Here is a 55,136-nt window from a genome sequence, read left to right as displayed (position 1 = left end):
AACGCCGCACAGGTGTGGAACCACACCTTCTACTGGCACTGCCTGGCCCCCAATGCAGGCGGAGAACCTACCGGTGAGCTGGCGGCAGCGATTAACGCCGCGTTCGGCAGTTTCGCGGATTTTAAAACGAAGTTTACTGACGCAGCCGTTAAAAACTTTGGCTCCGGCTGGACCTGGCTGGTAAAAGAGGCTGATGGCAAACTGGCTATCGTTTCCACTTCTAATGCGGGTACCCCTCTGACCACCAGCGCCACGCCGCTGATGACCGTGGACGTATGGGAACACGCCTATTACATTGATTACCGTAATGCGCGCCCGAACTACCTGGAACACTTCTGGGCACTGGTTAACTGGGAATTTGTTGCAAAGAACTTCGCCGCGTAAGAGACACGCAGAAGGGGCAGCCCTTCTGCGTTTTTGTTTATTCCGCCGTACACACCGCTTCAGGCTGTTTACGACCAGACATCATCACCAGCAGCAGGCCGAGTGCAGCAATGATCGCCCCCATCACCGGCACAAAGCTGTAACCCAAACCACCTGAGATCACCGCCCCGCCCGCTGCGGCCCCCAGCGCATTGCCCAGGTTAAACGCACCGATATTCACCGACGAAGAGAGCCCCGGCGCTTCGTGCGCAACGCGCATTACGCGCATCTGCAACGGTGGCACCACGGCAAAGGTTGCGGCGCCCCACACCACCATGGCAATCGCGGCACCCACTTCGTTACGCGCCAGCCACGGAATCGCCACCATGATGACAATCAGCAGCGTTAAAAAACCTTTCAGTGTTCCACTGACGGAGCGGTCGGCAAATTTCCCGCCGAGATAGTTGCCAATCGAGAACCCGACACCAATCAGCACCAGCATCGCGGTAACAAAGAGTGGCGTTGCGTGGGTAATGTCGTGCAGCACCGGGGAGATATAGGTGTAGAGCGTAAACATCGCCCCGGCCCCCAGTACCGTGGTAAGCAGCGCGGACAACACCTGAGGACGCATCAGCACCGCCAGCTCTTTACGTACTTCCGGACGTTCTCCCGCACTTCCTTTCGGCAGTGAGAAGAACAGCGCAACCATCGCGACCACGCCCAGTCCGGCGGTTGCGAGGACAGACATACGCCAGCCGATGGCTTCTCCCAGCCAGGTGGCAGCGGGAACGCCGCCGATATTAGCGATGGTGAGGCCCATGAACATAGTGGCTACCGCGCTGGCCTGCTTATGTTTTGGCACCACGCTGGCGGCAACAACCGAGCCCAGTCCGAAGAAGGCGCCATGGTTGAGGCTGGTCAGAATGCGCGAAAGCATCAGAGTGGTGTAATCGGGCGAAATTGCGGAAAGCACATTTCCGAGAGTGAAAATCGCCATCAGGAAAATCAGCGCATTGCGGCGAGCGCGGTGGGAAAGCAGCAGCGTCATCAGCGGCGCGCCCACCATCACGCCAATCGCGTAGGCGCTAATTAACATACCGGCCGCAGGAATTGAGACGTCCACACCCCGGGCGATAACAGGCAATAACCCCATAGGGGAGAATTCAGTGGTGCCAATCCCAAAGGCGCCAATCGCCAGGGCCAGCAGGGGAAAATTGATTTTCATGAAGAGACTCCGGATACCGTGCCATAACCCGGCACAGAACTAAGAAGTCAAAAGCATGACATCAATCACAAAAAATGAGAAGTTAACATTTTGGCAAAAGATTTTTGCCGGAGAGGTAACAATAGCGGCAAGAGAGGGAGAAGGTTCTCCCCCCTCCTGAATCAGTGCAGCGCAGCGGTTAAACCACCCGCAACAATCAGGGCAAGAACAACAATGGTGGTAAACAGCGAAAACTTCAGATCGGTACTCATCAATTTTTCTCCTTTTATTCACCCTACGAAAAGTGAGCTTGCTCATTTTTACACAGTTCAGGTCAAAAATCTTCCAGGATTTAAGCGGATATCCACTTTACCTCTTCCCCTTTTCATCAAGATAGGACAAAATTCCACGCTAAATTTATTAGCGTACCGGCCACTGACCCCCTCCTGACGTCCTGTGTCGTTTTCCCGGCGTGTCGCAACTCATGTTTGCGTGATAAGGGTGAGAGAAGGCAAACGTTTACCTTCAATTTTTTCAGGAGCTTAGGATATCGTCTGGAGTGACATTTAATGGCAACAATTAAAGACGTAGCAAAACGCGCAAACGTTTCCACCACAACCGTATCACATGTTATTAACAAAACGCGTTTCGTCGCTGAAGAGACGCGTAATGCCGTCTGGGCGGCAATCAAAGAACTGCACTACTCGCCAAGTGCCGTCGCCCGCAGCCTGAAGGTTAATCACACCAAATCGATTGGCCTGCTGGCCACCAGCAGTGAAGCGGCCTACTTTGCTGAAATCATCGAAGCCGTTGAAAAAAACTGCTTCCAGAAAGGCTATACCCTGATTCTGGGCAACGCGTGGAACAACATTGAAAAACAGCGCGCTTACCTGTCAATGATGGCGCAAAAGCGCGTCGACGGCCTGCTGGTAATGTGTTCTGAATACCCTGAGTCGGTCCTTTCCATGCTGGAAGAGTATCGCCACATTCCGATGGTGGTCATGGACTGGGGCGAAGCGCGCGCAGACTTCACCGACTCCGTAATTGATAACGCCTTTGAAGGCGGCTACATGGCGGGGCGTTATCTGGTAGAACGCGGTCATCGTGAAATTGGCGTGATCCCGGGTCCGCTGGAGCGTAACACCGGAGCTGGCCGTCTGGCCGGTTTCATGAAAGCGATGGAAGAGGCGCTGATCACCGTGCCGGAAAACTGGATTGTTCAGGGCGACTTCGAGCCGGAGTCGGGCTATCGCGCCATGCAGCAGATCGTCTCCCAGCCGCATCGCCCTACCGCGGTGTTCTGCGGCGGCGACATCATGGCGATGGGCGCGCTCTGCGCGGCGGATGAACTCGGCCTGCGCGTCCCGCAGGATATCTCGGTGATCGGCTATGACAACGTGCGCAACGCCCGCTTCTTTACCCCGGCGCTGACCACCATTCACCAGCCGAAAGATTCGCTGGGTGAAACGGCCTTCAACATGCTGCTGGACAGGATCGTCAACAAGCGTGAACAGTCCCAGTCCATTGAAGTTCACCCGCGCCTGATTGAACGCCGTTCCGTTGCGGACGGTCCGTTCCGCGACTACCGTCGTTAATCACTTTACGGGACCAGCTATGCTGGTTCCCGCAACCACTCCCGGTTCAGCGTTTCGCTGTCGCCCAGATAATCCAGCAGCCAGTCCATGGCGGGCGAGACGTCGTTTTGCTGCCACGTCAGACAGCACGCGGCATCCGGGAAGGGGTTTTCCAGCGTCAAGGCCACCCACTCTCCCGCATCGATGCGCGGGCGCGCAAAATGCACCGGCACCATGCCAACGCACAGCCCCGCGCTCAGACAGGTGGCCGACGACTCCCAGTCCGGCGCGACCACGCGGCGCTGATTATCCAGCAGCCAGGTAATGCGCTTGGGTAGCGAGCGGGAGGTATCTTCCAGCACCAGCGAGGGCCAGTTGCGTAAGGTGTCATCGCTCAGCGGACCTTCCAGCGCCGCCAGCGGGTGATCGCGTGCGACCACGCAGGTCCAGCTCAGCATGCCCATGTCGCGAAACGCGTAGCGCCCCCCAACCGGGATCGCCTGGGTTGCACCAATCGCCATCTCCGCCCTGCCGTCCGCCAGCGCATCCCAGACGCCGTTGAACACTTCCTGCGAAACACGCAGTTCGACGTCGGAAAAATGACGATAGAAATCGACGATCATCTGCCGGGTCCGTTCCGGCTTAACGATATTATCTACCGCGATTGAGAGATGCCCGCGCCAGCCGTTGGCGATCTGCTGGCACTGCTCACGGGTGATCTGCATTTTTTTGATAACAGACCGCCCTTCCTTCAAAAACCACGCGCCGGCAGGCGTGAGCTCCACGTCGCGATGGCGCCGCTCGAACAGCGGGACCGCCAGCCACGCTTCCAGCTGGCGCACCGTATAGCTGATAGCCGAGGGAACGCGATGCAGCTCCTGGGCGGCACCGGTAAAGCTGCCGTTACGCGCCACGGCATCAACCACTTCAAGGGAATAATCTGACCACATCTTTAGCCTGCAAATTTTTTGAATGCACCCGCCAAATATTAGCGTTTCACAAGCCGCTTTGCACTCCCTACACTCTGCGCCAACGTACACCTGCCTCCTCAGGAGAAAAAAAGTGCAACCCAGGAAAGGATTTTTAGTCTGGCTCGGCGGCTTAAGCGTGCTGGGCTTTTTGGCGACCGATATGTATCTGCCCGCGTTCGCCGCGATGCAGGAAGATTTGCAAACCCCTGCCGCCGCCATCAGCGCCAGTTTAAGTTTGTTCCTCGCTGGCTTTGCTTTTGCGCAATTGCTGTGGGGGCCGCTCTCGGATCGTTTTGGCCGTAAGCCCGTCCTGTTGTTGGGGCTGGCGATTTTTGCCGTAGGCTGTCTGGGCATGCTGTGGGTCCGCGATGCCGCCTGGCTGCTGGCGCTGCGCTTTATTCAGGCGGTCGGTGTCTGCGCCGCAGCGGTGACCTGGCAGGCGCTGGTGACCGATTACTACCCCGCCTCGCGCACTAACCGCATATTCGCCACTATTATGCCGCTGGTCGGCCTGTCGCCGGCGCTTGCCCCGTTACTGGGCAGCTGGATCCTGGCGCATTTCGACTGGCAGGCCATTTTCGCCACGCTCTTTGCTATTACGCTGGTCCTGATGCTGCCTTCTTTCGGGCTTAAACCTGCGCATAAAAAAGAGACGCATCCGGACGCAAAGCCCATCACCTTTACCTCTTTACTGCGGTCGAAAGCCTATCGCGGTAACGTGCTGATTTATGCTGCCTGCTCTGCCAGCTTCTTTGCCTGGCTAACCGGCTCGCCGTTCATTCTGCATGACATGGGCTACAGCCCGGCGGCTATCGGCCTGAGCTATGTACCACAGACCATCGCCTTCCTGGTGGGTGGCTATGGCTGTCGCGCCGCGCTGCAAAAATGGGAAGGCCAACAGATGCTGCCCTGGCTGCTGGTTTTGTATGCGCTAAGCGTGATTGCGACCTGGGCTGTCGGCTTTATTCCCAGCGCCGGGCTTGCAGAAATTTTGATTCCGTTCTGCGTCATGGCGATCGCTAACGGGGCCATCTACCCTATTGTTGTAGCCCAGGCGTTGCGTCCATTTCCGCAGGCGACAGGCCGCGCTGCCGCGCTGCAAAATACCCTGCAACTTGGCCTGTGCTTCCTGGCAAGTCTCGTGGTCTCTGCGTTGATTGCAACCCCGCTGCTCACCACCACCAGCGTGATGCTGGTCACCGTTGCGCTGGCGGGTTTGGGCTATCGGATGCAGTCCTCAGCCCATCGCGAGCAGAGTGAAAACGCGCAGACAGAAACGTCGCACGCCTGATTGCGCGGGAAACTATGTTAAATACCAGTGATTAGGTTGCTAACAATTTTCTGTTGAATCACCAAATTTTGCGGCCTATACTAAATTTGGTTCGATTAAATACGATAAATATTAAGTGTTAACGGGAGCCGGAGCGCTCCCGTTTTACCATGGAAGGCATTTCGGCAAGGGTTATCTCCCTTCCTCTGTTCTACGTCGGATATTAGCCTCGCGGGCATTTACCGTGAGATTTCTCACAAACCAAAAAAGCGTCTACGCTGTTTTAAGGTTCTGATCACAGCAAGGTGATGGAGAAGCTATGAGTTCATCGTGTATAGAAGAAGTCAGCGTTCCGGACGATAACTGGTCCCGGATCGTCAGTGAACTATTGGGACGTGCGGGCATTACGATTAATGGCTCATCCCCCTCCGATCCCCAGATAAAGCATCCCGATTTTTTCAAACGCGTGTTACAGGAGGGGTCGTTAGGGCTGGGTGAAAGCTATATGGACGGCTGGTGGGAGTGTGAGCGGCTGGATATGTTCTTCTCCAGCGTATTACGCGCCGGTCTTGAAAAACAGCTCCCTCGTCATTTCAAAGATACCTTACGTATTGCCTCCGCCCGCCTGTTCAATCTTCAAAGTAAAAAACGGGCGTGGATCGTCGGTAAAGAGCATTACGACCTGGGCAACGATCTGTTCAGCCGTATGCTCGATCCTTTAATGCAGTACTCCTGCGGATACTGGAAAAAAGCGACGACCCTGGAAGAGGCGCAGCAGGACAAGCTGCAACTGATCTGCGATAAATTGCAGTTACAGCCCGGTATGCGTGTGCTGGACATCGGCTGTGGCTGGGGTGGTCTTGCCTGGTTTATGGCGAAAAATTACGGCGTCAGCGTAGTCGGCGTCACGATTTCCGCTGAACAGCAGAAGATGGCGCAGGAACGCTGTCTGGGTCTGGATGTTGATATTCGGCTTCAGGACTACCGCGACCTGAACGAGCAGTTCGATCGCATTGTTTCCGTAGGTATGTTCGAGCACGTGGGGCCGAAGAACTACAAGACTTACTTCGAGGTCGCCGATCGTAACCTGAAGCCTGAGGGAATTTTCCTGCTACACACCATCGGCTCTAAACGCACCGATAACAATGTGGATCCCTGGATCAACAAATATATCTTCCCGAATGGCTGTTTACCCTCTGTTCGCCAGATTGCGAACGCCAGCGAACCGCATTTTATTGTGGAAGACTGGCATAACTTCGGCGCAGATTACGACACCACCCTGATGGCCTGGCATGAACGTTTCCAGGCTGCATGGCCTGAAATCGCCGACAACTATTCGGAACGATTCAAACGGATGTTTAGCTATTATCTGAATGCCTGTGCGGGCGCGTTCCGTGCGCGGGATATACAGCTGTGGCAGGTGGTGTTTAGTCGTGGGATTGAGCACGGTCTGCGTGTGGCTCGCTGAAAAAATAACCCCGGTTAACCGGGGTTATTTTTTATTCTTCTTCCATGGTTTTAATTATCGCCGCCTCTTTCGCCGCCAGTACGCGCTCAACGGTATCCACGACCGCCTGGGTCTGGGGATCAATTTCGATATTTACGCGCTGCCCCAGTTTTTTTGCGCCAAGCGTAGTACGTTGCAGCGTTTCAGGAATTAAATGCACGCAAAAACGCGTTGGCGTCACTTCACCGACGGTCAGACTAATCCCATCGATGCCAATAAATCCTTTATAAAGGATGTATTTCATTAATGACGGATCCTGCACCTTAAACCAGATTTGACGGTTATTTTCCGAGGTCACGATTTTCGCCACTTCTGCGGTGGTCATAATATGGCCCGACATCAGATGCCCGCCAATCTCATCGCTGAATTTCGCCGCGCGTTCCACGTTGACGATATCTCCCACCACCAGCTCACCCAGGTTAGTGATACGCAGCGTCTCTTTCATTAAATCAAAGCTAATCTGGTTACCGTTAATTTCGGTCACCGTCAGGCAGCAGCCGTTATGCGCTATCGACGCCCCGGTTTCAATGCCGTCGAGCATATATTCAGGCAGCTCAACTACGTGAGTGCGGAAATTCGGTTTTTCATCAATGGACACCACTTTGGCAGTGCCCTGCACAATACCAGTAAACATGCTTACAGCTCCTGTTCATTCCGAACGGCGATGACACCGTATAATCCCACCACAATAACAGTTGAAAAAACAGGTTGCCAGTGATGCGCAATTTCTGGCGATTTTTTCACTAGATAATTAGTTAAACCCCGCTACAATAGCTGGCATCCCTCTGTTTTTTCTTCTTGCTGCCAGTAACGGCGGCCTTTTTAGTCTCTCAAATAACTACAATACAAAGGTGTTCACGTGCAGAAGTATATGATCGAAGCGCGTCAGTTATTGGCACTGGCCATACCGGTGATCGTCGCGCAGGTAGCCCAAACCGCAATGGGATTTGTGGATACGGTAATGGCCGGTGGTTATAGCGCCACCGATATGGCCGCCGTGGCGATCGGAACCTCAATCTGGCTTCCGGCCATTCTTTTTGGTCACGGCCTGCTGCTGGCGCTGACGCCGGTTATCGCGCAGCTTAACGGCTCCGGTCGACGCGACCGCGTGGCCCATCAGGTGCGCCAGGGCTTCTGGCTGGCCGGGGGTGTCTCCGTCCTGATTATGATCGTCCTGTGGAACGCCGGGTATATTATTCGCGCCATGCATAATATCGACCCGGCGCTGGCGGATAAGGCGGTCGGTTATCTGCGTGCCCTGCTCTGGGGCGCGCCCGGCTATCTGTTCTTCCAGATGGCACGTAACCAGTGTGAAGGGCTGGCAAAAACCAAGCCGGGCATGGTGATGGGCTTTATCGGCTTGCTGGTGAACATTCCCGTGAACTATATCTTCATTTACGGTCATTTTGGCATGCCGGAACTCGGCGGCGTGGGCTGCGGCGTGGCAACGGCTGCGGTGTACTGGGTGATGTTCGGTTGTATGCTCACCTACATTAAACATGCGCGATCCATGCGTGACATTCGTAACGACGCCTCGTTCAGCGCACCCGACTGGACGCTCATGACCCGTCTCATTCAGCTGGGGTTACCCATTGCGCTGGCGCTGTTCTTCGAAGTGACGCTGTTTGCCGTCGTCGCCCTGCTGGTCTCGCCGTTAGGGATTATTGATGTCGCAGGACACCAGATCGCCCTGAACTTCAGCTCTTTGATGTTCGTCCTGCCGATGTCCCTGGCTGCCGCGGTGACGATTCGCGTGGGCTTCCGTCTGGGGCAAGGCTCGACGCTGGACGCGCAAACGGCAGCCCGCACCGGCCTCGGCGTCGGCGTCTGCATGGCAGTCTGTACCGCGCTCTTTACCGTGCTGTTGCGTGAGCAAATTGCCCTGCTCTATAACGACAACCCGGAGGTAGTGACCCTGGCCTCGCATCTGATGCTGCTGGCGGCCATTTATCAGATCTCTGACTCCATCCAGGTGATTGGCAGCGGCGTGCTGCGTGGGTATAAAGATACGCGTTCCATCTTCTTCATCACCTTTATCGCTTACTGGGTGCTGGGTCTGCCGTGCGGGTACATTCTGGCGCTCACGGATCTGGTGGTGGATCGCATGGGGCCAGCCGGATTCTGGATGGGCTTTATCATCGGCTTAACGTCTGCGGCCATTATGATGATGCTGCGTATGCGCTTCCTGCAACGTCAGCCGTCTGCGGTAATTTTGCAGCGCGCTGCACGTTAATGACACAGTAGCCGCCGGCTGGCGGCTACTTTCTCTTCACTTTGCGCGGTAATGAAGCAATCGCGTGAAATCAGAGAGAAAAATGCATTTTCCCTCTTGCCACCTTGGGGCTGTGCCGCTAATATTCGTCCCCGTTGTCACCGACAACACAATGCGTTCATAGCTCAGTTGGTTAGAGCACCACCTTGACATGGTGGGGGTCGTTGGTTCGAGTCCAATTGAACGCACCATTCTGCGTCTGTAGCTCAGTTGGTTAGAGCACCACCTTGACATGGTGGGGGTCGATGGTTCGAGTCCATTCAGACGCACCAATCTGTTTTCTCGCACATTTCATTCCCGTTCAGCCTCATGCAGAGGCAGCAAACCTTTTAAGCACATCGAAAGTGACCTCCAGCCCGCGCGTGCCGCGAAAGAGCGGAATGGCATAAGCCCCATCAGGTTAGCAAAACGCCCGGCGTTTGCCGGGCGTGAAAACAACGTCAATCAATGATTACGGCTTATGTTCAATCGCCGGGTTGTTGTTGATGGCGATGCGCTGCGGTTTCTCTTCTTCCGGGATATCCTGGTGTAATTCAATCGCCAGCAAGCCGTTTTCCAGCGAAGCGCCGGTTACTTTCACATGCTCCGGCAGACTATAGCTGGCCCGGAAGTCGCTGCGGCTGATACCCCGATGGATCCACCCTTCTTCGCCGTTTTCGGTTTTCTCCTCTTCACGTTTACCGCTGATATTCAGCTGACCGCCAACGGTTTCAATTTCCAGTTCGCTCTCTTTCCAGCCCGGCACGCTGAGCGTCAGTTCATAGCGGTTATCACCCACCCGCCGGATATTGTAAGAAGGCGTGGAGGGCAACGGCGTACTGCCGGTTAGCTGGCTAAAAAGGCGATCGATACGGTTAAAACGGTCCGCAAACAGAGAGTCGGAGAGATCGTTCAACATGGGAAAAGCTCTCAGAGTCATCATGTACCTCCTGAACAGTAAAAAAGAATATTCAAAAAGTTCATGTCTTACGGGCAGATATTCCTTACCCGCTTTCTATATGAGGTTACCGCACAATATTTCAACCTCTGGAGCCTGCAAAATGTAACTGGAACCTAAAAAAAGCAACGGGCCGTTAAGCCCGTTGTTCGTTACTTCATCGCAATTCTATCACTCTCGCCCGCTCAGCCTGCTTTCGGTAGTGATCATATCGCTCCCGGAACCATGCCTGCTCAAAACGACCATCCGATGTACAGTGTGCTATGCCATCTTTTGAGCCCGAGCAGGGCTGTCTTCCACGGGCGGCATCAGCCTGCATGTTAAAAAGTACACTGACCGTAAGATGGAGAATTTTCCTGATAAAATCAGCTGGTTCTCCTCACTGACGCTGTGCAGGTCAAGCCCGCCGGCGAAGTTACCGTACTTTTTAACCCCCATCACATACAGATAATCGTTAAACCTGGGACCAAACAGTCTTTCCTTTCAGAAATCAGGCAGAATCATATCTAATCAGCCAGGGTCAATTGAATTGACCTTCCCATAAGTTCAGGAAGGGGCGCAACATCCCCTCTTCAAAACGTCTTAATTTTTTCCTTCATTGAATGATTTAACCTTTCTCCTGCTACGCTTATTTTATGGTTCAGAAATGCAGGAACGCTTTCGATGAAAAAAATCGCCATTATCGGCTCAGGTCCAACAGGGATTTATACCTTTTACTCACTTCTTAACAACGCAGCACCGCTTTCGATCACCGTGTTCGAAAAGGCAGACCAACCCGGTGTCGGTATGCCCTACAGCGACGAGGATAATTCCCGGCTGATGCTGGCGAACATCGCCAGTATCGAAATTCCGCCCATTTTTATTACCTATCTCGACTGGCTCAAACAGCAGAGTGCGGCCCATCTTGCCCGCTATAACGTCGATAGTGAGAAACTGCACGACCGGCAATTCCTGCCGCGTATTCTGTTGGGTGAATATTTTCACGATCGGTTTCTCGCCGTCGTTGCTGAGGCGAAAAAGTCGGGCTTTAATGTCGAGGTGCACCCCAACGCAGAAGTCACGGATATTAAGGCTGATGCAGACGGCGTGGCCCTTTCAGTGAACGATGCCCCTTTCTCAAGGCGGTTTGATCTTGCGGTTGTTGCCACCGGCCACGTCTGGCCTGATGAAGATGAAACCACCCGCGCATATTTCCCAAGCCCATGGTCAGGGCTGATGGACGCGGAGGTCCGAGCCTGTGAGGTGGGGATCATGGGTACCTCCCTCAGCGGGCTGGACGCTGCAATGGCGGTTGTGATGCAGCATGGCCGGTTTAGCGGGGAGCAGTTCATTGTCAATAAAGGCAGCGAAGGGCTAAAAATCACGCTGATGTCCCGCACGGGCGTTCTGCCGGAGGCCGACTTTTACTGCCCTATCCCTTATGAACCGCTGTCCGTGTTAACGGAGTCTGTGGCGGAAAGTGAAATCGCCAAAGGCCCGGACGGGCTGCTTGACCGCATCTTTGCGCTGATGGTGAAAGAGCTCGAGCTGGCCGATCCGCGCTGGTGCCAGGCGATATCGCTCGGTACGCTGAATGCCGACACGCTTCGTGATGTCTGGTTTGAGGATCGTAAAAAGCATGGCCCTTTCACCTGGGCCGAAGCGAATCTGAAAGAAGTGGAGCGCAACAAGCGCGAAAAACGCACCGTTGCCTGGCGCTATACCGTGCTTCGTCTGCATGAAGTGGTTCAGGCCATCGTCCCTTCACTCAGTGAGCATGACAGAGAGCGGTTTAAATCCGGGCTGGAGCGTGTGTTTATCGATAATTATGCCGCCATTCCACCGCAGTCTATCCGCCGTTTACTGGCGCTGCGCGAGGCAGGGATCATTAGCGTGGTCGCACTCGGTGATAATTACGACCTGGATATCGGCAGCGATCAGACCGTCATCACCACGGCAGAAAAGCGTTACCGCTTCGACGTGTTTATTGATGCGCGCGGGCAAAAGCCACTCAGAAACAAGGACATTCCCTTCCCCACCCTGCGTAAACAGCTTGCGGAAACCGGCGATGACGTCCCGGACGTGGGGGAAGACTATACGTTGCTGGCGCCTGCATCACTGCGGGGGCGCATCGCTTTTGGGGCGATCCCCTGGCTGATGCACGATCATCCCTTTGTTCAGGGTTTGTCTGAGTGCGCTGAAATTGGTAAAGCGATGGCGAAAGCGGCTGGAAAACCTGCGTCGGGCGTGCGAAGGAAGTTACCATTCATGGAATTTTAACAGAGCTTCCCTGCCCTGCGGGGTCGGGTTACTCGAAGAAGACGTCCGGGTTTTCCGACAGCGACACGAACGATTTAGTGTTCTTGTCCAGGGCAAGGATTTTGCCGCTTTCGATGTCATATACCCAGCCGTGCAGGCGAATGGCGTTGTTGCGCAGGCCTACCGCCACCGACGGATGGGTCTTGATATTGCTCAGCTGCGCAAAGACGTTCTCCTGCACCATCGCATTCACCTTATCGATTGGCTTATCCCATGTTTTCTTCTCAACCACCGCTTTTGCCGCATCAGAATAGCGCAGCCAGTGGGAAACGGCCGGCATCGGCTCCAGATCGGCGTTGTCAGCAATCGCCTTCATTGCGCCGCAGTTGGAGTGGCCGCAAATAACGATATCGGTCACGCCCAGGGCAACAACAGCATATTCGATGGTCGCAGAGACACCGCCAGGCTCCGGCCCGAACGGAGGCACAATGTTGCCCGCGTTTCGAATGACAAAGAGCTGTCCTGGCTCCTGTTGCGTAACCAGTTCCGGAACCAGACGGCTGTCGGAGCAGGAGATGAACAGCGCTTTGGGATTCTGACTGGACGCTAAACTACGAAAAAGCTCTTTACGTTGCGGGAAAATCTCTTTTTGAAAGCTGAGAAAACCTTCAATGATATGTTGCATAGCCATTTCTCTTTTATCTGTTTTAGTTTAGGTATGATCGCGATCACACTCGTAAAATTTAACCACCGCGCCTTAGCCGAGACAAGCAATATATTTCTGGCCCGACCGCTGCACGATCTCATCCGCGTTCGCCGGGATGTTCTGCCCTTCAAAGGCCCCGTACAGGCGCTGGTACGTTTTCCCTGTCAGTCGACCAATCACCGACTCAACGGTGCGGGCAGGCAGCGGCAGCATATTCGGATAACTCCACATAAACGACACGGCGTCCTTACCGGGCGTAACCTGCAAAATATCACCGGCCAGCAGCACGCCGTCGCCTGACTGCCAGTGCAGCACCGTGCCGCCTGCAAAATGCCCGCCCAGCCGCAGAAGAGTCACCAAAGGCATAATCTCCAGGGCGTCCTCCTCCCAGAAGCGTATCGCCGGGCTGTCACGCATCACCCACTGCCGATCGCTGGCGTGCAGGTAGATCGGTGCGTTAAACGCCGCGGCCCACTCTTGCATGGTGGTGTAGTAATGCGGGTGCGAAATCGCGATCGCGCTGATCCCCCCGAACGCGTCAACTAACGCTCTGGTCGCCGGGTCAAGATTGGCGATGCAGTCCCACAGAACATTGCCCTGTGGCGTACGCAGCAGAAGCGCCCGCTGGTTGATGGCAAAAGCGGGAACGGTTTTGATGCTGAACAGCTGCGGCTCCAGCTGTTGCCATTTGTTGGTGTGCGTGGTCGTAAGGCTGTCGAAGTCCGTCCATGTCTGGCCCGTCACCGGGACATACTGGCGCTCATCGTCGCAAATCGGGCAGTTTTTGGGCTGTTCATCGTAAGCGGTACCGCAGGTTTTACAGAGTGTAATCATCGGCTTTCCTCAGCAATAAATCACTGAGTATGGCAGGGATTATCCATATGTGCTGAGGGGTGCCTGGCCCGCTTTTTTTGACTTATACTATGCCAGTATCAAAAACTGAATAACGCAGGTGGCACATGGAAATTGATCTCGATAACTTAGTCTTTAACGGGCTGGATGAAGCAGAAGAGCGCAACGCGGAACGTCTCGACGATGCGGATAAAAAAGCTCAGGCGATTGTCGCCGATGACGACTGCGGCGATGCCTGCAAGATCTGAAGAAAAAGCACCGGGCTCCCCGGTGCTTTTTTTTTATGAATGCCTTTTGCTACCCGCTATCAGATCTCCGGCGTTTTGCTAAACCCGGTCAGCATCAGGATCAGGCTTTGGGGAGATGACCCCGTCTCAAACTGATAGTGATTTCCCTGACGATCGCCGCCGATATACCACGAAATGTCGGTTTTCCCTTCTGCCAGCGCCTTGCGCACCGCTTTATCCACGTCCACCATCCGGTATTCGCGGGAGTGGTTCAGGTACAGCACCGCATCCGAGCGATAGTTGCAGGAAGGTCGTGACTGCCAGCTCACGGTGGCCGGTTCCCAGTCGTTACTCGCCGGATAGAAGAAGATTTGATCCGCGCCGTCAGTTTCCACTTTCCCGCCATAAATTCTCACGCGGTATTTAAACTTGGCAGGATCCTGTCCGACAGGCAGCGGAGGGATGTTGAACTTCACCAGCGACAATGTTTCGCTGTTTTTCGTGCGTCCACCGTTCTTCCAGTTATCCTGCACCAGTAAGACCTGGGGATCGGGCTGTGAAAGTGCCGGTTCCATGCTGCTGAGCCAGACGTTAGCCTTCGCTTTTGAATAACCATACGGCACGGTGGTGCCGCAATCCATTCCCCGGTTCATGCACAGGTCGGTCATAAATCGCGCGGCATCTTCCGTCCAGCCGTTCATGAAGTCAGCATGCGCCGTATACAGGCTCCCCCACCGCTCTTCACGCTCACTACCATGCATGATGGGGTCGAGGGAAAGCTGGACTTTACTGGTATCCAGAGAGCTAATTGTCGGGAGCACGTACGCAATATTCATGTTCACCGTCGGGATCTTCACCGGGAAGGCGGACGGACACTGTCCTTTCGTATCGTAGGTGGCGTTAGCCAGGCCGTGGGCGGGCTTCAGGTTGACCCCGTCCCAGCAGTTCGGGAACTGAATGCCGATATTAAACTGCACGGCATCCTTCGCCTTGCGTAAGCCGCAGACTTCACCCGTTCTGGTGGTATAGCCCTTACCATTGGCGCATAAAAAGGTGATATGCGGATTTGGCGCGGTGCCATGATGATCGCCCGCCAGCAGCGACAGCCCCGGCGGAAACGGATGAAGCGGCCAGGCGTCAACGTTCGATGCCTGATAATAGGTTTTTTGATAGGCGGGTTTGACTACCGTTCCGTCCGGCAATTTTAGCGACGGAGCCCAGTAGGCCGAGCTGTCTGCTTTGTTATCGCAGGTGGTCTTTTCCTGGGTACGCAGAGATTCACGGCTGGAGTAAGCATCCGCGTGCACGTTACCAAAAAAATCGTGCAGCATAGCCTCATTGGGCATGCCGAACATCATAATGGCATCATCGCCGAGGGTGTGGGAATAACTGCATACAACATGCGCCTGTGGACCAGCGTGTACCGCCTGCATGGTAAGCAGAAGTGCGGAGGCAGAAAGCGCGGGGGTTAATACTGTCCGTTTCATTATTATCTCCATCTGTGAAAGGAGATAGTGGTAACAAAACGGCCATCATTTACCGAGGATTTGCCTGGGTATTTTTCCCTTCATCCTCGCTTTACAGACACCACGCACAGCTCATTCCAGTACATTTCGCGCGTCCGGCGCAGTTCAGCGTGACGTTTTATCATGGAACCACTCCGGGTCGATGTTGGCTACGTCCACGCCATACAGGCTGGCGACAGGCAGTATTGACTCAAGAACACGTTGCGCGCTGTTCTCCGCATTCACTGGTCGGGGCGCAAAAAACCGCCGTAACGTGCTTATCCATTTTTTCATCGTCATTACCCTTCTCGCTTAACCTGTCCTCAGTTAAACACCCAAATTGCGCCCGGGGGAAATATCAAAATCCACTGTCGATGTGCAGGATCTGCAAATAGCGCCCCGCCGTCTGCTCTCTTCTTTAACACCTTGTTCACTCATGCTTTTTTTCTCATAGCAAAGAACGATTTCTTATTTGGCGATAGCTTTCCCTTATGGGAGCGTAACGGGGTAAAACAAAAACAACGGGATGGCGTATGACTATGGCTGCAAAAATGAAAGGGTTTAAAAAACGGGCGCAGGTTCTGGGATTAGTGGCAGCCTGGGGCCTGGTTTCAGCGCAGGCGCAGGCCGATCGGCTGGCGGATATCAAGGCAGCAGGCGTGGTGAAAGTGGCCACGTTTGATGCCAATCCACCCTTTGGCTCGATTGATGCCAAAACACATGAGATAGTGGGTTACGACGTGGACTTCGCCAAAGCGCTGGCGAAATCGCTTGGCGTAAAGCTTGAACTGGTCGCCACCAATCCGGCTAACCGTATACCGCTGCTACAGTCCGGAAAAGCGGATCTCATCGTGGCGGATATCACCATCACTCCGGAACGCGCACAGGTCATTGATTTCTCGACGCCTTACTTTGTCACCGGCCAGCAGTTCCTGGTTCCGGCAAAATCACCGGACAAGCTTGATGACTATAGCCGGGCACGCATTGGCGCCGTAAAAGGTACGACGGGTGAACAGGCGCTGCACCAGCGTTTTTCGCAGTCCCGCGTCCTCTCTTATGATGATATTCCGCTGGCGCTGACGGCACTGCGCAATGGCAACGTGCAGGCCATTACCCAGGACAGCACCATTCTGGCCGGTCTGCTGGCGCAGGCGCCGGATAAAGCCGACTTCAAAATCCTGCCCGACCTGCTCAGTAAAGAAGAGATTGGCGTGGGGGTGAAAAAGGGTGAAACGGCGCTGCTGAAAGCCGTTAACGATGAGCTGGTAACCCTGGAGAAAAACGGCCAGGCGGCAAAAATCTATGACGTCTGGTTCGGTCCAGGCACCCCAGCTCCACAGCCTCGTAACTTTAAAATAGAAGCCCGGTAATATGCTCTCAGGTTTATTTTCACGCTCCGCGGCCAATGCCGCGGATTTTTCACGTCTGGAACAGGCCAGCGTTGAGTTTCGCCATGTGGACAAACGCTACGGCGACCATCCGGTTTTAACCGACATTAACCTCACCATCATGCCGGGTGAAGTGGTTGCCATTCTCGGCCCTTCGGGTTCCGGAAAATCGACCCTGATTCGGCTTATCAACCAGCTTGAGAGCCTGAGCGGCGGGGAGATTCTGATCGACCACAAGCCGACCGGACAGCTTTCCGGCAGCAGGCTACGTCAGTTACGCAGCCGCGTCGGGTTTGTGTTCCAGCAGTTCAATCTCTATGCCCACCTTACCGCCAGTCAGAACATTACCCTGGCACTGGAGCACGTTCACGGCTGGAAACCCCTGCCTGCCCAGGAGCGCGCGCTGGCGCTGCTGGAGAAGGTCGGCATGCTGGAGAAGGCGCACCGCTTCCCCGCTGAACTTTCCGGCGGACAGCAGCAGCGCGTGGCGATTGCCCGTGCTCTGGCCTCGTCGCCGCAAATCATTCTCTTTGACGAGCCGACGTCGGCACTCGACCCGGAAATGATTGGCGAAGTGCTGTTTGTGATGAAAACCCTCGCGCACAGCGGGATCACCATGATTGTCGTTACCCATGAGATGCAGTTCGCCCGGGAAATTGCCGATCGAATCGTCTTTATCGACGGCGGAAAAATTCTGGAAACCGCGCCCCCGGCGCAATTTTTCAATCGACCGTCGCATCCCCGTGCGAGGCGTTTCCTGCAAAAAGTGCTGGATCCGCTGCATCAGGAGCAACTGTAATGCCCGCTCTGGACTGGCAGGGGGTGCTGGCCGGACAGCCCCTGCACTGGATCCTCTCCGGATTTCTCACCACTCTGTGGGTGACGCTGGCGGGGATTATGCTGGCCAGCCTGCTCGCCTTGTTCTTTATGCTTTTGCGGCTTTCCGGGGGACGTTTCGGGACATTGATCGTCAGCTGCTGGGTATCGCTGTTTCGCAATACGCCGCTGCTGGTACAGCTGCTGTTCTGGTATTTCGCCGCCTGGAACGGGTTGCCGCAGGGGCTGCGTGACGCGGTGAACGCAGACCACAGCTGGTCCATTTTACCCGGTGACGTCTGGTGGTTTACGCCAGAGTTTTTATGCTCCGCCTGGGGGTTAGGCGTCTTTACCTCGGCGTTTTTAATTGAAGAAGTGGAATCGGGGCTGCGTTCCGTACCTGCCGGGCAACGGGAGGCGGCGCTCGCTCAGGGATTTTCCTCATGGCGTCTGTTTCGCTACATTCTTCTGCCACAGGGGCTCGCTAACGCGTGGCAGCCCGTCGTCGGCCAGTACCTTAACCTGATGAAGCTCTCCTCGCTCGCGAGCGGGATTGGCTTCGCCGAACTGACCTACCAGGTCCGCCAGATAGAAAGTTACAACGCCCATGCACTGGAAGCCTTCACCGTCGGTACGGTGCTCTACTTGCTTACCGGGATGGTGACGGGAAGCGTGCTGGTGCGCCTCGGCCCCCATTCAGGGAGGAAAAATCATGATCCCCGGATTTAACGTTGTTGTCGAAAACCTGGATTATCTGCTTTGGGGACGTGCGGCTGCGGGAGAACCCGGCGGCGTACTGCTCTCACTGCTGATGGCCGCAGGCGCCGCCGCGCTTGCCCTGCCCGGCGGGATTGTGCTGGCTTGCGTCGCCTGGCGCTATCCCGGCGTGGTGCGCAGTGCGCTGTTTGCGTGGGCAGAGTTGATTCGCGGGATCCCCCTGATCTTCGTGATATTCTGGATGTGGTATCTGCTGCCACTGATAACCGGCAGGGATCTCCCGGGCGCGACGACCGTCACGCTGGCGCTGGCCTGGTTTACCGCGGCTGCGGTGATGCATTCGGTGTTAGCCGGACTGAGAGCTCTGCCGTCGGGCCAGAATGAGGCCGCGCTTTCTCAAGGGTTCAGTACGCAGCAAACGCTGTGGCGCGTGCTGCTGCCGCAGGCGCTGAGAAATATTCTGCCGTCGCTGGTGGGGATTTTTATCAGCCTGCTGAAGGATACGTCGCTGGCGTTTATCGTGAACGTTCCTGAACTGACCACGGTGGCGGGACAGATCAACAACCGGGTGCAAATTTACCCGGCGGCCATTTTTATCTTCACGGGTGTAATCTATTACCTGCTCTGCTGCTCGCTTGAGCTGCTCGCGAAGCGCTGGCGCGTCAGCCGGCCAGCGCTTTAACCACCGTTTCCATCGCTTTGGTGGTCAACTCACTGCGCTTAACGCGCTGGTTCGCCAGCGCGGTACGCAGAACGCCCGCAATGACAATATGTTTCGGCTCCTGCCCTAAATCACGCATTTCGAGAACGACCTTGCCTACCACCCGACACATCTCCTGGTAAAGCGCTTCGTCTTTGGTCACATTGCCCATTGCCATCACTCCGTTGCCCTAAACCGTCAGCTTAAATCATTCGTCGGCTGGATACAAAAAAGAAGCCCGGCGTGTAGTTCGCCGGGCTTCGTCTGGAAAATCAGGAGATTAGTTGTTTACCGGGATGACCGCGCCTTTGTATTTGGTGCGGATCCAGTCCTGGATCTCTTTGGAGTGCAGCACGTTCACCAGCGCGACGATATCCTTCTTCTTCTCGTCACCGCGATGAACGGTAATGATGTTGGCGTACGGGTTATTCTCACCGCTTTCAACCGCAATTGGATCGTGCACCGGATCCAGACCGGCATCAATTGCGTAGTTGGCGTTGATCACCACCGCAGCACCTTCGTCGTTGTTGTACATCTGCGGCAGCAGAGATGCCTCGACGTTAGGGGTGAATTGCAGCTTTTTCGGGTTCTCCACGATATCGCTGATGCGCGCGGTCACTTTATCGATGCCTGGCTTCAGCTTGATCACGCCCTCTTTTTCGAAGATGGAGAGAATACGCCCTTCCTCGGAAACCGCATCACGCATGATGATTTTGCCGCCTTCCGGCAGATCCTTCAGCGATTTGTATTTTTTCGAATAGATACCGATCGGCTCAATGTGGATTGCGCCCGCACTGACAAAGTCATAATCCTTATCGCCCGCATGATCTTTCAGGACGCTGTTCAGGTAAGGGATGTGCTGGAAATAGTTTGCGTCAATGTCATGCCCCGCCAGCGCCGTATTTGGCAGAATGTAGTCCTGGAACGGTTTAATCTCCAGATCGATCCCCTGCTTCGCCAGAATCGGCTTAGCCTGCTCCAGAATTTCCGCGTGCGGGGTGTTGGACGCCCCCACGGTGAGCGTGTCCGCCCAGGAGGCAAAGCTCAGGGCACTCAGGGTTGCGGCGGCGATCAGTGTCAGTGTCTTTTTCATGATGTGGTTCCTGTGTGTATTTATTAGCGTTTATCTAACAGTGAAGTAATGGCATCGCCGCAGAACTGGATAATGAACACGATGATCAGAATGGTCACCGTTGCCACCAGCGTGACGTCACCATGGTTGCGCTGGAATCCTTCCAGATAAGCCAGATTTCCCAAACCGCCGGCACCTATCACCCCTGCCATTGCGCTGTAGCTCACCAGCGCAATCAGCGTCACCGTCATACCTGAAACCAGTGCGGGTGAAGATTCCGGCAATAAAACCCGAAACACTAACGTGCTCAGCCGCGCGCCCATCGAACGCGTGGCCTCAATGACTCCTTTGTCTACTTCTCGCAAGGCAATCTCGACCAGACGGGCGTAGAACGGCGCCGCGCCCACAATCAGGGCGGGCAGCGCAGCGTTAGCGCCGAGAATGGTCCCCACAACGGTCTTGGTGAACGGGATCAGCAGAACGATGAGAATGATGAACGGAATCGAGCGGAACACGTTCACCACAATCGACATCACGCTGTAGACCGTGCGGTTGTGGAATAACCCGCCGCGGGCGGTTAAAAACAGCGCCAGACCGAGCGCGCTCCCCAGGACAAACGTTGCCACGCCGGAAAGCGCGGTCATGTAAAGCGTCTCCTGGGTTGCAGCCCAAAGCTGATCCCACTTCAGGTGCGGAAAGAGTTCTTCAGCCATGCTTGATTACCTCGCCTTCAATATCGCTTTGCTTCAGGTCGGCGAGGATATTGTTCAGTTGTTCGTCCGATGCCACCACGTGCACCCAGAGCTGCCCGAAAACACCGTGGGCGGTTTGCGTCATTTTGCCGTGCAGGATGTTAAACGGCAGGCCGTAGCGCAGGGTCAGTTCACCGACGATCGGCCTGTGCGTGCTGTGCCCGGTGAAGGTCAGCCTGATCACCGTGCCTTCCAGATCTTTTGCCAGTTCGGTATTGAAGGTCTCTTCCTCCGCGTACTGGCTCACCTGGCGGACAAACTGCCGGGTGATCGGCTGCTGCGGATGCGTAAACACGCTCAGCACGTCCCCCTCTTCTACCACCTTGCCGTTTTCCATCACCGCCACGCGGTCGCAGATTTTGCGCACCACGTGCATCTCATGCGTAATGAGTACGATGGTCAGGTTAAAGCGACGGTTAATGTCCAGGAGCAGATCGAGGATCTGATCGGTGGTCTGCGGATCCAGCGCCGAGGTGGCTTCGTCACACAGCAGTACGTCCGGATGATTGGCCAGCGCGCGGGCAATGCCCACACGTTGTTTTTGCCCGCCGCTCAGCTGGGATGGGTAGGCATTCTCGCGCCCCTTCAGGCCGACCAGCTCCACCAGCTCGGCAACGCGAGCCTGAATTTGCGCTTTTGGCACACCGGCAATTTGCATTGAAAAGGCGATGTTTTCCTTCACCGTGCGCGACCAAAGCAGATTAAAGTGCTGGAACACCATGCTGATTTTCAGGCGTGCCTGACGCAGCGCTTCTCCCTTCGCGGCGGAGATATCCTGACCGTTAATGGTGACGCTGCCGGCGCTGGGCTTTTCCAGACCGTTCAGCAGACGGATCAGCGTACTTTTCCCGGCCCCGCTGTAACCGATGATCCCGTAAATCTGTCCCTGCTCTATCGTCAGGTTGACGTTATCAACGGCTGTCAGCGCCTGTTTCCCGTTGTCAAAAACCTTCGAAATATTGCTGAGTACAATCATTCTTATTCGTTATCCGTTTCGCATATAGCGGTTTAGCAGTTTGGATGTCCAAAAGATAGTAAACAGCCGTTATCAGCTTTTAAATGACCAAAAAAGAATTTCTTATAATGCTCAGGAATAAGCAGCGAACTGGCGGGTGAAAAGCATTTAGATGAATATCAGCAATAATTATCTGCCATTTGCATATCAGGTCTTACTCACCCGACGAAATCGGCTAATTTTGCAGCACTTTATGCGGATATAGCCATCCTCACATCCGGACAACTTTACGTCTTGCTGTCTTTCCATCTGAAAACACAAGGATTATTCCTTTCCGTTCTAAAACTCAGTGAAAGGTTCTTTATTGAGAAAATTTCATGGTTCTATCATCCGGTCATCACCTCTTCACAGGACATGACCATGACGCTTTACCACTCCGTCACCGAACTGATTGGCCGTACGCCGCTCATCCAGCTGCACAAGCTGGACACCGGCCCCTGCTCGCTGTTTCTGAAGCTGGAAAACCAGAATCCCGGCGGCTCGATTAAAGACCGCGTCGCGTTGTCGATGATTAATGAAGCCGAGCGTACGGGCCAGCTACGGCCCGGCGGCACCATTATTGAAGCCACGGCGGGGAACACCGGCCTGGGGCTGGCGTTGATTGCGGCGCAGAAGGGCTACTCGCTGATCCTGGTGGTGCCGGACAAAATGAGCCTCGAGAAGATTTTCCACCTGCGCGCGTTAGGGGCGCAGGTCGTGCTGACCCGTTCAGATGTGAATAAAGGGCATCCGGCCTACTACCAGGATTATGCCCGGCGGCTGGCGAACGAACTGCCAGGCGCGTTTTATATTGATCAGTTCAATAACGCGGCCAATCCGCTGGCGCACCGCACCACTACCGCACCGGAACTGTTTGAACAGCTTGACGGCCAGATCGATGCCATCGTCGTCGGCGTGGGGTCCGGCGGTACGCTGGGCGGCTTACAGGCGTGGTTTGCAGAACATTTGCCGCAGACGGAATTTGTGCTTGCCGATCCGGCCGGGTCGGTGCTGGCGGACCAGGTTGAAAACGTACGCCATCACGATGCCGGATCGTGGCTGGTTGAAGGGATTGGCGAAGACTTTATCCCTCCGCTGGCGCACATCGAAGGGGTTAACCGCGCCTGGCGCATTACCGATCGCGAGGCGTTCACCACCGCCCGCGATCTGCTAAAAACGGAAGGGATCCTGGCAGGCTCCTCCACCGGCACGCTGCTGGCGGCGGCGCTGAAATATTGCCAGGCGCAGACTACGCCAAAACGTGTGGTCACCTTCGCCTGCGACAGCGGCAATAAATACCTCTCGAAGATGTTCAACGACGACTGGATGCGCCAGCAGGGGCTGATTTCGCGTCCGCAGGCAGGCGATCTCTCGGACTATATTGCCCTGCGCCACGATGAAGGCGCGACGGTGACTGCCGCCCCGGACGACACGCTTTCCACCGTGCTGGCCCGCATGCGCCTGTACGACATCTCCCAGCTGCCGGTGCTCGATAACGACAAGGTCGTCGGCATCATCGACGAGTGGGACCTGCTGCGACACATCGGGGGAGATGCCGATCGCTTCTCTCTCCCCGTGACGGCGGCCATGACGCGTCAGGTCGAATATCTGGATAAGCAGGCCCCGGAGAGCGCCCTGTACGCCATCTTTGACCGTGGCCTGGTGGCGATTATTTGTGACGAAGATCGCTTTCTGGGTCTGATCACACGCAGTGATGTACTCACCGCCTGGCGTAACCGCCTGACAAAATAAAAGGAGCAAAAGATGAAAAACCTGGCCACCCTCAGCGTTCACAGCGGTGAGTATCACGACCCGCACGGCGCCGTGATGCCGCCAATTTACGCCACGTCGACGTTTGCGCAACCGGCACCGGGTGAACATACCGGCTACGAATACTCCCGGAGCGGCAATCCAACCCGCCACGCGCTGGAGACCGCCATCGCCGAACTGGAAGGCGGCACGCGCGGGTACGCTTTCGCGTCAGGGCTGGCAGCCATTTCCACCGTGCTCGAACTGCTGGATAAAGACAGCCATATCGTCGCCATTGACGACGTGTATGGCGGTACGTATCGCCTGATCGAAAACGTGCGCAAGCGCAGCACTGGGTTACAGGTGAGCTGGGTTAAGCCGGACGATGTAGCCGGGCTTGAGGCCGCCATTCGCCCGGACACGCGCATGATCTGGGTGGAAACGCCAACGAACCCGCTGTTGAAACTGGCCGACCTGGAGGCCATCGCGGACATTGCCCGGCGCCATAATGCGATCAGCGTGGCGGATAATACCTTCGCCTCCCCGGTCATTCACCGGCCGCTGGAGGCGGGGTTCGATATAGTGGTCCACTCCGCCACTAAATATCTCAACGGTCATTCAGACGTGGTTGCCGGGCTGGCTGTTGTCGGGGCAAATAAGGATCTCGCGGAGCGTCTGGGCTATCTGCAAAACGCGGTTGGCGGCGTTCTGGATCCGTTCAGCAGTTTCCTGACGCTGCGGGGGATTCGCACCCTCTCACTGTGCGTTGAGAAGCACAGCGCCAACGCACTGGCAATTGCGCAATGGCTGGAGCAGCATCCGCAGGTAGACCGCGTGTTCTATCCCGGGCTGGCGTCACATCCCCAGTATGCGCTGGCACGCAGACAAATGGCGCTGCCGGGCGGCATGATCTCCGTTGTGATTAAAGGCGATGTGCAACGCGCGGCAGAGGTGATCCGTCATCTTACGCTCTTTACCCTGGCGGAAAGTCTGGGCGGTGTGGAGAGTCTGGTGAGCCAGCCCTACAGCATGACCCACGCCTCCATACCTCTGGCGCAGCGTCTTGCAAACGGCATTGTGCCGCAGCTTATCCGCCTGTCGGTGGGGATTGAGGATGCGAAGGATCTGATCGCCGACCTTCAGCAGGCGCTGGAAAAGTGAGCAAAAAACGGCGGGCGTTGCGCCTGCCGTCATAAGATGACATTAGACCTTAACGCCTTGATAACAAACTTATGTGAATCTGCACAGATTGTTTTGAAACGCTGTTTCCATTTTCCTTTTTACTGTAAATCAGCGTATAATGCGCGCCAAATCCCTGGTGAATGGTTTCAGCGCTTGGAATACAAAAAACAACGTACAACTTCTCCTCTCCTTCGTTGGGCTGGCACTCAGGCACACTTTCTTCTGCACGCTCATTTGATGTCACCTATTCTTAGTGCGTGTCATATACTCTTTCGCAACACAGGTTTGACTCCGCGGCGGTGCGCCCCCGGAGCGAGATTTCCATATCCTTCCCAACTTAAAGACTAAGACTGTCATGAAAAAGACGAAAATTGTTTGTACTATCGGCCCGAAAACCGAATCCGAAGAGATGCTGAGCAAAATGCTGGATGCCGGCATGAACGTGATGCGTCTGAACTTCTCCCACGGCGACTATGCTGAACACGGTCAGCGTATCCAGAACTTGCGCAACGTGATGAGCAAGACCGGGAAAAAAGCGGCAATCCTGCTCGACACCAAAGGTCCTGAAATCCGCACCATCAAACTGGAAGGCGGTAACGACGTTTCCCTGAAAGCGGGCCAGACCTTCACCTTCACCACCGACAAATCCGTTGTGGGTAACAACGAAATCGTTGCCGTGACCTACGAAGGCTTCACCAGCGATCTGTCTGTTGGCAACACCGTGCTGGTAGATGACGGCCTGATCGGCATGGAAGTGACGGCGATCGAAGGTAACAAGGTTATCTGTAAAGTGCTGAACAACGGCGATCTGGGCGAAAACAAAGGCGTTAACCTGCCGGGTGTGTCCATTGCGCTGCCAGCGCTGGCTGAAAAAGACAAACAAGACCTGATCTTCGGCTGCGAACAAGGCGTGGACTTCGTTGCTGCCTCCTTTATCCGTAAACGTTCTGACGTGGTTGAGATCCGTGAGCACCTGAAAGCGCACGGCGGCGAGAACATTCAGATCATCTCCAAGATCGAAAACCAGGAAGGCCTGAACAACTTCGACGAAATCCTCGAAGCGTCTGACGGTATCATGGTAGCGCGTGGCGACCTGGGCGTAGAAATCCCGGTTGAAGAAGTGATCTTCGCGCAGAAGATGATGATCGAGAAATGTGTTCGCGCGCGTAAAGTGGTTATCACCGCAACGCAGATGCTGGACTCCATGATCAAAAACCCACGCCCTACCCGCGCTGAAGCAGGCGACGTAGCAAACGCCATCCTCGACGGTACCGATGCCGTTATGCTGTCTGGCGAATCTGCAAAAGGGAAATACCCTCTGGAAGCGGTCGGTATCATGGCGACCATCTGTGAGCGTACCGACCGCGTGATGAAAAGCCGTCTGGATTACAACAACGACAGCCGTAAACTGCGCATCACCGAAGCCGTGTGCCGTGGTGCGGTAGAAACCGCTGAGAAACTGGAAGCCCCACTGATTGTCGTGGCGACCCAGGGTGGTAAATCTGCGCGTGCCGTGCGTAAATATTTCCCGGATGCGACCATTCTGGCGCTGACCACCAACGAAACTACCGCGCGTCAGCTGGTGCTGAGCAAAGGTGTGATCCCACACCTGGTGAAAGAGATTGCCTCTACCGATGATTTCTATCGTCTGGGTAAAGAAGTGGCTCTGGAACTGGTTGATTGTGGCCTGGCCCAGAAAGGCGACGTGGTGGTTATGGTTTCTGGCGCGCTGGTTCCAAGCGGCACCACCAACACTGCATCTGTCCACGTGCTGTAATATTTCACGAACAAATTATTGTTTTGTTAAAAAGCGTCCTTCGGGGCGCTTTTTTTATTCCCGCCTTTAACCAGAACTATTCAAAAAGCAAATCGGGTTTTTCTATTTAATCGCGATTTATCTAAGATGAATCCGATGAAAAATGCCTTTTTTAACATAGCTTTTTCGTCAAAATTGCCGATTTCGTTGCTTCTTTGAGCGAACGATCAAAAATAGGCGTAATCCCATCAAAAAAATATTCTCAACCCAAAAAACTTTGTGTAATACTTGTAACGCTACATGGAGATTAACTCAATCTAGAGGGTATTAATAATGAATCGTACTAAACTGGTACTGGGCGCGGTAATCCTGGGTTCTACTCTGCTGGCAGGTTGCTCCAGCAACGCTAAAATCGATCAGCTGTCTTCTGACGTTCAGACTCTGAACGCTAAAGTTGACCAGCTGAGCAACGACGTGAACGCAATGCGTTCCGACGTTCAGGCTGCTAAAGACGACGCAGCTCGCGCTAACCAGCGTCTGGACAACCAGGCTACTAAATACCGTAAGTAATAGTACCTGTTAATAAAATGGCGCACATTGTGCGCCATTTTTTTTGCCTTCGTCAAACCTCTACTGAAGCGCTTTCTCTCCCTCGCCTTCCGCCACCGCCGCTGAGACACGACTGTTCTGTACCGACAGGACAGAATTGCTGGCTGAAGAACCACTGCCTGCTGACACGGCAACCGGGATCCCCGCTCTGCGCGCCAGGGCCTTGTCGATTTGCGTTTTATCGCTACCTGACTCCGCTGCAAAGGCGGTAAACGCCGCCGAGTGCGTGAACGGCACCGTCTGTGGGTTTTCGCCCTCAGCCTGCGCCAGCGGCCTGTGCACCTCGATATAACGTTTGCCGTCCGGCTCGACGGAGAACTTCACCGGCTCATTGATGATCTGCACCCGCGTGCCGACGCGCACTTGCTCAAACAACGCTTTGATATCCGGCGCATTCATTCGCATACAACCCGAGCTGACCCGCAACCCTACGCTGTCCGGCGCGCTGGTGCCGTGAATAAGATATTCCCCATTCCCGATACCCAGACGAAGCGCAAAGCGCCCCAGCGGGTTATTTGGCCCTGCGGGTACCACAGGCGGCAGTTTAATGCCCTGGGCCAGTGAGCGCGCTCTGATGCCCGCAGTGGGGGTCCAGGTAGGGTTAGGGATTTTCTGACTCACACGGGTGGTGCTGACCGGTGTTTCCAGCCCAAGCTGACCAATGCCCAGCGGATAGACCTGCACGATATTTTCGCCAGGCAGATAGAAGTAAAGACGCAGCTCCGCCAGATTCACCACAATGCCCTCACGCTCGGTGTCCGGCAGTAGCATCTGGGAAGGGATGGTAATGACCGTTCCTGGCGCAGGGTTCACCGGAGCAATGGTATTATTGGTTTCAAGGATCAGCTGTGCGGCGGTATTAAAGCGACGAGCGATAGACTGAAGTTTATTGTCACCTTCCTGAATGGTGTATGTCTGGTTTTGCCCAATCAGGCGGCTGCCTGCGGGCGGTAAAGGATAATCAACCGCCCAGGCTGAATTAACAGCACTGAGCGAACCAAGGAGTAATAGAGTAGAGATGCGCGCTTCATGCTGAGATTCCTTATTCACTGACCAAACGTCAGAAAGCTGAAAAACCAGCGAGGTGGAAACCACCTCGCGAAACAGAATGAATGCTGTTCTGTCAGTTTAGCTAAGGATTGCGGCTTTGGCGCGTATGGCGCGGATCATCGCTTCCAGTCCCTGGGATCGGGACGGGGTGAGGTGCTGGGTTAAGGCCATTTTTTCAAACCACGGGCGAACGTCAAAGGCGACAATATCCTGCGCCGACATCTGGTGATAAAGAATAAATACGACGGCAATAAGCCCCTTCACAATGGCGGCATCGCTGTCACCCTGTAATTCAATTACGCCTTCATCCGTCTGTTGCATCAGGATCCAGACCTGGCTCTGGCAGCCCTGAATGATGTTGTCCGGGTTATGCGCCTCTTCGCTGAGCGGCGGCAGGCGCTGGCCCAGCTCGATAATATAAAGGTATTTCTCTTCCCAGTTCGCGCAACGCCCAAAGTTGCGCAGCAATTTATCTCTGTCCGGCAAATCTGCCATCTCTCGCCTCTCCGTTAGCCAAGCAGCTGGTGAATACGTTTTAGTCCCGCCACCAGTCTGTCGACCTCTTCCGTTGTGTTGTACATCACCAGCGATGCGCGGCACATAGCCGGTACCTGATAATACGCCATCAGCGGCATCGCGCAGTGATGCCCGGTACGTACGGCGACGCCGTAATTATCAAGGAAACTGCCTACATCATAGGCGTGATGCTTGCCGAGGTTGAAGGCTATCACACCCAGACGGTCAGCAGGGCCATATAAGGTCAGTTCCGGGACGCTGGCCAGCTCCTGCAAGGCATAATGCATCAGCTGCTGTTCGTACTCCTGAATCGCCGCCAGCCCCGTTTCAGAGACGTAGCTAATGGCCGCGCCCAGCCCGATGATCCCGCCCGTGTTGGGCGTACCCGCCTCGAAGCGCCAGGGCGCACGGGCGTAGGTTGTGCCGTCCGTCAGGCTGACGGTGGCGATCATTGACCCGCCCCCTTCCCACGGCGGCATGGCCTGGAGAATGTCCTCTTTCACATACAACACGCCAATGCCCGTCGGGCCATACAGCTTGTGCCCGGAGAAGACGTAGAAATCGCAGTCCAGAGCCTGAACGTCAACCGCATGGTGCATCACCGCCTGGGCGCCATCAATCAACACTTTCGCACCAACCTGATGAGCTTTGTCGACGATCAGCGACACCGGATTTTCCGTCCCCAGCACGTTTGAAACGTGGGTCACCGCCACCAGCCGCGTTCTGTCGTCCAGCAGGGCGTCCAGCTTTTCCAGCTGGAGCGTGCCGTCTTCATTTAGGGGGATCACCCGCAGTTGCGCCCCCACACGCTCACAGAGCATCTGCCAGGGCACGATGTTGGCATGGTGCTCCATCTGGGTGATGATGATGTTATCTCCCGCGTGCACCTGCGCATTGCCCCAGCTGTTAGCCACCAGGTTGATCCCTTCGGTGGTGCCGCGCACGAATACCAGCTCTTCCGGCGAACGCGCGTTGAGGAAGGCCGCAACCTGAGTGCGCACGTTTTCCATGCGCTGGGTCGCCTCGGCGCTCAGGGTGTGGATCCCGCGATGTACCGCCGCATAACCGTGGCGGTAAAACTCGGCTTCCGCATCCACCACCTGATTTGGTTTTTGCGCGCTGGCCGCACTGTCGAGATAGGCCAGCGGCAGACCGTTCACTTCACGGGTCAGTACCGGAAAATCTGCCCGGACTTTCTCTACGGGAAATGTCATGCTTCGCCTCCAGGCAGCCGCTGACCGATACGGGCCAGCACCTGCTGTTTAAGTCCGCCATCGGGCAGCGCTTCCGTCAGCTCAGCCGCAAAGGCGTAAATAATCATCTTTTGCGCGGCCTGCTGGTCTATCCCGCGCGAGCGCAGGTAGAACATCTGCTCATCGTCAATACGCCCAACCGTCGCACCGTGGCTGCATTTCACGTCGTCCGCATAGATTTCCAGCTGTGGTTTGGTGTCCACCTCTGCCAGACGTCCCAGCAAGAGGTTATTGTTGGTCATCTGCCCGTCAGTTTTGATGGCGTGCTGCGCCACGTTGATCAGGCCGTTAAACACCGCACGTCCTTTGTCGCTGACGATGGTTTTGTGCAGCTGACGGCTGTTGCAGTAGCCTTTGTTATGCTCAAGCCAGGTGCGCGTGTCGCACACTTCTGACTTCACCGGCATCGCCAGGCTGTTAATACGCAGCGTAGTGTTTTCACCGTTCAGCTGGGTGCTGGTATTGTGGCGCAGCACCGCGCCGCCAAGCAGGAAGCTGTGGCTGTACGCCGCGGCATCCTGGCCCAGCAGAATATCGTTGTGAGCGAAGTGGTGACTGAGCGGATTCTCAAACGCCAGCTTGATGTGGTGCAGCTGGGCATTGGCCGCCACGTTCATCGTCAGACGCGAACCGGTAAAATGACGGGTGTCGTTAAGGCTGACGTAATGCTCGATCACCGTCGCCTCCGCCCCTTCTGCCAGCTCAAGATGGTGGCGATAGTGGGCGGTGTTAATCTCATCACCCTCAACGCCCTGGGTGATATGCATCAGCAGCAGCGGTTTCGCCGGGCGCTGGTTACGCTTAACGCGAATATGGGTGACAGATTGCGACAGGCTCTCTGTCAGGTGCAGGAAGACTTCAGGCTGAACGGGCGCGTTCAGCGACTGACGTTCATCGTTAATGACGATATCGAACCCGCTCTCCTGCACGTTGTCGCTCAGCTCCGCACGGAACAGACCGTCGACAAACACCAGACGCACGGCATCCACGCTCAGCGCCAGCATGTCGCGCTGATCGGGGCTGACCTGCGCCAGACGGGTGACAAACTCGCCGTTCAGCAGGCCATCCAGCGGGGTATATTTCCAGTTCTCATGTTTACGCGTCGGTAAACCGAGACGCAGCATCTGCTGGAGATGGTGCTGAGCCTGTTCAGAGCGCGCTCCACCCTGCGCTTCAAACAGCCGGTGCCACTGCTGAAGTGCATTACTGCTGTTCGGTAAGCCAGCCATAACCCTGCTCCTCCAGTTGTTTAACCAGCGTAAAGTCACCGGATTTCACAATGCGTCCCTGGTAAAGCACGTGGACATAGTCCGGTTTGATGTAATCCAGAATTCGCTGATAGTGAGTCACGATGATAAATGAGCGGTTGCCGTCACGCAGGGAGTTCACCCCGTCGGCAACGATCTTCAGGGCATCGATATCCAGCCCTGAATCGGTCTCATCGAGAATGCACAGCGCCGGTTCCAGAACCGCCATTTGCAGAATATCGTTACGTTTCTTCTCACCGCCGGAGAAACCCACGTTTACCGAGCGGGTCAACAGATCTTCCGGCATTTTCAGCAGCTTAATCTTTTCTTCCATCAGATCCTGGAAGTCAAAGCGATCCAGCGCCTCAAGGCCGCGATACTTGCGCACCGCGTTCAGCGCGGTTTGCAGGAAGAACTGGTTGCTGACGCCCGGAATTTCCACCGGATACTGGAAGGCCATAAAGATGCCCTCGCCGGCACGCTCTTCCGGCGACATCTCCAGCAGATCTTTGCCGTTAAACTCAACGGAGCCGCTGGTAACTTCATAATCTTCGCGTCCTGCCAGCGTCGCTGAAAGCGTACTTTTCCCGGAGCCGTTTGGCCCCATGATGGCGTGAACTTCACCCGGTTTGACGTCAAAATTGAGGCCACGCAGGATCTCTTTCTCTTCCACGCTAACCTGTAAATCTTTAATGCTTAACATGTGCTTTCCTTAACCGACGCTGTGTTCAAGACTAATGGCGAGGAGTTTCTGGGCTTCAACGGCAAATTCCAGCGGCAGTTCAGAGAACACGTCCTTACAGAAGCCGTTAACGATCATTGAAATCGCATCTTCTTCACTGATCCCGCGTTGCAGGCAGTAGAAAAGCTGATCTTCACCAATACGTGACGTAGTTGCCTCATGCTCAAGCTGGGCGCTGTTATTGCGGCATTCGACATACGGGAAGGTATGCGCCCCGCAGTCCGCGCCAATCAGCATGGAGTCACACTGGGTGAAGTTACGCGCGTTGGTTGCCGTCGGCATGATTTTCACCAGCCCGCGATAGCTGTTCTGGCTGTGACCGGCAGAGATCCCTTTGGAGATGATGGTCGATTTGGTGTTTTTACCGATGTGGATCATCTTGGTGCCGGTATCGGCCTGCTGATGACCGCTGGTCAGCGCCACGGAGTAAAACTCACCGATGGAGTTGTCGCCGCGCAGAATACAGCTCGGGTATTTCCAGGTAATGGCGGAGCCGGTTTCTGACTGCGTCCAGGACATTTTGCTGTTTTCGCCTTCGCACAGCGCGCGTTTGGTGACGAAGTTCAGAATACCACCGGTGTTGCCGTCGCCCGGGAACCAGTTCTGTACCGTAGAGTACTTCACTTCCGCATCTTTATGGATGATCACCTCTACCACCGCCGCGTGCAGCTGGTAGCTGTCGCGCACAGGAGCGGAGCACCCTTCGATGTAGCTTACGTAGCTGCCTTCATCGGCCACCAGGATGGTGCGTTCAAACTGGCCGGTTTTTTCCGCGTTGATGCGGAAATAGGTCGAGAGCTCCATCGGGCAGCGCACGCCTTTCGGCACGTAGATAAAAGTACCGTCTGACGCCACCGCCGCATTCAGTGCCGCGAAGAAGTTATCGTTACTCGGCACCACGGTACCAATATACTTTTTCACCAGCTCGGGGTGATCGTGAATGGCTTCACCAAAGGAACAGAAAATGATCCCCTGCTCCGCCAGTTTTTCACGGTAGGTGGTTGCCACCGAGACGGAGTCAAAAATGGCGTCTACCGCCACCTCTTTGCCTTCGCGCACGGGCACGCCGAGCTGATTAAACGCCTCTTCCACCTCTTTACTCAGGAAGCTGTTCTCCGCGCCGGTTTGCTGAACCGCGCCGGGTTGCGAGGCACAGGTATCATCACAGCTGCCGCAGGAGGGCGCGGAGTAGTAGCTATAATCCTGATAGTTCAGCTTATCGTAATGCGCTTTCAGCCAGTGGGGTTCTTCCATCTCCAGCCACGCGCGGAATGCGCTCAGGCGAAACTCCAGCATCCACTCCGGCTCGTTACGTTTCGCCGAAATGGCGCGCACGACCTCTTCGTTGATGCCTTTCGCCAGCTCATCGGTTTGCAGCTGCGTAAAGAAACCCTCTTTATAGTTGAGGTGTCCGCCGCTCCAGGTGTTTACATCACTCGTTGCTTCAGTATTACGAGACATAGTACCGCCTATACCCCAAAGCTTTCGCCGCAGCCGCATTCGTTCTGGGCTTTCGGGTTATGAAATTTGAATAACTGGTTTAAACCTTCCCGAACGTAGTCGACTTCGGTTCCATCGATAAACGGCATCGCCTGTAGCGCGACGTATAACTTTGCACCGTCGGTTTCAAAGACCAGATCGTCCTTTTCAGGTTCGGTTACGGTATCCAGCACGTAGCCAAATCCCGCGCAGCCAGTCTGCTTAACGCCTAAGCGTACGCCGAGGATGTCGGGATTTTTTGCCACCAGCTCATGAATATGCGCCGCCGCCGCGGGCGTCAGCGTTAAACCACGCCAGGCAAAATCGGCCGGATTGAAGGTTTCTGAATGCAGTTCCATAGGTCCACCTCATCTGATAAGCCACCAAGGCATAACACCATGTTAGTGATAACGATTATCACTTCAACCCCCTACGAGCAGGGGCTTTGGGCTAAACCGCCCTTTTTGGCTACTTTCATTAAGCATAGACCCTGTGACGGGATGCGGATGGGATGGTTAGATTTGTTCAATGCATTGATAAATAATGCATTTCATAAGAAAGGCGGTAAGGTGACGGGCAATGATAAAAATTGTATTGGAAATACCTATTTTTGAGATAGCTAAAGTACGCGCAGGCACCATATACATTTTTTACGTATGCCTCCCCCTTAAGACAGGTTCTTTTTAATCCTTTTTTGCCTTACCTGGGCGCGCATAAAGACTTTTGATGGATAAGTTAACCATTATTTATCAGTCTGATAGTGGTTAAATTCCGATCATGATTAATTACATAAACTCATCCCTTTTCGGCGTAATGTTTCCCTTGTTAACCATTTATTCAATAAGGGATTAAATTATGTGGAGTGCCCATAAAGCCGCAGTTCATGCTCGCCAGCATGCAGGTCAGTATAGCCAGAAAAGATGTGCAGAATTTGTTTCGAAATCCATTCGCGCCGGCGGTGCTAATCTACAGAACACACATTATGCTAAGGATATGAAAAGCAATTTAATTCTGGCGGGTTTCCACCAGGTTTACGGTGAGCCTGTTGAGGGCGATGTGGCGGTGATCCAGCCCACTGCGCACCACCCATATGGCCACGCTTGCATCTATGGTGGGAACGGCGTCTGGTACTCTGATTTTGTTCAGCGAACAATGTATCCGGGAAAGGAATACCGGGAATTAAAGCCAGCATATGCAATTTACAGGCATGACTGACATGAAAAAAATAATTCTGGCGATCCTGCTTCTGCCCACTCTCGCATCCGCTGCACAGAAGTTCCCCCCTGAGGTATCCGCTGCCCTTCAGTTTAATAAATGGTACATCTCGCAAATTATTATCGGGAAAGAGCCCCTGAAAAACTATGAAGCGCTGAGGCCATATGTAACCCGCGAAACTATCAGCAAACTCAAAGCCATGGATAAGCTGGATCCAGATGAATATGACGTGCCTGACGTCGATATGTTCATCAAGGCTCAGGGATATGAAGATGACTGGGGCATCGTCAGTGCGCGGGCGCTGGATTACGATGCCGCCTGTATGCAGGTTTATATCTCATTCGGCAAAAAGCGGGATCACACCGTGATTGACTGCATGGTCAAGGAAGATGGCGTGTGGAAAGTTGAATCCGTGGCCAGTATGAATATTTCAGACAACCTGATGATGGAATAAACCGACGATATGACAGGGGTACTGATGCTATGCATCTTCGCGGATACCCCTGTCGTATCGCCAGAAGGCAAAATCCCGCACTGGCGGTTTACCGTTGGCCCCCTTAACATCAGTGATGGAACGAAACGGCGAAACCCTGTTCACGCCAGTGGTCGAGCTGCTCCTGTTGACGAGGCGTAGGCGCTTTACCGGTCCAGACGAAGATTTTTTGCCCGGGGAAGAGTTCAGGACGTGGAGAATCAATCGGCTCAGCCAGCACGTCGATATGCCAGCCTTTGTAGGCAAGACGGGCCGCTTCCAGCCACAAATGCGTACGGTCGTCGCACTCCCACCCAATCAGCAGCGCATCCTTACCTGCTTTTTTTCGCGACTCACCCAGGCTTGCAACGGCAAACTCAATCAGGACACCGTCCAGCAGGCTCGCCATGTGGCGCACCGTATTCTGGTCCTGGTTCATTCGCTGCCGCACAGGGGTGATGATGTTATCTATCAGAACATCCATCGCATGGTCCCGGCGGAATTCGCCGATTTTGGCACGCAGTTTTGCCGGGCTGGCATAGCGCAGAACGGTTAACATCTCTTCCTGAAACGATGCCCAGTTACCCTGAGTCATCACTTCTGTATTTTCAAGAAGCGCTTTTACTTTACCGACCGAAACACCCGTTTTCATCAGGCGCTTGATCTCTTCGATACGCAGGATATCTTCATCGTCAAACTGACGATGACCCCCTTCGCTTCGCTGCGGCTTCAACAATCCATAACGGCGCTGCCAGGCACGCAGCGTAACGGGGTTGATACCGCATCGTTCGGCCACTTCGCCGATACTGTAATAGGCCATTAACTCCCTCACGCACATTACTTCCATACCTAACCAAACCAACCTTATCAGATTGTACAAATCATTTGTATAACTAACTCCTCGTTCTGAGACAAGTGAATGGCTCAATGAACCACTCACTCGTTAATGTATTGTTGTATAAATTTCGCCGTACGTACAGGTTACTCTTAACAGTTACGTACAGGTTTTTATAAATCGTACTTTTTATCAGGCCAGGCAATCGCCGGAACGCCCCCCAGACGCGGGCTGGCGAAAAGGTGTCCCTGGAACTGAGAAACCCCGGCAGATTCCAGCCACATCCACTCTTCAGCCAGCTCTACGCCTACCGCACAGAACAGAATTTCCAGAGACGCACAGCATTTAATGATCGCCTGAATAATAGCCTGACGCGGGCCGCTCTTGTGTACGTTGGCAATCAAATCACGGCTGATCTTGATTCTGTCCGGCTGGAACTGGGCCAGCAGTTGCAGACCGGCGAATCCCGCGCCAAAGTGATCGATGGCCACGCTGATCCCGGCGCTTTTAAGCTGTCTGACCGCGCTGGTGAACTCTTCAAAGCGCGAGATCGCCTCGCTCTCGGTGAACTCGACCACAATTTGCTCCGGCACAAAACCGTTCGCCTCAATTGCCGTCAGTAAAAAATCGACGGCGCCAGGAACATTGACCAGCGTCATCGGCAGCAGATTGATGGACAACGTTTGAGTCTGTAGGCCCAGCGCGCTGGCCATCGACAAAGCCACCTGCTTACTCTTCAGATCCGATTCGTACAGTGCCTCACGCGACAGGTTGGCAAAATAGCTTTCCGGCGACTCTCCGGACGGCGTGCGGATCAGGGCTTCCCAGGAAACCACCTGCTGCATAAACGGATCGACAATAGGTTGAAACGCAAAACTACAGTCCGCGCCCTTTGCCACTACCGTCGGCTGGGTGGATAACGGCGTGTTTTCGGTGACAAATTCCCAGGCGTCAGCCGGAGGCAGCTCAAAGTAGTTGGCTTTTTCAGTAGACTCAACGAAGGTGCGGAAAAATTGCAGGGCGCGATCGTTATAGGTCAGCTGATAGCGGGTTGTGCCTTTATCAAGAACCTGTTGCAGCACTTCGTCGGTATCGTACTGACGAAGGTCAAAGAGCTCCATACCCACGTTGCCAAAACGTCTTGAAGGCCCGTGATCGCTTAATAATTCGACCACGTTGTGATGCCGTGGGTCACGGCAGATGAGCTCATAGATCTCCTTAACGTTATCAGCGGGCCCTTCAAGTAACTGAAAAAAGTGTGTGCCGTTAAACAGCAAAATCCCCGTCACATCGAACTGGCGATTTCGACAATTTGCAGCAGCGACCATGTCTTCCAGCGCTTTAACTGGAACGTCCTCGCAGATATGACTGCGGTAAATGATGGTTGTGAGCATGCTAATCCTGAAGATTGAGGGGGTGACCACGAAAACACGTGGGGAGAACTCTGTTATAGCACATTAATTGCCCAACAAATAATTTACATCTCAACGATTTACACGGCTTTTTTGCGTCATTTACGGGCTTGTACAACTCTGCAACGCCGCTTCGGATTGTACAATATATCTTGTGAATCCCGCAGTAAATCGTATAAGAATAAGCACTTGATAAATAATGATTTTATAAAATATATAATAAAATCTTTAAAAAATTGTACATTTTAAATGTACAGATTTGAAAATTATGTATACCTTAAATGTAACGTTACTGATTACGAAAATTTACAGGAGCGAAACATGCAGCAGAACGGACACCTCGCAGACTCGGCAACAGCGATTGCGCAGTATTTCGAAAAAGCCGCGCTTCCAACCCAACAGGAAACATTGGGTCAGGTTGTTGTTGAAATTCTTAGCGACGGGCGAAATCTGAATCGCAAATCGCTCTGCACAAAACTGTTGAGTCGCCTTGAAAAGGCCAATGGCCCGGAAGAGGAACATCATTATCACATGCTTCTTGGCCTGCTCTTCGAACGTTAATGTCATGAACAGCAGTGATGCGGACAGACTGATCGACCAGCTTATTGGAGAAGCCGCTCTTTCACTTTTGAAGGAGCGCGGTCCCGTGACGACCGAGGGATTGGTTCAGCGTCTGCGTAACATGCAAGCATATGAAACGGATCCCCAGCGGCGGGAGACATTAGCGCGAGTGAGAGCTGAAATCAGCTCTGGTACGCTCGCTTTTAAAGGTCGCAGAACCGCACAAGGACGAATACAGAGAGAGGGATCTCTCAAAAATAACCGAGACAATGTAGTGCCGTTATTTGGAAATGGAAAACCGTCCGATCCTAAAAAGATACATTGACTACAACTTTACAGCTACGGTGAGAACAAATGAGACAAAATATTCAGCTTCAACCCGAATACCACTCGGCCTTTTTAGATAGCGCGTTGTCGGAGTATTTCCGTCACGCAGGCGATCGCTTTGCTGAAGAGTCTGCCATTTTTTCGACTGCGGTTCGTTGTGTTCTCGCTTCCGAAGGTCATTTGACCAACAAAGCGATCATTCTCTGGCTAATCCAGGCGCTGGAATCCACCGACGATGTCGTTAAGGCGGATGTGATCCGCAAGACGCTGGAAATTGTCGTCGGTTACACCATGGACGATCTTTAACGCCTCCCCCATCCCTACGGATAGCGTGTCATCGTCAATTCTGACGAACAGACTGACGATGACACACCCTTTCTCCTTTAACGCCCTGTTAATCAAGAACGCTGAATGTGGCATGGATCCTGCTTAGTCCGCTAAGGGACTGGGCTTTCCAGTAAACATTGCTTCATTTCTTAACAGGTCTGTTATTGATGAAAAAAATCGCCAGCGTCTGCCCCTACTGCGGTGCAGGCTGCAAACTAAACCTCGTCGTTAAAAATAACCGGATTATCCGTGCCGAAGCCGCTGATGGCGAAACCAATCAGGGCACGCTTTGCCTGAAAGGGTTCTACGGCTGGGACTTTCTTAACGACACACGGCTGCTTACCCCCCGTCTGACGCAGCCCATGATCCGCTACAGCAAAGGCGAGGCCTTTACCCCTGTTACCTGGGAAGAGGCCATTCGCTATACCGCTCACAGGCTTAAAAGCATCAAAGAACAGTATGGCCCTCGGTCCATTATGACCACGGGTTCCTCACGGGGAACGGGCAATGAGACCAACTATGTGATGCAAAAATTTGCCCGTGCGGTGCTGAATACTAACAACGTCGACTGCTGCGCCCGCGTCTGTCACGGTCCGTCCGTTGCCGGTTTACAGGAGACCCTCGGCAACGGCGCCATGAGCAATTCCATTAATGATATTGAAAACTCAAAATGCCTGCTGGTATTCGGCTATAACTGCGCCGACTCTCACCCCATCGTCGCCCGACGTGTGCTTAAAGCACGTGAAAATGGCGCTAAAATCATCGTCTGCGATCCGCGTCATATTGAAACGGCACGCATTGCCGATCTTCATCTTCAGCTAAAAAATGGCAGTAACATGGCGCTGGTCAATGCCTTTGGCTATGTCCTGCTGGAAGAGGAACTGTACGACAAAAACTACGTTGCCCGCTTTACCGAAGGGCTTGAGGCGTACCGGCTGACGGTAAAAGATTACGCACCCGAGCAGGTTGAACATCTGACGGGGATCCGCGCGCGGGATGTTCGTCAGGCAATGCGCATGTTCGCAGCGGCGCCTTCAGCAACGGTGATGTGGGGAATGGGCGTCACGCAGTTTGGTCAGGCGGTCGATGTGGTGAAAGGTCTCTCCAGCCTGGCGCTGCTGACCGGCAACCTGGGCCGCCCTGCCGTCGGCGTGGGTCCGGTTCGCGGGCAAAATAACGTTCAGGGTGCCTGCGATATGGGCGTTCTGCCCAATATGTTCCCCGGCTACCAGGACGTCACTGACCCGGCGGTCAGACTGAAATTTGCCGATGCGTGGAAAATCAATGTCAACCGGATGGACGATCGCGTCGGGACGCGTATCACCGAAGTGCCGCATCTCGCGCTGGAAGGAAAGATCAAAGCGTATTACATCATGGGGGAAGATCCGCTTCAGACAGAAGCCGATCTGGGACTGGTCCGCCGCGGCTTTGAGGCGCTCGATTTTGTGGTGGTTCAGGACATCTTTATGACCAAAACGGCAGAGGTGGCTGACGTGCTGCTCCCTGCTACCTCATGGGGAGAACACGCCGGCGTGTTCACCTGCGCCGATCGCGGCTTCCAGCGTTTCGGCAAAGCCGTTGAGGCCAGCGGCAACGTGAAGCGCGACTGGGAGATTATCAGCCTGCTGGCCACGGAGATGGGCTATCCCATGCATTACGAGGATAACCAGCAGATCTGGGACGAAATGCGCGAGCTGTGCCCCCTCTTCTACGGCGTGACCTACGAAAAAATGGGCGAGATGGGCCATGTGCAGTGGCCTTGCCCATCCCTCGATCATCCCGGCACCCCCTACCTGTACAAGGATAATCAGTTCGACACCCCTACTGGCAAAGGACAGCTATTTGCCGCCCCCTGGCGCGCCCCGGCGGAGACACCGGATGCGGATTACCCTCTGGTACTGTGCACGGTGCGCGAAGTGGGTCACTACTCCTGTCGCTCAATGACCGGGAACTGCGCGGCGCTGCAAAGCCTGGCCGACGAGCCGGGCCGGGTGCAAATGAACCCGGCCGATGCGGATGAACGGGGGATTGCCGAGGGCCAGCTGGTCTGGGTACGTTCACGCCGGGGTAAAGTGATCACGCGCGCCAGCATTAGCGAGCGCATCAATGCGGGAGCAATCTATATGACCTACCAGTGGTGGATTGGCGCCTGTAATGAGCTGACGCAGGATAATCTCGACCCGATCTCCAGAACGCCGGAAACGAAATATTGCGCCGTGCAGCTGGAGGCGATCGAGGACCAGCGCTGGGCGGAGGATTTTGCGGCTTGCGCGTACCAGACCATGAAGACGCGTTTGATCGCTGCGGTTAACGTTTAAATGCATTGCCGGGTGGCGGCTATCGCTGCCCGGCCCGCTATCCGCTGCTGTTTTACGTTATCTGTTGTGCATAATTATTTTCCAGGTAATCGCGAAGCAGGTTCGGACGGCTCTTTTTCTCCATCAGCCTTCTCAATAGTACGATCAGCTCGTAATCGCTTCGCAGATTAAATTTCTGCATCATCATATATTTATGGGTAAAGACCGTTTTTTCGCTCATCTTCAACGCGTTCGCGGTCTGCACCACCGACAGCCCCCGGTAAAAATTGACCATAATACGAATCTGTTGCCGGGATAAACCTTTATGCTGGCAGTCGAAACAGGTCTTTTTATTCAACGTGTAACCTGGTAATTGCGTCCTGAACCACGCGATAAACAGAACGCCGCTAATACGGTCAAGCGACGCCCGGCGCGGAAGAAAAATAATGTCCTGAAAGCAGGAAGGCAGCGCCGAAAAGCGCAGCTCATCGTCGACGAGACCTATCACAATTCCTTTTTGCCGGGCCAGTAACTCCGGAAAACAGGTCAGCGTTTCCCCCTGACATAATGAAAGAACAATAATATCGGCCTGGCTGACGTTTTCATTTGTCAGCGCCAGGTGAAATGTGATGGAGCGATGAAAGTTATGCTTAAAAAAATCTTCGAAAAAGCTCTGTAGCCCAGCCTGAAAAAACAGATCCGTTTCCTGAATCAGAATATTTAACATAGTTCACACCAACGTCTTTAAAAAAGGCTTATCACCGGCATTTAGTTGTACTGCATCGTCATCACCACAACCGCAATGATGCTCCCCGGCGTGGCGCCTCCCGGCATAGATTTTACCGAGGCCAGCATAGCCATTGTCGCGGTTCTGTCCGCGGCAATGGTCTGGGTCATACTGGTGCCTGTTCCTTTAAGCGCGCCGGTTTGGGCATCGCGCATGGCTATCGCCACATGCGTGGCCGAACCGCTGTTCATAAAATAGTCCGCACCCGCCTCGGGATCGGGGCTGCCGGTGAAAGCGACGGTCACACTCTGCGTTCCGGTTGGGCACTGGGTAAACAGCAGACTGAAAGGCACCGGATCCGATGTTGAGCCCGGCGTCGCCATATTGGTTGCCTGAATATTGCCCAGGTTGACATCAAGGCTGTTGCTGCCGCCATTAAATATGCACGGCGACGCAACGATATTTCCCGTCACACCGATGTTGACGCTATCAGCGGAGCATACCTTCCCGCTGAGTAAGGCAAGTAACAGCAGTGTCCTGCATCTTATTTTCATCTTCTTACCTGCTACTGGTAGGTCACATTAAGGGTGGCGGAGGCATTCGCTGAACCTGACTCCACGCGGGTTAACGTCTGGTAATATCGGGCCGTTAATGGCAACGTCTCTTGCCCCCCGGCAGACTGCCGCAAGAATAGTCGGCTGTTCATCACCAGCGGTGCACCGTTATAGATAAGCTGCACCCCCACCCCTTTCGCAGTGCCGGCATTTCCCTGCCCGGTTAAGGCCATCACGCTGGTATTGGCGCTGTCCGGGTTCTGTATTCCACTGAGCGAGACCGTAATATTGGTTCCGGCGGCGCAGGTCAGGCCCAGGTTTTGCGTGTTTTGTGCTCCCGCTGGCGTGGTGCCCACCACGGTGCCGAACGCCGAGGCGGGAATATCCCCTATCGGAAACGTCAGCTGGGCCGTATTCACCGTGCACGCCAGTGCATTGATGGTGCCGGAGGTGAGCTGCGTGGTCAGACCGTCACGGTAGAGGCCATCGCTTCCCTGAAGCGTCACGACACCGATCGTCCCGGGGGTTAATGCCCCCGATGAGACCGGCCCCGTCACCACCAGCTCAATCCTCCCGCCGTACCAGTCCACATAGGAGGTCTGCGCATTGTACGAGAACGTATTGCTCGGGTTTTCAAAATAGCCGTTGGAAGAAAAGCGTATCCCTATCCCGCTGACGTTCGTGTTGTAAACATGGTTGCCGTAGCTGCTCAACGTGGCGCCGTTGTAGCGCAGGCTGAATCCCAGCATCAGCGGATTCGTACACCCGGTAAGATAGGAGCCTGTGGCTGACGCCGCGCCAGAAAATACCACCGTGCCGACAGGCGCATCGCGCTGCACGTTGATCGTCCCCACGGACAGGGTGGAAAGCTGCGGGGTGATGGTGGTGCAGGTACCGGCACGAGCCATATTTGCCGCCGCGAGCAAACAGAGCAGCAGCATCGCGTTAAGACATTTCATGTTAGCGTTCCTGACGGCAGGTGGCGCGCATATCAGCGATCCCACCGTACGTTGAGTGATTCGGCAGCGTGAAATCAGCGCGGCATTGCTGACTGGATTGACTTCCCCATGTAGCGACTAACGTTCCCTGCTCGCGCATCCCGGTTAAATAGACCTGACCGCGATCGCCGACAATAAAACTGCCGCTGTCATCACCCACAAGGGTGACCACCGCCCCAAACGGAACGGCGCGGTCGTTGTCGGTCAAGGTCATCAGCACCCGGCGACCTGACTTCGGCAGATAATCGGCTCTCACCACCGCTCCCCGCGTCGGCGTCACCGTGCGGGTGTTGATCTCCAGCTCGACATCGTCCGGCATCGTTTCCGGGTCGAGGGTGAGATCGTTTTTCCGGTAGACAGAAAGGTTGCTCACGACCGTATATCCGCGAAAATCTGTCCGTACACCGGGCTGATTGCGGATATCCACGTCGTGGGCGCCAGGGGCTTTGATTAAGACGCTGGTCTCCCCCAGCGGCTGGGAAAGCGTGATGCCATCAGCATGGGCGAGAATGCCGCCTTGCAGCCCGTAATTCAGGCGTTCACTTTTTTTGTCATAACCATAACCTGCCGTGACTTCGCCATAGGCGCCTTTGTAGTCCGCGTTAACATTGCCGGTATAGCCCACGCCCTCTGTGCCGTATCCCTGCTGTACGTTCCAGCTCAGGGCACGGTTCTCGAGCGCTACCCCGTTCAGGCCGACGTTATGCGTCGTCCCGTTATTCCCGCTGGCGTTCATGCCATAGTTAGCCCATGTCTGCGGCAAAAATTTATCCAGCGGAATGCTGACGTTGAACGCCAGAAGCTGGTCGTGGTTAGCGTTTTTTTGGCTGTCGCGGGTTTCTGACGCTGAGCGGACATTTTTGCTGTAGGTCCATGTCAGGCCATAGCTGATGTTGTGCCAGTAGTTGCTATAGCCGACGCTCCACGAAGCCATCGACTTACCGTCATTCCAGTAATCTTCCCGCGCCGCAGTGAGGGTAAGCGCGCCCAGGTTGTCCCCCAGCGTCTGGCTCATCGTCAGCTCGGCACGGTTACGTCGCCTGTCCTGAAGCGCGCTGCTGTCGCCGTACGAATCGAGGACGTCCTGCATGCCGTAATAGCCGCGGGTCGAGTAGCGATACCCGGCAATCGAAAAGTTGGTCCCGGTATTGATAAAATTCTTGCTGTATCGGGCCCGCCACGACTGACCGTTTGTTTTCGCGGCATGCTCCGGCGTTGACCAGCCCTGAGTGACGTCTGCGGATATCGCCCCGAGATCGCCCATATTCTTGCCCACCCCCAGAGCCGCCGACTGGTACTTATCTGCCCCCTGGACGCCGCCATAGAGCGTAATACCGTGAGGGAGGCCGTAAATTCCGGTCAATTGCCCGAAGGGGGTTTTCTCCACGCTACGGTTATACGAGCGATACTGCCCGGCGGTAAGGGCATATTTCAGGCGCCCCTCCCGTTGCAGGACCGGCAGCGAAGCGTACGGCAGGGTGAAATGTTGCTCCCTACCATCAGCTTCGACGATCGTGACATCAAGATCGCCCGCGCCGCCGGTGGGATACATATCCGCGATCTCAAACGCGCCCGGCGCCACATAGCTTTGGTAGATTTGATAGCCATTCTGACGCACCACGACCTGCGCGTTAGTTCGCGCAATACCGCGCACCACCGGCGCATAGCCTTTCAGGGAATCCGGCAGCATATCGTCGTCAGACGCCAGCTGGACGCCGCGAAACGGCATGCTGTCAAAGACATCGGCAGGCGCGGAACTGTCTCCGAGCGTAAGCTGGGCTTGCAGGGGATTAATCGCGCGCTGCATCCAGGTATAGACGTTGTCCCACTTATCCTGGCCGGACGCATCGCGGGACCAGGTGGTGTAGTTGCGTAACCGCCAGGGACCGACGTTGATCCCCGGCCGCAGGTTTGCATACTGGCTGTCGCTGCGGGTGCCTGCCCCGCTTCTTGCCCGGCTGTTTGCCCCGCTCAGGCTGTAGTTGAGCATGGCCGCGGTAATGCCTTCATCCCACATATCCGGCGGAACGTAACCTCTCGCTGGCAGGTCTATAGCCGCCTGTGGAATGCTAATCGCCAGACGCTGGGCGCCAAACTGGAAATCCGCGCTGGCCTGTGGGATCGCCCTGAGATCGGCGCATTCACCTTCCCCGGCGGCGAGCTGCGGGAAAAGCGCCGTTTTCACGCCCCACGCTTTTAACTGCCCGATTCTCAGGCACGGCTGCAACGTTTCACTGCCGTTAGCATCCTTCACTGCCATAAAACGAATATCCCGCGTTTCCAGCAGCCGATCGTCAAGAATAATATCAACGTGGTATGTCCCGGGCGCCTGCGAGCCGGATTCAAAGGCAGATAAATCCGCTTTCCCCATTCCGGGATTATCCAGCTCTACCAGTTCCGTATTAAACGTCTCACTGGCATACAGTGTGGGAGAGACACCAGCAAGCGCGAGGGCAATAAATATTGCCAGGCGCGCAGGCTGCATTGTATTCAATGCCGTTGTCATGACGAACACCTGATAAACGCGTAAGGATCACAAACTGGCCCGGTGTAATTCGCCAGGGCTGCCATAATCGTTAATGACTTTAAACGTCAGCGTATTGCCACTGGTTCCGTTCGGTAACGGAAAACGGGCTGAGCCTGAAGGCATCACGTACGTGACATCGTCAAGTTTCTTATCACCCAACGTAATTTCATTGAAATTGATAACGTACGGCGTAGGGTTATTAACCTGAAGGGAATTCCCCGCACGATGCCAGGTTAATTTATTGGCTTGCTCCTCGGGGGTAGACGCACGAAGAGTCTCTGGTCGATAAATTAATTTGATGCGCGTTTTGACGGCAATTTGCAGCGAGTTCATCTGCTTTGAGGCTGAAGGAATAGCTTTAATGTTCAGCCAGAATAAACTCTCCTGCCCCTGAGGCAGTGAGCCGGTCATGACAATACGCTCAAGGTTTTTTTGCCCGCCGTCCAGCCGATACAGTGGTGGCGTAATAATAAAAGGCGCTTTACCCGATTGTTCATCCTGAACATCTATCCACGACTGGATTAAATAAGGAACGTTATCAGGATTAGTAATACCTATTGACGCCTCTTTTTTAGTCCCATCAAAAATAATACGGGTGCCGCCAATAATTACTCCTGCACTGACGGATGTTAACGTCAGCGGTAACAGCGCCATAGCCAGGCCCGTTGTCGTGATAAAACGCATTTTTTTTTACCTCATAAAACAAGGGGCCGGGCGGCCCCCCGCCAATTACTGCCATTGACTTAGTTGTACACCACTGAGAAGTTTGCGACCGAGTTAGCCGGGCCCGCGGTCACGGATGCCGCGGTGGAGATATACTGCGCGTAGAAGTTCAGCGTATTATCAGCCGTACTGCTGAGCGGGTAAATATAGCTGTTGCTGCCGTGCAGCGGCAGATCGGCTTTATCTGCCGTCATCAGGTTAATCGCCACCCCGGTGGCCGCCCCCGCCACGGACGTATCAATCGCCAGCAGGCTGGCGTTGGTTAAATCCGGCGTGCCGTCAAAACGGACTTTTGCATTGGTGACCGTTACCGGACAGTTTTTCAAAATAATATTGAATTGCGTCGCAGCCGTTCTCGCCCCGGTTGTCGGGAATTCCGTTTTATAATAATCGCCTAATACCACCACCTGATTCTGGGATGCCACATCAACGTCGCAGGCAGAATCCAGAATATTCCCGTTAAAATTAACGGTACCGGCCGCTGCGAATGCATTGGTCATGGTGAGTACAGAACCTGCCGCTAACATTGCCATCATCAATTTTGTATTCATAATTTTATATCCCGTATTACTTTATTTATTACCGACATTCAGTTGCAGAAACAAAAGCCCTTCCGACGAGTCAAAATTTATACAACTCTTTTTCCGCATACAATCAATTTTGAGGTCTAGCTGTAGACCCTCTTTTAACAATTACAAAACATATTCACTCGGAAACACCTTAAGAATAATGGCCAAAGTCTACTTTTAGACCTGAATAAAAAAGGTTTCAATTTCAATTAATTAAGACTCAAAAAAAAGCGAGTCTATAATTAGACTCGCCGCAAACATTCCCTGATCTGCTGGTTTTTAAGATAATTCTTTATGCCGATCAAAAAATGATCGCATCAGTCAGTGAGGTTTCACATGAATACCCGTTTCGCGCCTGAGTCAGATATTGATAAGTCAACAGTGCTCGGCGCTAAGCCTTTTAAGCACATTGAAAAAATAATCGATAATGTTTTGCCGCATGCGGAGAGAAGCATTATTGCCAGAGGAGAAATTATCCATTATTGCTCCGGCGATACCCGTCAATGCTTTTTACTGTTGCATGGCAGCGTGGCGTTGCACCGTCGCGGGGACGGTATCGTCTTAAATTCTGAATCCGCGCCATTTATACTCGGCGTGAGCAGCCAGTTATCGTCTGAACACCTGTACGTCAGAGCGCTGGAAACCTCAGAGGTGGCCAGCGTTTCGCTGGCGTGTTTCAATCATGTTGTCGCACAACAGAATTTATGGGAGCACTTCTCAAACCTGCTGATCTATACCGCATCGCGCGTCTACGAACATTGTGCCCAGATATCGCAAATGTCGGCTTATGACATTATCCGCTTTCAACTGGTTGAGTTGATGCAGGAGCCGGAAGCCATAAGACAAAACATTACCGCCGCGGCCTATATCAAAAGCCGCACCTATCTTTCACGCAGCGGCATTATGCGGATCCTCGCGGAGTTGCGGACGGGGAAATACATCACCATGGAGCGTGGCGTACTAGTAGAGATCCATCACTTACCCCGTAAGTACTGAGGCTGTATTTATCTCTGGAGAAGGTGGAAAAGAAGAGCGACACTATAGAGAGTACAGTCTCTTTCCAGGTTAACGCTATGTCTTCTGACAAACCATCGCATCGCGGCTCTCCCTATGCTCAGGAACTGATTTCTCATTTACAGCCGCACTGCGCCACGCATAAAACCGATCCCGGCGAGCAACTAGATCTCCAGGTTCACGGGCAGAGCATGTGTTATTTAATTCTTGATGGCACGGTCGCCATATACAGAAGAAGCGACGACATGATGCTTTCAACGGCGCGCAGTCCCGCCCTATTTGGCCTCGCTAACCTGACGGACATTTATTTTAATGACTACCTCCGAACGGTAACGCCTTGCCTGATTGGTGTGCTCACGACCGATCGGGTGGCTGAAATTATCAAAGAGAAGGCGCTGTGGGGGCTGCTTTCTAATCATCTGATGTTTGTCTATAACCGCCTCTATCACAACGTCATGCCGAAAGGCGCGCCAACCGCGTACGAGATGATTCGCCAGCAGCTCGTGCTGCTGATGCAGGAAGATGACAGCTACCGACGCAGCGTGACGGCGGAAAGGTATATCAGGGATAAAACCCATCTTTCCCGCAGTGGCGTAATGCGGATCCTGGCTGATCTGAAAACGGGTGGGTTCATCGAAATGGAAGAAGGCCGGCTGATTAAAATTAACAAACTGCCTGCCAGATACTGAATGTCAGACACAAAAAAGGCCGCGCTTACGGCCTTTTCTTCACTGCTTAATGGACGTGAACGCCCAACCGCCAGGCAAAGTAGATCTCTTCTTTCAGTTCGTTTGAAGAGAGCGCCAGCAAATCCGTAAATTCCAGCTCAAGCTGTTTCAGCTTTTTCAGGTACTGGGCGGGAGACAGATTGCTTTTATCGCGACGTAAATATTCAATTGCCAGCTGTGTTGGGGTTATTTCAGTATCCATGATGTCCTCGCTTATGTTCAAAACGTGACCAGTATATCACAATCAGGCGGCTAATTTTTGACCAAAAACAAGACATCCGGAAACTTTACACAACGGCCGTCGTCAGCCTGGATGAACAACACAGGCGATCCTGCTCGTCCAGAATATCAATCTGCCACACCTGATGACGGCTTCCGGCATGCAGCGCCCGGCAGACGCCGCGCACGCGCCCGCTGCGAACGGAGCGGATGTGGTTGGCATTGACCTCCAGACCCACCACCTTCTGCTCTCCTTCCGTACACAGGTAGCCCGCCACCGACCCCAGCGTTTCGGCCAGCACGACGGACGCGCCGCCGTGCAGCAGGCCAAACGGTTGATGAGTACGGCTGTCTACCGGCATCGTCGCTTCCAGTTCGTTGTCGCCAATGCGCGTGAACTGGATATCCAGCAAACCGACCATGTTCTCCGCGCCCATGGCATTTAAGGCCTCCAGCGTGACCGCACGTTTCCAGATCATCCGATAATCTCCAGTAAAGCCTGCAATGGATGGCGGACGCCGTTACCTTCCACCCGTTTCACCTGGCTGCGGCAGGAGTAGCCCGTCGCCAGACAGCGGTTGCGTGGCAGGCGCTGCATCGCCTGATGCCACGACAGCTCGTAAATGCCGAGCGAATTAGCGTGGTTTTTGACTTCATGGCCGTAGGTTCCGGCCATACCGCAGCAGCCCACGTTAACGCTTTCCAGCTTCGCGCCAAACCGGGCAAAGATAGAAGCCCACTGGGCAGGCGCCGTCGGCAGCGCCGTCACTTCGGTGCAGTGCCCAAACAGATACCAGGCTTCTCCACTCACCTCCTGAGTGGGCGTTTGCGTCAGCACCGCAGGCAGCCACTCGTGCACCAGTAAGACCTGAAAATCACCGCGCTTATCGCCGAGCGTCTGCTTATATTCATCCCGGTAACAGAGCACCAGCGCAGGATCGACGCCCACCATCGGCATGCCGAGCTGCGCCACGCGATTCAGAAAATCTGAAGTTTTCTGCGCGGTTTTCGCAAAGCGGGTGAGGAAGCCTTTAATGTGCTGCGCCTTGCCGTTCGGCGAGAACGGCAGCACCACCGGCTGGTAGCCGATTTTCTCGGCCAGTCGGACAAAATCGGCCACCACCTGCGCATCGTAATAGCTGGTAAACGGATCCTGCACTACCAGCACCACCTTCGCTTTCTGCTCAGGGCTTAATGCTTCCAGTTGTTCCAGGGTCATGTTAGCCGAGCGGTGCCCCACCAGCCGACGCTGGAGTGATGGCACCGACAGCAGCGGCAGGTCCACCATGCCGATATGTTTTTCTGACAGTTTGCGCACCAGCGGCTGGTTGATAAAGAAGTTAAAGGTTTTTGGCGCACGGGCCATCAGCGGCGCGTAACTCTCCACCGTCGCCACCAGATGATCGCGCATCGGGCGCAGATAACGCGTGTGGTACAGCTGGAGGAAGCGGGAACGGAATTCCGGTACGTCAATTTTGATTGGGCACTGGGTTGAACACGCCTTGCACGCCAGGCAGGCGGACATTGCCTCTTTCACCTCATGCGAGAAATCGTATTCGCCTTTGTTCGCATGCCAGCTGTTGCGGGTGCGTTCGATAAGCCCGCGCAGGCTGGCGCGTTTTTCCGGCAGCTCCTGTTCCAGCTTGAGCGGGTCAACGCCGCGGTCGGCCAGCAGGCGCAGCCATTCGCGCACCAGCGTGGCACGCCCTTTCGGGGAATGAATGCGGTTGCTGGTGATTTTCATCGACGGACACATCGGGCTTTTCACATCGAAGTTGAAGCACAGCCCGTTGCCGTTGCACTCCATCGCGCCGCGCCAGGAAGCGCGTACCGCAATCGGAATTTGTCGGTCATAGGTACCGCGCTTGACGGCGTCCACCTGCAACATCGGCGCATCAATGCCCTCCGGCGGGCAGATTTTTCCCGGGTTAAGGCGGTTATCGGGATCAAAAGCGGCTTTTACCTTACGCAGCTCGGCGTAAAGTTGTTCGCCAAAAAACGCCGGGCTGTACTCGGCGCGGAATCCTTTGCCGTGCTCGCCCCATAACAAGCCGCCGTATTTGGCCGTGAGGGCCACGACCTCGTCGGAGATCTCCTTCATCAGGATCTCCTGCTGCGGGTCGCACATGTCCAGCGCCGGGCGCACGTGCAGCACACCCGCGTCCACGTGCCCGAACATGCCATAGCTCAGACCATGGCTGTCGAGCAGCGCGCGAAACTCCACAATATAATCAGCAAGGTGCTCCGGCGGCACGCAGGTATCTTCCGCAAACGGAATCGGCTTCGCCGCCCCTTTCGCGTTGCCGAGCAGCCCCACCGCCTTTTTACGCATCGCGTAGATTCGCTCGATGCCGGAGAGATCGTTACACAGCTGCCAGCCAATGACGCCGCCTTCCTCCTGGGCAATCAGCTCGTCCAGACGCTGGCAGAGCGTGCTCACCTGGCTCTCAATCAGCTCTGCGTCATCCCCGGCGAACTCGACGATGTTCAGGCCGAGCATCTCTTTATCCGGCACGTCGGTAATCAGTTCGCTCACCGAATGCCAGACGATATCTTCCCGGGCCAGGTTCAGAACTTTTGAATCGACGGTTTCCACCGACAGCGCCCGCGCCTCCACCATAAACGGTGCATTACGCAGCGCGGAGTCAAAGGAGTTGTATTTGACGTTCACCAGACGGCGTACCTTTGGCAACCGGGTGATATCCAGACGCGCTTCGGTGATGAAGGCCAGCGTCCCTTCTGACCCGGTCAGTACGCGGGTAAGATCGAACTGGCTCAGATCGTCATTAAAGACATGGCGCAGATCGTAGCCCGTCAGGAAGCGGTTAAGCTTCGGGAATTTGTTGAGGATCAGTTCGCGATTTTCGCGGCAGCGCTCCAGCACGGTACGATAAATCCGTCCGCTGGTGGTGCTCTCTTTTGCCAGCGTTTCGGCCAGCTCGATCGGCATCGGTTGGGTATCGAGGATATCGCCCCCCAGCAGCACCGCCCGCACACCCATAACGTGATCGGAGGTTTTGCCGTAGACCAGCGAGCCCTGCCCCGAGGCATCGGTGTTGATCATCCCGCCAATGGTCGCGCGGTTACTGGTGGAAAGCTCTGGCGCAAAAAAATAGCCGTAAGGTTTCAAAAACTGATTCAGCTGATCTTTGATCACCCCCGCTTCCACTCGCACCCACCCCTCTTCCGGGTTGATCTCAATGATGCGGTTCATATAGCGGGACATATCAATGATGATGCCCTGGTTCAGCGCCTGCCCGTTGGTACCCGTCCCGCCGCCGCGTGGGGTAAAGACCAGGGTGCTGAAACGCTCCTGCGACGCCAGACGGGCGATGAGCGCCACATCGGCGGTAGAGCGCGGGAAAACGACGGCATCGGGAAGAAGCTGGTAAATACTGTTATCGGTCGCCATCGTCAGCCTGTCGGCATAATCGGTGGCGGTGTCACCTGTAAAACCCTGTTGCTCCAGTGCCTGCAAAAAATTAAGCACCAGCTGAACGACGCCCGGTGCCTGAGAAATCTGTGGGATCATTGCTGTCGACCCTAATGAGAATAGTGTGAAATCGTTTGCGTTGTGTCTGGAAAGTTTTATCACATTTTTTTCTTATGTGCTTCGTAGAATTACGGGCAAAATCCGCCTGTCAAAAATCGCTGAAATCACTAATGATTAGAGAGATGCGGTTTATATTCCCATCAGCCTTGCTGGTGTTCATTTAAGGAAAGTTTCGTTTATGGTCAATCTTCGTCAGCCCAGGGATGTCGCGCAGATACTGCTGTCGGTGCTGTTCTTAGCCATTATGATTATTGCGTGTCTGTGGATTGTTCGTCCTTTCGTGCTCGGATTTGCCTGGGCCGCGACCGTCGTCGTCGCCACCTGGCCTTTACTCTTACGTTTGCAGAAACTGCTGTTTGGTCGCCGCGGCCTGGCCGTGCTGGTGATGACGCTGCTGTTGTTCCTGCTGTTTATTATTCCCATTGCACTGCTGGTTAACAGCCTGGTTGACAGTAGCGGCCCGGTTATTCGCGCGGTCACCAGCGGTGATATGACGCTGCCGGATCTCGCGTGGCTGAACAGCATTCCTGTTGTGGGCGCAAAACTGTACAGCGGCTGGCACAGCCTGCTGGAGATGGGCGGTAGCGCGCTGATGGCCAAAGTGCGTCCGTACATCGGCACAACCACCACCTGGTTTGTGGGGCAGGCTGCGCACATTGGTCGCTTCATGATGCACTGTACGTTGATGCTGGTCTTCAGCGCCCTGCTGTACTGGCGCGGCGAGCAGGTTGCGCTGGGGGTACGTCATTTCGCCACCCGACTGGCAGGTAAACGCGGCGATGCGGCCGTGCTGCTGGCAGCCCAGGCCGTCCGCGCGGTAGCGCTCGGCGTGGTGGTCACAGCGCTGGTGCAGGCTGTACTTGGCGGAATCGGGCTGGCAATTTCCGGCGTACCTTATGCCACCATTTTCACCGTCGTCATGCTGATGACCTGTCTGGCTCAGCTCGGTCCGCTGCTGGTGCTGGTTCCCTGCATTATCTGGCTTTACTGGACGGGGGACACGACCTGGGGCACGGTGCTACTGGTCTGGAGTTGCGTGGTGGGCACCATGGATAACGTGATCCGTCCCCTCCTCATCCGCATGGGCGCTGACCTGCCGCTGATTCTGATCCTGTCCGGGGTGATCGGGGGGTTAATTGCCTTCGGCATGATTGGCCTGTTCATCGGTCCGGTGCTGCTTGCGGTGACCTGGCGTCTCTTCTCCGCCTGGGTGCATGAAGTGCCGGCGCCGGGAACCGATCCGGATGTCATCTTAAGCGAACTTGAAGAGCTGGAAGATAAGAACGCGCAGTAAGAACGGATGCCGGGTGGCGCTAACGCTTACCCGGCCTACACTTTCTACAGGAATACTTAAACGTTGCTAAACTATTTATTCTCTGCGCACTGGTCAGACCCGCCTTTTCCTGCCTAAAACCGTCATTCTCTTCAAGAAATCTTTACCTCCCTTTAACTATTGAGACGAATCCGATCGACTCAAAATCCTGGCATGCCTACTATTAAGACACGGTTATAAATCAACACCTTGATTTATAAGCATGGAAATCCCCTGAGTGAAACAACGAATTGCTGTGTGTAGTCTTTGCCCATCTCCCACGATGGGCTTTTTTTTATCCTTTTTACGCCCGTGTAATGTCACAGCGGCTGAGCATCCGCCACTCCCCCGCCAGCACCCGCGTCTCTCCGGTTACCAGTACGTTCACCACCTCGCGTATATCCGCCGAGGACGCGCCAACCTGTAGCTCAAATTCCCCTGGCTCGACAATCCGCTTCCCGTCCCGGCGGGTGAAATTAAACATCTCCACCGGCAGGGTAAAGGTCAGCGTGGCGGTTTCTCCCGGTGAAAGCGTAACGCGCTGGAACGCTTTCAGCTCCTGAAGCGGACGCACCTGCGTGGCGACCTTATCGCGTACGTACACCTGTACCACTTCGCTGCCGCTGCGCTCACCGGTGTTGGTGATATCGACGCTTAACGCCACCTCTCCGTCGATCGGGACGCGGCTTTCCGCCAGGCGGGCCGCCCCCCAGCGAAACTGCGTCCAGCCGAGACCGTAACCGAACGGGTAAAGTGCGCCGAAATGGAACGCAAACGGCGTGCCGCCGCTTTTCAGCTTGTGGTTATAGTAGTACGGCATCGCCCCGGCGTTTTTCGGCACACTCACTACCAGCCTGCCCTGCGGCTCCGCGCGGCCGGTTAAGACATCGGCAATCGCCCTGCCCCCTTCCTGCCCCGGCGCCCAGGCCATCATCAGCGCGGCCACCTTCTCTTCCAGCCCCTGAAGGTTATAAGGACGCCCACCCGTCATGACGACAATCACTGGCTTACCGGTTGCCACCAGCGCCTCCAGCAGCTGTTGCTGCACGCCCGGCAGATCCAGCGAATCGGTATCCGAACCTTCCCCCACGGTGCCGCTCTGGAATAGTCCGGCGAGG

General features: G+C 54.7%; 58 protein-coding genes, 2 tRNA genes and 1 other RNA gene (2 of these 61 cut by a window edge). 29 read left to right on the top strand and 32 right to left on the bottom strand.

Features of this window, described 5'->3' with window-relative positions; genetic code table 11:
- Positions 1 to 384: the 3' portion of a superoxide dismutase [Fe] gene (gene sodB, locus ACQG1Y_RS09820; RefSeq protein ID WP_023296387.1), read on the top strand. 198 nt of this gene lie to the left of the window's left edge; 384 of the gene's 582 nt are visible here — the last part of the coding sequence; its start codon lies beyond the left edge, outside the window; its stop codon occupies positions 382 to 384.
- A gap of 37 nt (positions 385 to 421) precedes the next feature.
- Here sodB and ACQG1Y_RS09815 read toward each other — a convergent pair whose 3' ends face one another.
- Both ACQG1Y_RS09815 and ACQG1Y_RS09810 read right to left on the bottom strand, forming a co-directional pair.
- Positions 422 to 1,588: an MFS transporter gene (locus ACQG1Y_RS09815; protein ID WP_368740519.1), complete on the bottom strand. Its 1,167-nt coding sequence runs from the start codon at positions 1,586 to 1,588 to the stop codon at positions 422 to 424.
- A gap of 161 nt (positions 1,589 to 1,749) precedes the next feature.
- On the bottom strand, positions 1,750 to 1,839 hold the full coding sequence (locus ACQG1Y_RS09810; protein ID WP_003857632.1) for a YnhF family membrane protein: 90 nt from the start codon (positions 1,837 to 1,839) through the stop codon (positions 1,750 to 1,752).
- Between the two features lie 297 nt (positions 1,840 to 2,136).
- Between ACQG1Y_RS09810 and purR the strand changes: the two genes are divergently transcribed.
- The gene (gene purR / locus ACQG1Y_RS09805) at positions 2,137 to 3,162 is read left to right on the top strand and encodes an HTH-type transcriptional repressor PurR (RefSeq protein WP_003857634.1); all 1,026 of its coding nucleotides are present in this window, start codon (positions 2,137 to 2,139) and stop codon (positions 3,160 to 3,162) included.
- Positions 3,163 to 3,179: 17 nt separating this feature from the next.
- Here the strand turns inward: purR and punR are convergent, their stop codons facing one another.
- Positions 3,180 to 4,091 (bottom strand): DNA-binding transcriptional activator PunR, encoded by a 912-nt coding sequence (gene punR, locus ACQG1Y_RS09800; protein ID WP_063413522.1) that lies wholly within the window; start codon positions 4,089 to 4,091, stop codon positions 3,180 to 3,182.
- Between the two features lie 112 nt (positions 4,092 to 4,203).
- Here punR and punC point away from each other — a divergent pair, with 112 nt between their 5' ends.
- Both punC and cfa read left to right on the top strand, forming a co-directional pair.
- Complete coding sequence (gene punC, locus ACQG1Y_RS09795; RefSeq protein ID WP_063659905.1) at positions 4,204 to 5,403, top strand: purine nucleoside transporter PunC; 1,200 nt, start codon at positions 4,204 to 4,206, stop codon at positions 5,401 to 5,403.
- A 298-nt stretch (positions 5,404 to 5,701) separates the two neighbouring features.
- Positions 5,702 to 6,850 (top strand): cyclopropane fatty acyl phospholipid synthase, encoded by a 1,149-nt coding sequence (cfa, locus tag ACQG1Y_RS09790; RefSeq protein ID WP_017384609.1) that lies wholly within the window; start codon positions 5,702 to 5,704, stop codon positions 6,848 to 6,850.
- Positions 6,851 to 6,881: 31 nt separating this feature from the next.
- On the opposite strand, the gene ACQG1Y_RS09785 is transcribed toward cfa, so the two are convergent.
- Entirely contained in the window at positions 6,882 to 7,523 is a 642-nt protein-coding gene (locus ACQG1Y_RS09785) for a riboflavin synthase (RefSeq protein WP_015570688.1), read from the bottom strand.
- A gap of 225 nt (positions 7,524 to 7,748) precedes the next feature.
- Between ACQG1Y_RS09785 and mdtK the strand changes: the two genes are divergently transcribed.
- From mdtK to ACQG1Y_RS09770, 3 genes are all read left to right on the top strand, one after another.
- Positions 7,749 to 9,122, top strand: coding sequence for an MdtK family multidrug efflux MATE transporter (gene mdtK / locus ACQG1Y_RS09780; protein ID WP_414234579.1), 1,374 nt, complete (start codon positions 7,749 to 7,751; stop codon positions 9,120 to 9,122).
- 153 nt (positions 9,123 to 9,275) lie between these two features.
- A tRNA-Val gene (locus ACQG1Y_RS09775) sits at positions 9,276 to 9,352 on the top strand.
- 4 nt (positions 9,353 to 9,356) lie between these two features.
- Positions 9,357 to 9,433, top strand: a tRNA-Val gene (locus tag ACQG1Y_RS09770).
- 179 nt (positions 9,434 to 9,612) lie between these two features.
- Here the strand turns inward: ACQG1Y_RS09770 and ACQG1Y_RS09765 are convergent.
- The gene (locus ACQG1Y_RS09765; protein WP_026080712.1) at positions 9,613 to 10,083 is read right to left on the bottom strand and encodes an Hsp20 family protein; all 471 of its coding nucleotides are present in this window, start codon (positions 10,081 to 10,083) and stop codon (positions 9,613 to 9,615) included.
- 678 nt (positions 10,084 to 10,761) lie between these two features.
- On the opposite strand from ACQG1Y_RS09765, the gene ACQG1Y_RS09760 reads away from it, so the two are divergent.
- Entirely contained in the window at positions 10,762 to 12,357 is a 1,596-nt protein-coding gene (locus ACQG1Y_RS09760; protein WP_047735028.1) for an FAD-NAD(P)-binding protein, read from the top strand.
- A gap of 28 nt (positions 12,358 to 12,385) precedes the next feature.
- Here the strand turns inward: ACQG1Y_RS09760 and ACQG1Y_RS09755 are convergent, their stop codons facing one another.
- Positions 12,386 to 13,021 (bottom strand): carbonic anhydrase, encoded by a 636-nt coding sequence (locus ACQG1Y_RS09755; protein ID WP_015570694.1) that lies wholly within the window; start codon positions 13,019 to 13,021, stop codon positions 12,386 to 12,388.
- A 72-nt stretch (positions 13,022 to 13,093) separates the two neighbouring features.
- Positions 13,094 to 13,876: an MBL fold metallo-hydrolase gene (locus tag ACQG1Y_RS09750; protein ID WP_047741357.1), complete on the bottom strand. Its 783-nt coding sequence runs from the start codon at positions 13,874 to 13,876 to the stop codon at positions 13,094 to 13,096.
- Between the two features lie 125 nt (positions 13,877 to 14,001).
- Between ACQG1Y_RS09750 and ACQG1Y_RS09745 the strand changes: the two genes are divergently transcribed.
- Positions 14,002 to 14,142 (top strand): hypothetical protein, encoded by a 141-nt coding sequence (locus tag ACQG1Y_RS09745; RefSeq protein ID WP_003857665.1) that lies wholly within the window; start codon positions 14,002 to 14,004, stop codon positions 14,140 to 14,142.
- A 59-nt stretch (positions 14,143 to 14,201) separates the two neighbouring features.
- Here ACQG1Y_RS09745 and ACQG1Y_RS09740 read toward each other — a convergent pair whose 3' ends face one another.
- Together ACQG1Y_RS09740 and ACQG1Y_RS09735 are read right to left on the bottom strand one after the other, a co-directional pair.
- On the bottom strand, positions 14,202 to 15,608 hold the full coding sequence (locus ACQG1Y_RS09740) for a DUF1996 domain-containing protein (protein WP_047741359.1): 1,407 nt from the start codon (positions 15,606 to 15,608) through the stop codon (positions 14,202 to 14,204).
- A 144-nt stretch (positions 15,609 to 15,752) separates the two neighbouring features.
- Entirely contained in the window at positions 15,753 to 15,920 is a 168-nt protein-coding gene (locus ACQG1Y_RS09735; protein WP_032653328.1) for a hypothetical protein, read from the bottom strand.
- 245 nt (positions 15,921 to 16,165) lie between these two features.
- Here ACQG1Y_RS09735 and ACQG1Y_RS09730 point away from each other — a divergent pair, with 245 nt between their 5' ends.
- Genes ACQG1Y_RS09730 through ACQG1Y_RS09715 form a run of 4 tightly spaced genes read left to right on the top strand, consistent with a single transcriptional unit; the run spans position 16,166 to position 19,229 of the window.
- The gene (locus tag ACQG1Y_RS09730; RefSeq protein ID WP_368740518.1) at positions 16,166 to 16,996 is read left to right on the top strand and encodes an ABC transporter substrate-binding protein; all 831 of its coding nucleotides are present in this window, start codon (positions 16,166 to 16,168) and stop codon (positions 16,994 to 16,996) included.
- A gap of 1 nt (position 16,997) precedes the next feature.
- Positions 16,998 to 17,813 (top strand): amino acid ABC transporter ATP-binding protein, encoded by an 816-nt coding sequence (locus ACQG1Y_RS09725; protein ID WP_426736736.1) that lies wholly within the window; start codon positions 16,998 to 17,000, stop codon positions 17,811 to 17,813.
- Entirely contained in the window at positions 17,813 to 18,559 is a 747-nt protein-coding gene (locus tag ACQG1Y_RS09720; RefSeq protein ID WP_047057699.1) for an amino acid ABC transporter permease, read from the top strand. Before ACQG1Y_RS09725 ends, ACQG1Y_RS09720 begins: the two co-directional genes overlap by 1 nt.
- A complete protein-coding gene (locus ACQG1Y_RS09715; RefSeq protein WP_047057697.1) occupies positions 18,543 to 19,229 on the top strand; it encodes an amino acid ABC transporter permease in 687 nt (228 codons plus the stop codon). Before ACQG1Y_RS09720 ends, ACQG1Y_RS09715 begins: the two co-directional genes overlap by 17 nt.
- Here ACQG1Y_RS09715 and fumD read toward each other — a convergent pair.
- From fumD to ACQG1Y_RS09695, 4 genes are all read right to left on the bottom strand, one after another.
- Positions 19,210 to 19,419 (bottom strand): fumarate hydratase FumD, encoded by a 210-nt coding sequence (gene fumD / locus ACQG1Y_RS09710; protein ID WP_003857676.1) that lies wholly within the window; start codon positions 19,417 to 19,419, stop codon positions 19,210 to 19,212. The genes ACQG1Y_RS09715 and fumD overlap by 20 nt on opposite strands.
- A gap of 108 nt (positions 19,420 to 19,527) precedes the next feature.
- Positions 19,528 to 20,340: a MetQ/NlpA family ABC transporter substrate-binding protein gene (locus tag ACQG1Y_RS09705; protein ID WP_003857677.1), complete on the bottom strand. Its 813-nt coding sequence runs from the start codon at positions 20,338 to 20,340 to the stop codon at positions 19,528 to 19,530.
- A gap of 23 nt (positions 20,341 to 20,363) precedes the next feature.
- Positions 20,364 to 21,032 (bottom strand): methionine ABC transporter permease, encoded by a 669-nt coding sequence (locus tag ACQG1Y_RS09700; RefSeq protein WP_047057695.1) that lies wholly within the window; start codon positions 21,030 to 21,032, stop codon positions 20,364 to 20,366.
- Positions 21,025 to 22,047, bottom strand: coding sequence for a methionine ABC transporter ATP-binding protein (locus ACQG1Y_RS09695; protein ID WP_368740516.1), 1,023 nt, complete (start codon positions 22,045 to 22,047; stop codon positions 21,025 to 21,027). Before ACQG1Y_RS09695 ends, ACQG1Y_RS09700 begins: the two co-directional genes overlap by 8 nt.
- Positions 22,048 to 22,446: 399 nt before the next feature.
- Here ACQG1Y_RS09695 and ACQG1Y_RS09690 point away from each other — a divergent pair, with 399 nt between their 5' ends.
- The 5 genes from ACQG1Y_RS09690 (at position 22,447) to lpp (ending at position 27,322) form a co-directional block, all read left to right on the top strand.
- Complete coding sequence (locus ACQG1Y_RS09690) at positions 22,447 to 23,817, top strand: pyridoxal-phosphate dependent enzyme (RefSeq protein WP_414234581.1); 1,371 nt, start codon at positions 22,447 to 22,449, stop codon at positions 23,815 to 23,817.
- A 12-nt stretch (positions 23,818 to 23,829) separates the two neighbouring features.
- Complete coding sequence (locus tag ACQG1Y_RS09685; protein WP_368740514.1) at positions 23,830 to 24,975, top strand: PLP-dependent aspartate aminotransferase family protein; 1,146 nt, start codon at positions 23,830 to 23,832, stop codon at positions 24,973 to 24,975.
- A 36-nt stretch (positions 24,976 to 25,011) separates the two neighbouring features.
- Entirely contained in the window at positions 25,012 to 25,344 is a 333-nt protein-coding gene (locus tag ACQG1Y_RS09680) for a hypothetical protein (protein ID WP_418235933.1), read from the top strand.
- Positions 25,345 to 25,351: 7 nt separating this feature from the next.
- A complete protein-coding gene (gene pykF, locus ACQG1Y_RS09675) occupies positions 25,352 to 26,773 on the top strand; it encodes a pyruvate kinase PykF (RefSeq protein WP_015570703.1) in 1,422 nt (473 codons plus the stop codon).
- Positions 26,774 to 27,085: 312 nt separating this feature from the next.
- Entirely contained in the window at positions 27,086 to 27,322 is a 237-nt protein-coding gene (lpp, locus tag ACQG1Y_RS09670; RefSeq protein WP_001082307.1) for a murein lipoprotein Lpp, read from the top strand.
- A gap of 60 nt (positions 27,323 to 27,382) precedes the next feature.
- On the opposite strand, the gene ldtE is transcribed toward lpp, so the two are convergent.
- From ldtE to sufA, 7 genes are all read right to left on the bottom strand, one after another.
- Positions 27,383 to 28,411 carry a L,D-transpeptidase LdtE gene (gene ldtE / locus ACQG1Y_RS09665; RefSeq protein ID WP_426736735.1) on the bottom strand — a complete coding sequence of 343 codons (1,029 nt, stop codon included), beginning with the start codon at positions 28,409 to 28,411 and terminating at the stop codon, positions 27,383 to 27,385.
- Between the two features lie 78 nt (positions 28,412 to 28,489).
- Positions 28,490 to 28,906 (bottom strand): cysteine desulfuration protein SufE, encoded by a 417-nt coding sequence (sufE, locus tag ACQG1Y_RS09660; RefSeq protein WP_017693566.1) that lies wholly within the window; start codon positions 28,904 to 28,906, stop codon positions 28,490 to 28,492.
- 14 nt (positions 28,907 to 28,920) lie between these two features.
- Positions 28,921 to 30,141, bottom strand: coding sequence for a cysteine desulfurase SufS (gene sufS / locus ACQG1Y_RS09655; protein ID WP_047735035.1), 1,221 nt, complete (start codon positions 30,139 to 30,141; stop codon positions 28,921 to 28,923).
- Positions 30,138 to 31,409 (bottom strand): Fe-S cluster assembly protein SufD, encoded by a 1,272-nt coding sequence (gene sufD, locus ACQG1Y_RS09650; RefSeq protein WP_047741362.1) that lies wholly within the window; start codon positions 31,407 to 31,409, stop codon positions 30,138 to 30,140. Before sufD ends, sufS begins: the two co-directional genes overlap by 4 nt.
- The gene (gene sufC / locus ACQG1Y_RS09645; protein ID WP_003857736.1) at positions 31,384 to 32,130 is read right to left on the bottom strand and encodes a Fe-S cluster assembly ATPase SufC; all 747 of its coding nucleotides are present in this window, start codon (positions 32,128 to 32,130) and stop codon (positions 31,384 to 31,386) included. Before sufC ends, sufD begins: the two co-directional genes overlap by 26 nt.
- Positions 32,131 to 32,139: 9 nt before the next feature.
- Positions 32,140 to 33,630: a Fe-S cluster assembly protein SufB gene (gene sufB, locus ACQG1Y_RS09640; protein ID WP_003857739.1), complete on the bottom strand. Its 1,491-nt coding sequence runs from the start codon at positions 33,628 to 33,630 to the stop codon at positions 32,140 to 32,142.
- Positions 33,631 to 33,638: 8 nt separating this feature from the next.
- The gene (gene sufA, locus ACQG1Y_RS09635; protein WP_003857741.1) at positions 33,639 to 34,007 is read right to left on the bottom strand and encodes a Fe-S cluster assembly scaffold SufA; all 369 of its coding nucleotides are present in this window, start codon (positions 34,005 to 34,007) and stop codon (positions 33,639 to 33,641) included.
- Positions 34,008 to 34,046: 39 nt separating this feature from the next.
- Between sufA and ACQG1Y_RS09630 the strand changes: the two genes are divergently transcribed.
- The 3 genes from ACQG1Y_RS09630 (at position 34,047) to ACQG1Y_RS09620 (ending at position 35,317) form a co-directional block, all read left to right on the top strand.
- Positions 34,047 to 34,262: a hypothetical protein gene (locus ACQG1Y_RS09630; protein ID WP_023296364.1), complete on the top strand. Its 216-nt coding sequence runs from the start codon at positions 34,047 to 34,049 to the stop codon at positions 34,260 to 34,262.
- Between the two features lie 241 nt (positions 34,263 to 34,503).
- Complete coding sequence (locus tag ACQG1Y_RS09625) at positions 34,504 to 34,863, top strand: hypothetical protein (protein WP_017693570.1); 360 nt, start codon at positions 34,504 to 34,506, stop codon at positions 34,861 to 34,863.
- A gap of 1 nt (position 34,864) precedes the next feature.
- Positions 34,865 to 35,317 carry a DUF3828 domain-containing protein gene (locus ACQG1Y_RS09620; protein ID WP_017384630.1) on the top strand — a complete coding sequence of 151 codons (453 nt, stop codon included), beginning with the start codon at positions 34,865 to 34,867 and terminating at the stop codon, positions 35,315 to 35,317.
- A gap of 109 nt (positions 35,318 to 35,426) precedes the next feature.
- Here the strand turns inward: ACQG1Y_RS09620 and ACQG1Y_RS09615 are convergent, their stop codons facing one another.
- Positions 35,427 to 36,155: a MerR family transcriptional regulator gene (locus ACQG1Y_RS09615; RefSeq protein WP_015570709.1), complete on the bottom strand. Its 729-nt coding sequence runs from the start codon at positions 36,153 to 36,155 to the stop codon at positions 35,427 to 35,429.
- Between the two features lie 188 nt (positions 36,156 to 36,343).
- On the bottom strand, positions 36,344 to 37,564 hold the full coding sequence (locus ACQG1Y_RS09610; protein ID WP_032670065.1) for a diguanylate phosphodiesterase: 1,221 nt from the start codon (positions 37,562 to 37,564) through the stop codon (positions 36,344 to 36,346).
- Between the two features lie 339 nt (positions 37,565 to 37,903).
- Between ACQG1Y_RS09610 and ycgZ the strand changes: the two genes are divergently transcribed.
- The 4 genes from ycgZ (at position 37,904) to fdhF (ending at position 41,115) form a co-directional block, all read left to right on the top strand.
- Positions 37,904 to 38,143, top strand: coding sequence for a regulatory protein YcgZ (gene ycgZ / locus ACQG1Y_RS09605; protein ID WP_017384632.1), 240 nt, complete (start codon positions 37,904 to 37,906; stop codon positions 38,141 to 38,143).
- Between the two features lie 4 nt (positions 38,144 to 38,147).
- Positions 38,148 to 38,468: a hypothetical protein gene (locus ACQG1Y_RS09600; RefSeq protein WP_426736734.1), complete on the top strand. Its 321-nt coding sequence runs from the start codon at positions 38,148 to 38,150 to the stop codon at positions 38,466 to 38,468.
- Between the two features lie 29 nt (positions 38,469 to 38,497).
- Complete coding sequence (locus ACQG1Y_RS09595) at positions 38,498 to 38,776, top strand: biofilm/acid-resistance regulator YmgB/AriR (RefSeq protein ID WP_032653318.1); 279 nt, start codon at positions 38,498 to 38,500, stop codon at positions 38,774 to 38,776.
- Between the two features lie 188 nt (positions 38,777 to 38,964).
- Positions 38,965 to 41,115 carry a formate dehydrogenase subunit alpha gene (fdhF, locus tag ACQG1Y_RS09590; protein ID WP_368740513.1) on the top strand — a complete coding sequence of 717 codons (2,151 nt, stop codon included), beginning with the start codon at positions 38,965 to 38,967 and terminating at the stop codon, positions 41,113 to 41,115.
- 52 nt (positions 41,116 to 41,167) lie between these two features.
- On the opposite strand, the gene ACQG1Y_RS09585 is transcribed toward fdhF, so the two are convergent.
- Genes ACQG1Y_RS09585 through ACQG1Y_RS09560 form a run of 6 tightly spaced genes read right to left on the bottom strand, consistent with a single transcriptional unit; the run spans position 41,168 to position 47,174 of the window.
- Positions 41,168 to 41,821, bottom strand: a complete 654-nt coding sequence (locus tag ACQG1Y_RS09585) for a helix-turn-helix transcriptional regulator (RefSeq protein ID WP_032670990.1) — start codon at positions 41,819 to 41,821, stop codon at positions 41,168 to 41,170.
- Between the two features lie 41 nt (positions 41,822 to 41,862).
- A complete protein-coding gene (locus ACQG1Y_RS09580; RefSeq protein WP_045141507.1) occupies positions 41,863 to 42,375 on the bottom strand; it encodes a fimbrial protein in 513 nt (170 codons plus the stop codon).
- 11 nt (positions 42,376 to 42,386) lie between these two features.
- A complete protein-coding gene (locus ACQG1Y_RS09575; protein ID WP_047733650.1) occupies positions 42,387 to 43,334 on the bottom strand; it encodes a fimbrial protein in 948 nt (315 codons plus the stop codon).
- 1 nt (position 43,335) lies between these two features.
- Positions 43,336 to 45,879, bottom strand: a complete 2,544-nt coding sequence (locus ACQG1Y_RS09570) for a fimbria/pilus outer membrane usher protein (RefSeq protein WP_368740512.1) — start codon at positions 45,877 to 45,879, stop codon at positions 43,336 to 43,338.
- Between the two features lie 27 nt (positions 45,880 to 45,906).
- Positions 45,907 to 46,584, bottom strand: a complete 678-nt coding sequence (locus ACQG1Y_RS09565; protein WP_368740511.1) for a molecular chaperone — start codon at positions 46,582 to 46,584, stop codon at positions 45,907 to 45,909.
- Positions 46,585 to 46,643: 59 nt separating this feature from the next.
- On the bottom strand, positions 46,644 to 47,174 hold the full coding sequence (locus ACQG1Y_RS09560; RefSeq protein ID WP_015570717.1) for a fimbrial protein: 531 nt from the start codon (positions 47,172 to 47,174) through the stop codon (positions 46,644 to 46,646).
- 354 nt (positions 47,175 to 47,528) lie between these two features.
- Here ACQG1Y_RS09560 and ACQG1Y_RS09555 point away from each other — a divergent pair, with 354 nt between their 5' ends.
- Positions 47,529 to 48,188 carry a winged helix-turn-helix transcriptional regulator gene (locus tag ACQG1Y_RS09555; protein WP_015570718.1) on the top strand — a complete coding sequence of 220 codons (660 nt, stop codon included), beginning with the start codon at positions 47,529 to 47,531 and terminating at the stop codon, positions 48,186 to 48,188.
- A gap of 77 nt (positions 48,189 to 48,265) precedes the next feature.
- On the top strand, positions 48,266 to 48,895 hold the full coding sequence (locus tag ACQG1Y_RS09550) for a helix-turn-helix domain-containing protein (RefSeq protein WP_023303535.1): 630 nt from the start codon (positions 48,266 to 48,268) through the stop codon (positions 48,893 to 48,895).
- Between the two features lie 46 nt (positions 48,896 to 48,941).
- Here ACQG1Y_RS09550 and ACQG1Y_RS09545 read toward each other — a convergent pair whose 3' ends face one another.
- From ACQG1Y_RS09545 to ydiJ, 3 genes are all read right to left on the bottom strand, one after another.
- Positions 48,942 to 49,136, bottom strand: a complete 195-nt coding sequence (locus ACQG1Y_RS09545) for a YdiH family protein (protein WP_003857766.1) — start codon at positions 49,134 to 49,136, stop codon at positions 48,942 to 48,944.
- 85 nt (positions 49,137 to 49,221) lie between these two features.
- Positions 49,222 to 49,632, bottom strand: a complete 411-nt coding sequence (gene menI / locus ACQG1Y_RS09540) for a 1,4-dihydroxy-2-naphthoyl-CoA hydrolase (RefSeq protein ID WP_015570720.1) — start codon at positions 49,630 to 49,632, stop codon at positions 49,222 to 49,224.
- Entirely contained in the window at positions 49,629 to 52,685 is a 3,057-nt protein-coding gene (gene ydiJ / locus ACQG1Y_RS09535; RefSeq protein WP_368740510.1) for a D-2-hydroxyglutarate dehydrogenase YdiJ, read from the bottom strand. The genes menI and ydiJ overlap by 4 nt, the downstream gene beginning before the upstream one ends.
- Before the next feature lie 199 nt (positions 52,686 to 52,884).
- On the opposite strand from ydiJ, the gene ydiK reads away from it, so the two are divergent.
- A complete protein-coding gene (gene ydiK / locus ACQG1Y_RS09530; RefSeq protein WP_045911644.1) occupies positions 52,885 to 54,000 on the top strand; it encodes an AI-2E family transporter YdiK in 1,116 nt (371 codons plus the stop codon).
- Positions 54,001 to 54,209: 209 nt separating this feature from the next.
- Positions 54,210 to 54,317: antisense sRNA RprA (gene rprA / locus ACQG1Y_RS09525), an RNA gene on the top strand.
- Between the two features lie 5 nt (positions 54,318 to 54,322).
- On the opposite strand, the gene ACQG1Y_RS09520 is transcribed toward rprA, so the two are convergent.
- Positions 54,323 to 55,136: the final stretch of a glycoside hydrolase family 3 N-terminal domain-containing protein gene (locus ACQG1Y_RS09520; RefSeq protein ID WP_368740509.1), read on the bottom strand. Its footprint extends 1,562 nt past the window's final position; the window shows 814 of its 2,376 coding nt (coding positions 1,563-2,376); the start codon falls outside the window, past its right edge; its stop codon occupies positions 54,323 to 54,325.

This window comes from Enterobacter cloacae complex sp. 397G4, assembly GCF_050031515.1.
GTDB lineage: Bacteria > Pseudomonadota > Gammaproteobacteria > Enterobacterales > Enterobacteriaceae > Enterobacter > Enterobacter hormaechei_C.
Note: the sequence above shows the minus strand (reverse complement) of the source record. Positions and strands in the feature narration are given on the sequence as shown.

Coding starts and splice junctions, on each gene's coding strand:
- ACQG1Y_RS09570 (WP_368740512.1), bottom strand. CDS start 45,879: ATGACAACGGCATTGAATACAATGCAGCCTGCGCGCCTGGCAATATTT.
- ACQG1Y_RS09755 (WP_015570694.1), bottom strand. CDS start 13,021: ATGCAACATATCATTGAAGGTTTTCTCAGCTTTCAAAAAGAGATTTTC.
- ACQG1Y_RS09725 (WP_426736736.1), top strand. CDS start 16,998: ATGCTCTCAGGTTTATTTTCACGCTCCGCGGCCAATGCCGCGGATTTT.
- ACQG1Y_RS09695 (WP_368740516.1), bottom strand. CDS start 22,047: ATGATTGTACTCAGCAATATTTCGAAGGTTTTTGACAACGGGAAACAG.
- ydiJ (WP_368740510.1), bottom strand. CDS start 52,685: ATGATCCCACAGATTTCTCAGGCACCGGGCGTCGTTCAGCTGGTGCTT.
- ACQG1Y_RS09550 (WP_023303535.1), top strand. CDS start 48,266: ATGTCTTCTGACAAACCATCGCATCGCGGCTCTCCCTATGCTCAGGAA.
- ACQG1Y_RS09750 (WP_047741357.1), bottom strand. CDS start 13,876: ATGATTACACTCTGTAAAACCTGCGGTACCGCTTACGATGAACAGCCC.
- menI (WP_015570720.1), bottom strand. CDS start 49,632: ATGATCTGGAAACGTGCGGTCACGCTGGAGGCCTTAAATGCCATGGGC.
- punR (WP_063413522.1), bottom strand. CDS start 4,091: ATGTGGTCAGATTATTCCCTTGAAGTGGTTGATGCCGTGGCGCGTAAC.
- ACQG1Y_RS09745 (WP_003857665.1), top strand. CDS start 14,002: ATGGAAATTGATCTCGATAACTTAGTCTTTAACGGGCTGGATGAAGCA.
- ACQG1Y_RS09615 (WP_015570709.1), bottom strand. CDS start 36,155: ATGGCCTATTACAGTATCGGCGAAGTGGCCGAACGATGCGGTATCAAC.
- ACQG1Y_RS09610 (WP_032670065.1), bottom strand. CDS start 37,564: ATGCTCACAACCATCATTTACCGCAGTCATATCTGCGAGGACGTTCCA.
- ACQG1Y_RS09600 (WP_426736734.1), top strand. CDS start 38,148: ATGAACAGCAGTGATGCGGACAGACTGATCGACCAGCTTATTGGAGAA.
- fumD (WP_003857676.1), bottom strand. CDS start 19,419: ATGGGCAATGTGACCAAAGACGAAGCGCTTTACCAGGAGATGTGTCGG.
- sufS (WP_047735035.1), bottom strand. CDS start 30,141: ATGACATTTCCCGTAGAGAAAGTCCGGGCAGATTTTCCGGTACTGACC.
- ACQG1Y_RS09560 (WP_015570717.1), bottom strand. CDS start 47,174: ATGAATACAAAATTGATGATGGCAATGTTAGCGGCAGGTTCTGTACTC.
- ACQG1Y_RS09715 (WP_047057697.1), top strand. CDS start 18,543: ATGATCCCCGGATTTAACGTTGTTGTCGAAAACCTGGATTATCTGCTT.
- sufC (WP_003857736.1), bottom strand. CDS start 32,130: ATGTTAAGCATTAAAGATTTACAGGTTAGCGTGGAAGAGAAAGAGATC.
- cfa (WP_017384609.1), top strand. CDS start 5,702: ATGAGTTCATCGTGTATAGAAGAAGTCAGCGTTCCGGACGATAACTGG.
- ydiK (WP_045911644.1), top strand. CDS start 52,885: ATGGTCAATCTTCGTCAGCCCAGGGATGTCGCGCAGATACTGCTGTCG.
- ACQG1Y_RS09760 (WP_047735028.1), top strand. CDS start 10,762: ATGAAAAAAATCGCCATTATCGGCTCAGGTCCAACAGGGATTTATACC.
- ycgZ (WP_017384632.1), top strand. CDS start 37,904: ATGCAGCAGAACGGACACCTCGCAGACTCGGCAACAGCGATTGCGCAG.
- ACQG1Y_RS09815 (WP_368740519.1), bottom strand. CDS start 1,588: ATGAAAATCAATTTTCCCCTGCTGGCCCTGGCGATTGGCGCCTTTGGG.
- lpp (WP_001082307.1), top strand. CDS start 27,086: ATGAATCGTACTAAACTGGTACTGGGCGCGGTAATCCTGGGTTCTACT.
- ACQG1Y_RS09630 (WP_023296364.1), top strand. CDS start 34,047: ATGTTAGTGATAACGATTATCACTTCAACCCCCTACGAGCAGGGGCTT.
- fdhF (WP_368740513.1), top strand. CDS start 38,965: ATGAAAAAAATCGCCAGCGTCTGCCCCTACTGCGGTGCAGGCTGCAAA.
- ACQG1Y_RS09735 (WP_032653328.1), bottom strand. CDS start 15,920: ATGAAAAAATGGATAAGCACGTTACGGCGGTTTTTTGCGCCCCGACCA.
- ACQG1Y_RS09720 (WP_047057699.1), top strand. CDS start 17,813: ATGCCCGCTCTGGACTGGCAGGGGGTGCTGGCCGGACAGCCCCTGCAC.
- ACQG1Y_RS09685 (WP_368740514.1), top strand. CDS start 23,830: ATGAAAAACCTGGCCACCCTCAGCGTTCACAGCGGTGAGTATCACGAC.
- ACQG1Y_RS09555 (WP_015570718.1), top strand. CDS start 47,529: ATGAATACCCGTTTCGCGCCTGAGTCAGATATTGATAAGTCAACAGTG.
- ACQG1Y_RS09810 (WP_003857632.1), bottom strand. CDS start 1,839: ATGAGTACCGATCTGAAGTTTTCGCTGTTTACCACCATTGTTGTTCTT.
- sufA (WP_003857741.1), bottom strand. CDS start 34,007: ATGGAACTGCATTCAGAAACCTTCAATCCGGCCGATTTTGCCTGGCGT.
- ACQG1Y_RS09740 (WP_047741359.1), bottom strand. CDS start 15,608: ATGAAACGGACAGTATTAACCCCCGCGCTTTCTGCCTCCGCACTTCTG.
- sufE (WP_017693566.1), bottom strand. CDS start 28,906: ATGGCAGATTTGCCGGACAGAGATAAATTGCTGCGCAACTTTGGGCGT.
- sufD (WP_047741362.1), bottom strand. CDS start 31,409: ATGGCTGGCTTACCGAACAGCAGTAATGCACTTCAGCAGTGGCACCGG.
- ACQG1Y_RS09705 (WP_003857677.1), bottom strand. CDS start 20,340: ATGAAAAAGACACTGACACTGATCGCCGCCGCAACCCTGAGTGCCCTG.
- ACQG1Y_RS09585 (WP_032670990.1), bottom strand. CDS start 41,821: ATGTTAAATATTCTGATTCAGGAAACGGATCTGTTTTTTCAGGCTGGG.
- ACQG1Y_RS09765 (WP_026080712.1), bottom strand. CDS start 10,083: ATGATGACTCTGAGAGCTTTTCCCATGTTGAACGATCTCTCCGACTCT.
- ACQG1Y_RS09620 (WP_017384630.1), top strand. CDS start 34,865: ATGAAAAAAATAATTCTGGCGATCCTGCTTCTGCCCACTCTCGCATCC.
- ACQG1Y_RS09565 (WP_368740511.1), bottom strand. CDS start 46,584: ATGCGTTTTATCACGACAACGGGCCTGGCTATGGCGCTGTTACCGCTG.
- pykF (WP_015570703.1), top strand. CDS start 25,352: ATGAAAAAGACGAAAATTGTTTGTACTATCGGCCCGAAAACCGAATCC.
- ACQG1Y_RS09690 (WP_414234581.1), top strand. CDS start 22,447: ATGACGCTTTACCACTCCGTCACCGAACTGATTGGCCGTACGCCGCTC.
- ACQG1Y_RS09595 (WP_032653318.1), top strand. CDS start 38,498: ATGAGACAAAATATTCAGCTTCAACCCGAATACCACTCGGCCTTTTTA.
- ACQG1Y_RS09730 (WP_368740518.1), top strand. CDS start 16,166: ATGGCTGCAAAAATGAAAGGGTTTAAAAAACGGGCGCAGGTTCTGGGA.
- ACQG1Y_RS09575 (WP_047733650.1), bottom strand. CDS start 43,334: ATGAAATGTCTTAACGCGATGCTGCTGCTCTGTTTGCTCGCGGCGGCA.
- ACQG1Y_RS09545 (WP_003857766.1), bottom strand. CDS start 49,136: ATGGATACTGAAATAACCCCAACACAGCTGGCAATTGAATATTTACGT.
- ACQG1Y_RS09580 (WP_045141507.1), bottom strand. CDS start 42,375: ATGAAAATAAGATGCAGGACACTGCTGTTACTTGCCTTACTCAGCGGG.
- ACQG1Y_RS09700 (WP_047057695.1), bottom strand. CDS start 21,032: ATGGCTGAAGAACTCTTTCCGCACCTGAAGTGGGATCAGCTTTGGGCT.
- purR (WP_003857634.1), top strand. CDS start 2,137: ATGGCAACAATTAAAGACGTAGCAAAACGCGCAAACGTTTCCACCACA.
- sufB (WP_003857739.1), bottom strand. CDS start 33,630: ATGTCTCGTAATACTGAAGCAACGAGTGATGTAAACACCTGGAGCGGC.
- ACQG1Y_RS09625 (WP_017693570.1), top strand. CDS start 34,504: ATGTGGAGTGCCCATAAAGCCGCAGTTCATGCTCGCCAGCATGCAGGT.
- ACQG1Y_RS09785 (WP_015570688.1), bottom strand. CDS start 7,523: ATGTTTACTGGTATTGTGCAGGGCACTGCCAAAGTGGTGTCCATTGAT.
- ACQG1Y_RS09680 (WP_418235933.1), top strand. CDS start 25,012: ATGACATTAGACCTTAACGCCTTGATAACAAACTTATGTGAATCTGCA.